Raw genomic sequence first — 57,671 nt, 5'->3', positions numbered from 1 at the left:
GTGGGCACGACCTCCTTGATCGCTCAGGCCATCGGACGCAAGGACAAGGAGCGTGCGGAGCTCGTCTTCAACCAAGCGCTCCTCCTATCGAACATCACGGGACTCGGCTTCGGTGCTTGCTTTTTTGCCTTGCGCGGCGCCTATAGTCGCTGGCTGGCCGCGGACGCCACCACCGCCGCCCTGGGTGCCCAGTATCTGGACTGGTTCATCCCCGCGCTCTTTCTTCAATTCCCCCTCGTGGCCATGGGGGCGGCCCTGCGGGGGCTGGGTGACTTGAAGGTCCCGACGCTCATCCAGGTCGCTACCGTGATCCTCAACATCCTGCTGGCGCCGGTGCTCATTTTCGGCTGGGGCACCGGGCACCCGCTCGGTGTCTCGGGGGCGGCGCTGGCTTCGTTCGCCGCCGTCGCCGTCGGTTGTCTCGCATTCACGGCCTACTTCCAAGGGGGGGCCGCCGACCTGGGCTTCCGACGGGCGGACTGGAGGCCACGCCCAGGGTTGTGGGGCGAGATGCTGCGCGTGGGGCTTCCCGCGGGCGGTGAGTTCGCCCTCATCTCCGTCTACTTGGTCCTCGTCTACGACATCATTCGGCCCTTCGGCGCCGCCGCCCAGGCGGGGTTTGGCATCGGCAGCCGGGTGATGCAGGCCCTTTTCCTGCCGGCGGTGGCGATCGCCTTCGCGGCGGCTCCCGTCGCCGGGCAGAACTACGGCGCCCGCCAGGGAGGACGTGTTCGCCAGACCTTTTATTCCGCCGCGGCCATGAGCGCGGTGATCATGCTGGCCTTGACCGCGCTTTGCCACATCGCGCCCGCCGGCCTGGTCCGCCTCTTCAACCGAGATGCGGCCGTGGTCGCAGTCGGCGCGGACTACTTGCGCATCATCAGCTGGAACTTCCTCGCTTCCGGCGTTGTCTTCGTCAGCTCCAGTGTCTTCCAGGGCATGGGCAACACGTTGCCTGCGCTGGGCAGCTCCTCAATACGCTTGATTCTGTTTGCCCTTCCTGCTTACGCTCTGTCGCAGCAGCCGGGCTTCCAGGTGCGCCAATTGTGGTATCTGTCCGTGGCCTCCGTGACGGCACAGCTCTGCGTGAACCTCTGGCTCCTTCACCGGGAGTTCGCCAGGAAGCTGTCCTTCACGCCCGAGTCTGCACCCTTGCCCGCAGAGCGACGAGAGGCTTAGGGGGCCTAACGGGCCAGACATGGCCCCCGGACGGAGGCTCCTTCGCACCGGGGGTTGAGGGCATGACACCAGGAGGGACCGTACGGGCCGGCTCTCATCTTCGGGGAAGCGACGCGACCGCATTGATGGAGCTGGCGGCGGCGGCGGGCCTGGAGGGTCGTCTCCGCGAGGGCGAGCCGGGCCGGAGAGCTTCTGAGGTCAGCTTCAGTGGCGGGGGCGGCAGGCTAGGCGAAGAGGTGGGCTTCGCCTCCCGGAGGGGTTCCGTTTTTGCCCTCTCTCTCCGCGGGTGCGAGTTGCCGTTCCTACCGGACTCCCTGGCGCAGCTGGGAGGGCTGAAGCAGCTCGATTTGGTGGGCAACCGGCTTTCTGAGCTCCCGGGGTCGATCCGCGCCCTTCTCGATCTTCAGGCTCTCTATCTAGACCGGAATCGTCTGCGTTCGCTCCCCGGGTTCCTTCCGGGTCTGGTTCGCCTCCGGGAGCTGCATTTGGATGACAACCTGCTGCGCGCTCTCCCCTCCGGCCTCGATCGGTTGAAGAGCCTCCGCCGGCTGAGCCTACGCGGTAACCGGCTTGTCTCCATCCCTGAGAGCCTCGGGGGCTTGCGCCGTCTTACGGATCTGAGCCTGGGGAAGAACCGGCTGACGTCCCTGCCCGCGTCGCTCTGGCGCCTCATCGGCCTTGAGGCGCTCAACCTCGCGGAGAATCGCCTGTCGTCCCTTCCCGCCGGGATCCAGAAGCTCACCCGGCTCCGGCTGCTCGATCTCGGTCATAACGAGCTCAGCTCACTGCCCCCGGAGCTCTTTCGCCTGGCGGGTCTCACGGATTACCTCTACCTGCACGACAACCGGCTGACCTCGGTGCCGAAGACGATCGGGAACCTGGCGGCCCTGCGCTACCTGAACATCGGTGGCAACCGCCTGGGGACCCTTCCCGACACGATTGGGAGCCTCAGGAGCCTCCGGGAGCTGAGGCTTTCCGACAACCGGCTCGTCGTCCTTCCTTCCGCTCTCGGCAATCTGTCCGCCCTCTTGGAGCTCCATCTTGGAAACAACGAGCTCGCTTCGATTCCATCGTCGATCGGCAACCTGGTTAGGCTCCGGGAGCTGCGGCTGGCCAACAACCGCCTGACCGGGCTCCCGGAGTCGATCGGTGACTTACGCGGCCTGTCCCGTCTGGACCTGAGGAACAACCGCTTGACCCGTCTTCCCGACTCGCTCCGCAATCTCAAGAACCTAAAGGAGCTGGATCTGCGGGGCAACCGCTTGGTCTTCCTTCCCGCCTCCATCGCGGAGGCGGCGAGCCTCCAGAGGCTGGACTTGCGCTGGAACAAGCTGGCCGCCCTGCCCGCGTGGGTTAAGCGACTCGAGGAGCGGGGATGTGTCGTCTGGCGATGAGGCGAAACCACGGGCCCGGCTGGCCGCAGCCTCCTACGAGCGAGGGGGCGGGCTCGGGGGCGGCGCCTAGCTCCTAGTCGGCGGGGCTCGGGGGAAGCGTGAGGGGAGGGAGCGGCTCGCCCACGGGCTTCCGGCGGTGGCTCACCCAAGCCTGGAGCCGCTCGAACACGAGATAGACGACCGGGGTCGTGAAGAGGGTTAGTAGCTGGCTCACCAGAAGCCCCCCCACGATGCTGATGCCGAGGGGTCGCCGCAGCTCGGAGCCCGTTCCCGTCCCGAGGGCGAGGGGCAGACTGCCAAAGAGCGCGGCCAAGGTGGTCATCATGATGGGCCGGAAGCGGACCCGGCAGGCCTGATAGATCGCCTGCTCGGGCGTCAGTCCCTCGCGGCGCTCCACGTCCAGGGCGAAATCGATCATCATGATCGCGTTCTTCTTGACGATCCCCACGAGAAGGATCACGCCCACGAGGGCGATGATGCTGAAGTCCGTGCCCGTGATCAGAAGGGCGAGCAGCGCCCCCACCCCCGCGGAGGGGAGGGTGGAGAGGATGGTGATGGGATGGATGTAGCTCTCGTAAAGGACGCCGAGGGTCACGTAGACGGTGATGAGCGCAGCCAGGATCAGGAGGGGCTCGTTGGCGAGGGAGTCCCGGAAAGCGGCCGCGGTCCCGGCAAAGTCGGCTCGGATGGTGGGGGGAAGCCCGATCTCGCGCCGGGCCCGGTCGATGGCGGCGGTGGCCGTGCCCAGGGCAATCCCCTGGGGAAGGTTGAAGGAGATGGTGACGGCGGGGAACTGTCCCTGGTGGTTGACGGCCAGGGTGGTGTTCGTGGTCTCGAGACGGGTGAAGGCGCTCAGGGGAACGTCGGGGCCCCCGGTGGAGTGGACGTAGATGTTCTTGAGGGCGTCGGGATCCTGGCGAAACTGGGGCTCCACCTCGAGGACCACGTGGTGCTGGTTCATCTCGAGGTACTGGGTGGCGACCTGCCGCTGGCCGAAGGCGTCGTAGAGGGTGTCGTCGATCACTTGGGGCGAGACCCCCAGACGGGACGCGGTGTCGCGGTCGATGACCACCGTGGTTTGGAGGCCGTGGTTGAGCTGGTCGCTCGAGACGTCGCGGAGCTCGGGGACGGTGCGCAGCTTCCGGAGCAAGCGGGGCGCCCAGCTCGTGAGCTCACCCAGGTCGGAGCTCTGAAGCGAGTACTGGTACTGAGCCCCCGCCAGACGTCCCCCCATGCGGACGTCCTGGACCGCCTGGAGGTACATGGTGGCCCCGGGCACCCGGGCCAGCGGGCCCCGCAGGCGGGCGATCACCCGGTCCGCGCTCGCGTTCCGTTCTGACCGGGGCTTGAGCTGGACGAAGAGCCGCCCCGAGTTGGTGCTGCCCGCGCCGCTCCCCACGAAGGAGGTCACGCTGTCGATGGCGGGATCGGCCATGAGGATGGCGCACAGCTCCTTCTGCTTTTGGGCCATGGCCGCGAAGGAGATGTCCTCCGCGGCCTGGATCTGTCCGGCCAGCCGGCCCGTGTCTTGCTGGGGGAAGAATCCCTTGGGGACGACCGCGTAGAGGTAGATGCTGAGGAAGAGCGTGGCCACGGTGAGGGCGAACACGAAGTGCTGGTGCCGGAGCACCCACTTGAGCCCCCGGTCGTAGGTACCCAGCATCCAATCGAACACGCGCTCGCTCGCGCGATTAAAGCGGCCCCTTCCCTCGTGCTCCTCCGGGCGCAGAAAGCGGGCGCACAGCATGGGCGTGGTGGTGAGGGAAACCACGAGGGACACCCCGATGGCGATGCTGAGGGTGGCCGAGAACTCGCGGAACAGCCGCCCGACGATGCCACCCATGAGCAGGATGGGCAGGAAGACGGCGACCAGGGAGATGGACATGGAGAGGACCGTGAAGCCAACCTCCCGCGCCCCCTTGAGGGCGGCCTCGAACGGTGGTACCCCCGCCTCCTGGTGACGGGCGACGTTCTCGATGACGACGATGGCATCATCGACGACGAAGCCGGTGGCAATGGCGAGGGCCATGAGCGAGAAATTGTCCAAGCTGTAGCCCAGGAGGTACATCACCCCAAAGGTCCCCACCAGTGATAACGGCACCGCGATGCTCGGGATCACCGTAGCCCACAGCCTGCGCAGGAAGAGAAAGATGACGAGGACGACCAAAATGACGGTGAGAATGAGGGTGACCTGGATATCGTGGACGGAGGCCCGGATGGTCTGAGTAGGGTCGGCCGCGATGGCGATCTTGATGGCGGGCGGCACGGAGGCCTGCAGCTCGGCCAGCAGCGACTTGATATTGTCGGAGACCTCGATCACGTTGGCCCCGGGCTGGCGGAAGACGAGAATGATGACCGCCGGGAGGTTGTTGGACAGCCCCGCCGCCTTCACGTCCTCCACGGAATCGAAGACTTGTCCGAGGTCGCTCAGCCGAACGGGGGCCCCGCCGTGGTAGGCGACGATGAGCGGCCGGTAGAGGTCCGCGGGCAGAAGCTGGTCATTGGCCTTGAGGACGAAAGCCGTTCGCTCCCCGGCCAGCTCTCCTTTGGGGGCGTTGGCGCTGGCCGTCCGCAGCGCGGTGCGAACATCTTCCAAGCTCAGGCCCCGGCTAGCCAGCGCCCCCGGGTTGATCTGCACCCGCACCGCGGGGCGGGCCCCCCCCGCCACCACCACCTGCCCCACGCCGTCCACCTGGGCGATCTTCTGGGAAAGGATCGTGTCCGCGGCGTCGTAGATCTGGCTCAAAGGGAGCTCGGTGGAGGTAAGGGCCAGGAGGAGGATGGGAGCATCGGCGGGGTTGCTGCGGCGATAGAAGGGGTTGCTGGGGAGGTTCGTGGGAAGCTGCCCGCGGGCGGCATTGATGGCGGCCTGGACATCGCGCGCCGCGCCGTTGATGTTCCGGCTGAGGTCGAACTGGAGCGTGATGTTGGTGGTACCGAGCTGACTGGTCGAAGTCATCTCGGTGATGCCGGCGATGCGGCCAAACTGGCGCTCCAGGGGCGTGGCCACCGCGGAGGCCATGGTTTCCGGACTCGCTCCGGGTAGCCCGGCGGACACGGAAATGGTGGGGAACTCGACCTGGGGCAGGGCGGCCACGGGAAGGAACTGGTGCCCGAGAGCGCCCGCGAGCAGGACGGTCAGGCTCAGCAGGGAGGTGGCGATGGGGCGGCGGATGAAAGGGGCGGAGATATTCATGCCTTCCCTTCCGTCGCGGGCTCCTCGATCGGATTCCCGATGCCAAAGCGCTGGAGCCGTTTTGCCACCCGATCGAAGGCGAGATAGACCACCGGCGTCGTGTAGAGGGTGAGGAGCTGGCTCACCAGGAGACCGCCCACGATGGTGATGCCGAGGGGACGGCGCAGCTCGCTCCCGGTGCCGGTGCCGAGGGCGAGGGGCAGCCCGGCCAGGAGAGCGGCCATGGTCGTCATCATGATGGGCCGGAAGCGCAGAAGGCAGGCCTGGAAGATCGCTTCCTCGGGGGCTTTCCCGTGGCTTCTCTCGGCCTCGAGGGCGAAGTCGATCATCATGATCGCGTTCTTCTTGACGATCCCGATGAGGAGGATGATGCCGATGAGGGCGATGACGCTGAACTCCGTGCGGCAGACCATGAGGGCCAGGAGCGCGCCCACTCCCGCCGAGGGCAGGGTGGAGAGGATCGTCACGGGATGGATGTAGCTCTCGTAGAGCACGCCCAAGACGATGTAGACGGTCACGAGGGCGGCCAGGATGAGCCAGATCTCGCTCGCGAGGGCCCGCTGGAAGGCCGCCGCCGTGCCCTGGAAGCTGGCCCGAATGCTCGGGGGCAGCCCGATGGCCTGCTCGGCATCCGCGATGGCCCGTGTGGCATGGCCCAGCGACAACCCCGGGGCCAGGTTGAAAGAGAGGGTGACGGCGGGGAACTGGCCCTGGTGGGTCAGGGACAAGGGGGTGGGGCCGGTCTCGAAGTGCGCGAAGGACGCGAGGGGGACCTGCTTGCCATCGCCCGAGCGCACGTAGATGTCCTTGAGGGCCTCCGGGCTCTGCTGGAAATGGGGATCCACCTCCAGAACCACGTGGTACTGGTTGAGCTGGGTGAACATGGTCGAGACCTGTCGCTGGCCGAAGGCGTCGTAGAGGGTGTCGTCCACGGCCTGGGGCTGAATCCCGAGCCGGCTGGCGGTGTCCCGATCGATGACCACGGTGGCCTCCAGCCCGCGGCTCTGCTGGTCGCTGGCCACGTCCCTGAGTTCAGGCAGGGTCTTGAGCTTGTCGACCAGCCGGGGCACGAAAGCGGTGAGCTCGCTCGCGCTCGCGTCCTCCAAGGTGTACTGGAACTGGGTGCGGCTGACCCGGTTTTCCACGGTCAGGTCCTGCACGGGCTGCATGTAGAGGGTGATCCCCTCCACCTGCTCCAGGGCGGGCTGTAAGCGGCGGATGATCTCAGACGCGGTCACCCTCCGCTGATCGCGGGGCTTCAGGGTGATCTGGATCCGGCCGCTGTTGGGCGTGGTGTTGATGCCGTCGACTCCGATGAAGGAGGAGAGCCCCGCCACGTCGGGGTCCTTGAGGATCACCCGCGCCAGGGCCTGCTGGCGATCGCTCATGGCCAGGAAAGACGTGGTCTCCGGAGCCTCGGAGACGCCGAGGATGACGCCCGTGTCCTGGACGGGGAAGAACCCCTTGGGTACGACCACGTACAGGAGAAGCGTCAGGACGAGGGTCGCTACCGTGACCGCCAGGGTGGCCGTCTGGCGGCGGAGGACCCACTGGAGGGTGGTCCCGTACCACCGGATGACGGCCTCGAAGCCCTGCTCGGAGAGGCGATAGAAGCGACCCTGGCGCAGCACTTCCTTGGAGCGCAGGAGCTTCGCGCACATCATGGGCGTGAGGGTCAGGGACACCACCGCGGAGACGAGGATGGTCACGCTGAGGGTGACCGCGAACTCGCGAAAGAGCCGACCCACGATGTCTCCCATGAAGAGGAGGGGGATCAGGACCGCGATCAGGGACACGGTCAAAGAGACGATGGTGAAGCCGATCTGGGCGGAGCCCTTGAGCGCGGCTTCCAGGGGCGAGTCGCCCTCCTCCACATAGCGGTCGATGTTCTCGATCATGACGATGGCGTCGTCCACCACGAAGCCGGTCGAGATGGTGAGGGCCATGAGGGAGAGGTTGTTGAGGCTGTAGCCGAGCAGGTACATGACCCCGAAGGTTCCGACCAGGGAGAGGGGCACGGCCACGCTCGGGATCACGGTGGCGGAGAGGGTGCGGAGGAAAAGGAAGATCACCAGCACGACCAAGACCACGGTGAGCATGAGCTCGAACTGGACGTCGTCCACGGAGGCACGGATGGTCTCCGTACGGTCGGCCAGGACCATGACCTTGACCGAGGAGGGCAGGGCGGCCTGGAGCTGGGGCATGAGGCCCTTGATGCGGTCAACGACGGCGATGATGTTGGCCCCGGGTTGGCGCTGGATGTTCACGATCACGGCCGGGCGATCGTTCATCCACGCCGCCTGCTTCGCGTTCTCCGCTCCGTCGATCACGTTCGCGACGTCGCTCAGGCGCACGGGGGCATCTCCCCGGTAGGCCACGATGATGGGCTTGTAGTCCTGGCTGGAGAGGAGCTGGTCGTTGGCGCCCACCGTGAAGGATTGCCGCTGACCGTCGATGGCCCCTTTGGCCAGGTCAACGTTGGCCAGGGACAGGGCCGAGCGGACGTCTTCCAGGCTCAAATGGTAGGAGGCGAGGGCGGTGGGATTGGCCTGGATGCGGACGGCGGGTTTCTGACCGCCGCCGATTGAGACCATGCCCACCCCCGGGAGCTGAGAGATCTTCTGGGCGAGGGTGGTGTCGGCCAGGTCTTCGACCCTGGACAAGGGCAGCGAGTCCGAGGTGAGGCTCAAGGTGAGGATGGGGGAGTCGGCGGGGTTGACCTTGTTGTAGACGGGGGGATTCGGCAGGTCCCGGGGCAGGTAGGTGGTGGCGGCGTTGATGGCCGCCTGCACCTGCTGCTCCGCAACGTCGATGTTCTGGTCCAGGTTGAACTGGAGGGTGATGATCGAGCTGCCGAAGGAGCTGGTCGAGGTCATCTGGCTCAGGCTCGGCACCTGCCCGAACTGGCGTTCGAGGGGAGCCGTCACCGACGAAGCCATCACGTCCGGGCTCGCCCCGGGGTAGAAGGTGGAGACCTGGATGGTCGGGTAGTCCACCTGGGGGAGGGCAGAGACCGGGAGCTGGGTGTAGGCCACGAGGCCCACCAGGAGCAGGCCGATCATCAGGAGCGACGTGGCGACGGGGCGGAGGATGAAGAGGCGGGAGGGGTTCATGACCCGGCGGCGGGTTTGCCCCCGCCCGCGCGAGGCTCGACCCGGGTCCCCGCCTGCACCTTCTCGTGGCCGTCGGTCACCACTTGGTCGCCGGGAGCGAGACCGTCATCGATGGCGGCGATGCCTCCTTGCGTCAAGCCGACCTTGAGCAGATGCACCTCGATTGTCTTGTCGGGCTTAACGACGTAGGCGAACACACCCTGGGAACCGCGCTGGACGGCGGCGGCAGGCACGACGACCTGGGCTTTCCTGACCTCGAGCAGGAGGCGCACGTTGACGAACTGGTTCGGCCAGAGGGTGCGGTCCCGGTTCTCGAACACCGCCTTGAGGCGACCGGTACCGGTGGAAGAGTCAATCTGGTTGTCGATGGTCAGGAGGTTACCGCTCGCCAGCTTCGTCTGATCGTCCCGGCTGTAGGCGTCGACGGGAAGGGGACCGTCCTTCATGTGCCGGGCGACGGCGGGCAGACTGTCCTCGGGCAGGGTGAAGAGCACGGTTATGGGCTCGAGCTGGGTGATGACCAGGAGACCGTTCGTGTCCGCAGCCCGGACCACGTTGCCCTCGTCCACCAGGCGGAGCCCGACCCGGCCGCCCACAGGAGCGGTGATCCGGCAGTAGATCAGCTGCAGGCGGGCGTTGTCGATCTGGGACTGGTCCACCTGGCCCGACCCTTCCAGCTGTTGAACGAGGGCGCGCTGCGAGTCCATCTGCTGCTGGGGAAGGATCCCCTGGGCAAGAAGATCCCGGTCGCGCTCCAAGTTCAATCGGGCATCCGCAAGCTGCGCCTGGTCGCGGGCGAGGGCGGCCTGGGCCTGGCTCAGTTGGACCTCGAAGGGACGGGGATCAATGACCAACAGGAGGTCACCCTTGTGGACTTCCTGCCCCTCCCGGAAGGCCACCTGTACGATCTGGCCGTCTACCCGGGTCCTGACCGTCACGGTGTTGAAGGCGGTGATGGTGCCGAGCCCGGCGAGATAGACAGGCACGTCGCGCCGCTCCGCAGAGGCAACGATCACGGGGACGGCGGCGGGGCCCGGCCCCTTGGCTCCGCCACCGGCCTTCCCGGGGTCGCCCCCCCGCAGACCCAGCCATAAGAGGCCCAGGAGGAGAGCGCCACCGATGATGGCGAGCCCGATGCGCTTTCTCGGCTTGGCGGCCGCCGAGCCTACCGCTACCGTGTCCCCCGAGGCCGACTCACCCGCATCGTTCATGTCGGTCCTTGCTGTGACAACAATTGGAGAGCAAAGGTACCTGCCCGCGGCCACGCCGTCAACGGGCTTCACAGGGTTTTGCAAACTTTCCCGTTCGTAAGCCCCTCAAGCGGGGCCGTCCCGGCCGTGGGAGGCCAGGAGATAAACAATGAGCAGGAGCATTTCTGGCTCGATGGGGTGGCGGTACCGAGTGAGCACGAAGGTGCCGTAGTAGACGAGGGGGAAGAGCAACAGGAGCGCGGCGAAGAGAAAGCCCTCGCGCTTCCCGGTCCAGAACATGAGACCGAGGCCGGCCAGGCTCAGGAGAAACGACTCCGCGAAAGCGACCGTTCTCAGGAACACGAGGAGCGCGGGGAGGCCGTCGCGCGTCGTCCCAAACCAGAACCAGTAGATCCGGCGGGCGGTGTTGGCCAAGAAGAACCGGGGATGGTCGGTGATGAAGGCGAGGGCCTCGCGGCCGCGGCTGGACACGTAGGCCGCCTCGCCCATCTCCCGATACTGCTCGAGTTCCTGGACGTTATGGGTAGGGTGCAACCACACCATCCAGTCGCCGACGCCCCCCGGGCCGTTGCCGAGACGCAGCTCCTCCCCGAAGTTGCTCCGAATGAAAACTAGCTCTCCGAAGGTGCGATAGTTGCGGACGAGCCAGGGCGCGACGCAGAGAAGGGCCAGTAACCCGGCCCCTAGGAGCCGCGGGAGGCTCAGCCCGCCCTTCCCTCGTTGCTCCCAGCAGACCCAGGCCCAGGAGGGGAGGGCGAAGGAGAGAGCCACGGGGTTGGCGAGGGCGAGGAGCCCCCAGGCGAGGCCGAAGGCGGTCCAGAGCCAGCCCGTGGGGGAGCGTCCGAGCCGCACGGTCAGGAGGAGCACCAGGGCCAGAAGGCAGGCGGTCAAGCTGGTGTCCCAGACCACCCTTGTGGGCCAGTACACCGCGTAGGGAAGGAGGGCCCACGTCCAACCGGCCCACCTCCCCGTGCGCTCCCCAAACAACTCCCGGCCCAAGTGGTACAGGATCACGGCGGTGAAAACCGAGCACGCGCTGTTGAAGGTCAGCGCCATCCAACCCGACAGGCGCGAGTAGGTCCCGAAGGCCCGGAAAATCCCCGCGAGCAGAGCGGGGTAGAGCGGTGCCACCCAGGCGGTGGGGCCCGTGGCCCCCTGGAAGGGGTCGCTAAACCCCCGGCCCGCGGCGAGGGAGCTCGCGATCCTGCCCGCCTCCCAGCCGAAGCCGAAGTAGTCGGGGCGGAACACGTAGGCGCCGGATGCCGTGAGGAAGGCAACCCGCACGGCCATACCCGTGGCAAAGATCCGTCGGGGCGTTCGGTCCGCCCCTGCCGCGGACGCGCCCGCTTCCTCTGTGGCGACCCGCGGCGCCGCCGCGGATGCCCGGGTCCGGCTCCCCTGTGGCCCCCGGAGCAACCAGCTCACCCAGCCGATCGTCTGCGTTCCCATGCCCTCAACCCGCCTGTTTCTCGGAAAGGACCCGCGACCGGCCGACCCCCGCTAGAAGGCGACCCGCGCCTGCAGCTCGATCCTCCGGTTTCCTGCCCCCGCCGAGCCGCCGGTGCCGAACCCGAAGCCCCCCGCGCTGGCCAGCGACTGGCCAAAGAAGGGCGAACCGAGGTTCCCCACGGGGGCGGCGGGGTTGACGTGGTTCAGGAGATTCTGGGCGGAGACCGAGATCGTCAGGCCCTGGCCCCCGCCTCCCTCGCCCATTCCCCCCCGGCCGCCGCCATCCCCCCGCCCGCCGCCGCCGAACGGCCCGCGCAGTCCGGGACCCCGCCCCCCACCCTCGCCCGGCGGCGGTGAGGGGGCCTGGCCGTGCTTGCCGAAGGGGATCGTCTTGCTGATGCGCAGGTTCACCATGACGAACCCGGGGGCGTCGCCGAGATTGCGCGGAATGATCGTCTCGCCGCTGATCGGGTCTGGATCCAGGAGGCCATAGGGTGTCGACACCACGCCTGGCCGGCTCGGGTCGCTCGCGAAGGCGGGGCGGTCCGTGAAGAGGCTGTCCCGGTTCAGGTCGCCGCCAATCGTGATGTTGAAGGGACGGCCGGTGGAGGCGAGGATGAACGGGCTCACGCGGACCCCCCACGGTCCCGAGAAGTTGCCCCCTAGGACGAAGCGGTGGCGCACGTCGATAGCCGCCCTCCCGTACTCTCCGGAAAGGTCGTACTGGTTGGCCGGGAAGGTATCGACCCCGTCCGTGTCGCTTCGGGCCCAGGCCAAGAAGTACCGAATGAAGACCGTGAGGCTGCGGCTCAGGCGGTTGTTGATGCCCAGGATCCATTGATACTGGTTGAGGCGCCCGGTGGATTCGATTTGGTAGACGTTGCCTGCGGCCGACCCTAGAGGGTGTTGGCCGTCGGGCAGGGGAGCGTTGATGTTGCGGGAGCGGAGCAGGCGCCGGCCCTGGGAGGTTATGAACGTGCCCGTGGCCGTGAAGTTGGCCGGGAGCTGTTGCTCGAGGCTAAGGGACGACTGGATGGTGTAGGGAGCCTGCAGGTCGGGGGCGGCCCGCCAGGTCGTCTGGGGAAGAGCGAAGGCGGCGAGGTCCTGCGCCGAGGGCAGGCTCACGACGTTGCCGTTCGCGTCGAAACGGATCCGGTCGAGAACCGCGGGGTCGCTCACCAAGTACTGCTGCTCGAGGATGCCGTTGAAGCGGCGGGCACGCAGCGTCAGGTCCTCCCCGAAGCGGTCGTAGAAGAGCCCGAAGCCGCCGCGGATGACGGTGTGGGGCTGGCTCGAGGTGCCCTTGGTCAAGGGCGACCATGCGAAGCCCATGCGGGGGGCCAGATTGAGCCGGCTGTCGATGTTGTTTTGGGTCTCGTAGCGCAGTCCCACGCTCAGGAGCAGATCCGGGCGCACCCGCCAGTCGTCCTGCACGAAGGGGGCAAGATCCCATTGGCTCACCTGGGCCTGGGGGTCCCCCCCCACGATCTGGAACTGGCTGGCGCCGCCACCGAGAAGACGAATGTCCGCGGGACCGAACCCCAGCCTCTGGAGGACCAGGGTCCGCCGAAAGCGTTCGATGCTGGTGAGCGGCGTCAGGACGGGGAGACCGTCCGCGCCCAGAACGGGTTGGTTGTTGGCGTCCAGTACGGGGCCGAGGCCGGGCGCGAAGAGCACGCTCCCGCCGAAGCCTTGGCGAGCGAGGTCGGTCTCGCTCACCGTCCGGAGGCGGGCGCCCGCGCGCAGCGAGTGCTTCCCCAGAGTCCAAGAGGTCACGTTTTGCAGCTCCCAGCGGTGCTGGTCGTTAAAGGAGGGCCCCACCTGGGCCCCCCCCCCGGTGAAGGCATCTTGCACCTGGAGGGTGGGAACCGAGTCGTCGCCGTTCTTGGTCTGATGTTCGGTCCAATAGCGTAGGCGCGTCTCGCTCACCACCTTTCCGAGCACGGCTGTCTCCGTGAGCTGGAAGGTCTGCTGCTTCTGCGAGCTGCTGTAGGCGCGCGACGCCAACGAGAAGCCGCCGATTCCCGCCTGATCCTGACCGGATGAGGTGTAGGTGTAGCGGGCACTGAGGCTGTGCGCTTGACTCACCTGCCAATCGACACGAGGGCTGAGGGTGGTCCGCTGCTGGGGGGTAACCACCGCCTGGCTCAGGGGAATGATGGTGAGGGCCGGGTCAAGGACGGCAGCGTTGATGATCTGATTGTCGTTTATGTCCCGCCGGTCGAAGTCGAGGAAGAACGAAGCCTTCCCGGCCACCAAGGGCCCGCCCAGATTGCCGCTCCAGTCCCGGCGCTGGTAGGGCGGCTTGTTGGGGGCGAACGGATTCCGCGTGTTCAGCCCATCGTCGTTGAAGCGGAAGGAGGTCTCGGCGCGGAGTTGATCCGTACCGGCCTTGGTGAAGATCTCGATGCGGCCGAAGCCGAGCCGGTCGTATTCGGCGGAGAAGGGGTTGGCATTGATCCGAATCTCACGGATGGAGGCCTTGGGAGGGATCCGGCCGCCCGTGAAGCCGTCCACGAAGACCTGCCCCCCGTTGGGCCCCGCGGCCGGACCAGCGAGAGCCTGGAGGGCCTCGACCATGTCGTCGGGGTCGTCGGGGAGGGCATCGAGATCCTGCCCCTTGATTACGATGGCTCCCGCGTTGTTGTCCGGCTCCAGGCTGAGGGCGGGTGTCGTCTCTTTCACGGTTACGGTCTCGCTGACCGGGGCCACTTCGAGCGGAACCTCGAGGGAAGTCGTGCGCCCGGCGGAGAGCCGAACGGAGCCGTTGGCATAGGGCGCAAAGCCCTCCTTGGTCACGCCGACCGCGTAGCGCCCCGGCACAAGTCCCACCAGGGTGTAAACGCCCGCGGCATCGGTTGTTGCCTCCCTCGGGCCCCTCGGTCCCGTGGCTCGAACGGAGGCCCCCGCGATCACCGCCCCCGTGGCGTCGGTGACGCGGCCGGTGAGGGTCGCCGTTGAGGGGTTGTCCTCCGCCCTCGCCGCCCTCGCCGCGAGAACCAGGGCCAGGGCGGCAATAGTCGCCGTGGTCGCCCTCATGGGAGGCCCATACCCAGGTCCATGAGGTCGGAGGGAAGGCCGATGTCGGCCCCCCTCGGCCGGCCGGGGCGGGCTGGCGGCAGCAGGGCTTCCAGCCCCGCCACCACGGCGATGGCATTCAGTCGCGCCGCATCGCCCCCCTCCGTGCTGGAGACCAGGATCCGGTCTCCTGCCTTGAGATCGGCGAGGGTGGTTGGGGGGAGCCGCTCGAGCAGGTCTTCCGGTCCGGCGCCGGGCTGGCTCCTCGGCCGCCGCGGCTCCCCCTCCCGGGCTCCTTTGGCCGGCTCTTCCCGAGCGCGGACCAAGCGCGCGGCCACCTCGGGGGGAAGACGCCGAACGCGGGCGTCCGGGCCCACCGCGACGGCCAGCTTTTTTCCCGACCCCTCGTCCCGCAGCGTGAGCTCGCTCCGTCCGGCATCGACGGCGACGACCGTTCCGGAGACGGTGCGGAAGGTGCCGAAGACGATCTGCTCCGCCACCAGGCGGGTGCCGTCCGGGCTGCGCTCGCCCAGCGCGCGGAGCTGGTCGTCGACCCGCACCTCGTCGAGAGCGCTCGGTCGGGCGTCGCTGAACTTGACGGAGTCGGGCGCGTACCGCCGAAAAGAGACCTTGCCGCCGCCCGTCTCAATCACCAGGACCGGCGCCGAGGCCGCCCGGCCAACCTGGAGAGTGATCTCGCCCTTCGCGGGGTCAATCGCCTTGACCACGCCCAGCACGCCGCGGCGGCGCCATTGCCCCCGATCCTCCTCCTGTTTGTGGGCGATGTCGTCGCGGGTCATCAAGACCACCTGGCGCGCCACCAGCGACTCTTTGTCCCCGGAGAGGGCGCCCCGCACCATGACCCGGTCTCCTTGGGCGATCTGCTCGAGCCCGAGGGGGGTCGCGTCGGCCAGCGTCGTGGCCCCGGGTTTGGTGCGCAAGATTGCGGCCCCCTCCGGGACCGTCACCAGCACGGAGCCGCCGCTGTCGGACTTGACCGTCAAACGCCGAGCCGCGGAATCGACGGCGGTGGCCTCCCCGACCAGGTAGTCCGGCTTTCTCTCCGTGCCCTGGCCGAGGAGAGGGGAGGCCAGGATGAAGAAAAGACTCCCCCAGGAGGCGATGCGTGTCCGACCGAAGAGTCCCTTTCGGTTCAGCATTCTGGATGGCGAGGCGTGGAACGGAATCGCCAAGCTCAGAGGGGAGAGACCGGCTCCCGGCGTCCAGGGTTTAGGCATGGGGGTCGGACCCGGAGGGCGACGCCCCTTGCTCGGGTCGTCACTCCGCGGCCTCGACATCATAGACTCGCCGGACCGTCACCGGGCCAGAGGATCGTCCTTCGAGCCGGAGAGTCACCACGAGCTGCTTGCGATCCGCGGAGACGCCGAGGGTCTCCGTGACGCTCGGCCCCCGGTCCCGCTTGGTCTCGACGATCAAGTGATCGTTGTCCCACCGCGTCTTGACCTCGCCGCCCGTATCCGTCTTGTACTTCTGTCCGTCCGGGTGGAGCGTGCGCAGGCGACCGTCCTTATCGAGCACCGCGATCTCGGCCTCGGTATGGGTGATGGTCATCTCGGCCGGGGCTTCGAGGAGACTGCTCAGGGTGTCCGGGGAGTCTCCGGGGGGGCGAGCACCGCCACCGCCTCCGCCACCCCTCCCCCCGCCATGGCCGCCCCCGTACCCGCCACCGCCTCGGTGACCACCCCAGGAGCCGCCCCCCCCGGAGCCGGAGCCTCCGGCCTGCCGCCCCGCCATGGCCTCGTTCACCTTCTTTCGGGCGTCCTCGCTCTGCTCCGGGTTGAGGCGCCAGCGCCCGGAAAGGCTCGCATGTTCGGCCGCCCCGGGAGAGGGCGGAGGGCCTTGCGTGGGTCCCGCTGCTGCCGCCGCCAGCGTCACCGTCAGTATGAGTAGCCGGTCCATAGTCTTGCCTCCCCAATGCGTTCCATCGTCCGTCGACGCTCCAGTAGACGCGCGGCGAGGGGCGCCAGTCATTAAGGCACAGCAAAATAGGTGTTAAGTGCGTAAAGTCCTCGAAGCGGTTGAGCGACAAGTCTCGGAGAGAGCTCAGGTTCCCAGGCGAGAGCCCTGGACAGGCTGAATGAGTCTCTTTACCCGCTCTTAACCTATCGGGCGGGGGGCACAGGCATCATATTGCGATGAGAACACGAGTCGGGAAGAGTAACGCTCACCGGTCGCTTCGTCTCTTCGGCGTCGGGCTGGTCGTGCTCACCGGTGCTTGCGGGACCGCGGGCCTACCCACGAGCGCCACGAGCACCCAAACCTTCACGGGAGTCTTGTCCGCCTCCGGCGGCTTCGCCCAGTCCGTGACCGTCGCCGGGAGCGGTGAATTCGATCTCACCCTCACTAGCCTCTCGCCCCAGGCCACGATTACGGTGGGGCTGGGTATCGGACAACCGGCGAATGGAACCTGCGGCCTCCTGACCAGCATCGAGAACGCGAAAGTGGGCTCCCTGGTGTCCCTGAGCGTGGTGGCCGGATCGTACTGCGTAGTGATCTACGACATCGGGAACATACAGGGCTCGGACAACTTCACTCTCACCGTGGTCCACCCTTGAAGGGATTGCCTCGCCGGGCCGACGGGGGAGGTGGGACATCGCCCGGAGTCGGCTCGGAGCAATTGCAAGCGCGAAAACCCTGCTGTTAAGAAAGTAAAAGTCCTCCCCGGAGATGGGCTTCCCCGAGGGGAGTGCTAGACTCGCTACCAGGTCTTGACGCTGCGATCTCTATTGCGCTTGCCCTCCTCCCTGACCCTCGGTGCGGTCGGGCTGGTCGGATTGCTCACTCTCCTCGCGGTTCTCCAGTACCGGTGGGTGGGCGAGCTCAGCGAGGCCGAGCTCGAGCGCCTTCGGGCCAGCGCGCACCGGCGGGCCGTCGCCTTCGCCGAGGAGTTTGACCGCGAGCTGACGCGCGCCTTCCTCTGGTTCACCCTCGCCCCGAGCGATGTCCGTGAAGGCCATTGGCAGGGGCTGGTCCGAGCTTCCGAGCGCTGGCGCTCGAGTGCCCCCCATCCGGGACTGGTGAAGGGGCTCTACGTGGTCAGGGCCCGTAAGGATCTCCCCCCCGATCGGCTTGCCCTGGATCCTGCGGCGGGGCGCGTGGTGACCGCGTCTTGGCCATCCGAGCTGGCCCCCTTGTTGGCGCGGCTGGAGAACGAGCTGGCGGCCTCGCGCGCCGGGCGCGAGAGACCGGCCGGGTCTGGAGATCTAATAGACGAGGAGACTCCCGCCCTCGTGATTACCGCCCTCGATTTGGAGCTGACCCCCGAGGGCCGACTGGTGCGGCGGCGGGGGGGGGCCGCCCTGCTCGGCTTCACAGTGGTCCTCCTCGACCTCTCCTACCTCCACGACGGGTTCCTGCCCGCCCTGGAGCGGCGTTACTTCGATGGAGCCGACGGATTCGACTACTCCCTGCAGGTTTTCACCTCGCGGGGCCCGCAGGCGCCGTTCTACACGTCCCCGGGAGCGGGATCGCATCCCGAGCCCCCGGACGCATCGGCTCGGATCCTTGACCTCCGTTTCGACGCCCGGAATCGAGACCTCCTCGAGGGCGTGGATCCCACCCTGGAGCACTTCTGGAAGCGGCGCTTTGGGATCGAGGGACGCTCGGCCGCGCCCGGGCACCGTCCGCCCTCCCCCGGGCGCCCTCCAGGGGGCTACTCGGGCGAAGGCGAGGGGCGATGGCGCGTCGCCCTCTGGAACCGCGCCGGGGGATTGGCGGAGGTGGTGACGGCCGCCCGCCGACGCAACCTGGGCGTTAGCTTCGGGGTCTTGATCCTCCTGGGGACAAGCGTGATCTTGCTGGTGACGGCGGCCAGCCGCGCGGAGAGGCTGGCCGGCCAGCAGATGGAGTTCGTGGCGGGTGTTACCCATGAATTGCGGACCCCCCTGGCGGTGATTCGCTCGGCGGGCGAGAACCTTGCGGACGGCCTGGTGAAGGACAAGGCCCAGGTCTGCAGTTACGGAGCCCTGGTCCGCGATGAGGGACGCCGGCTCTCGGAGATGGTGGAGCAAGTGCTCGAGCTGGCGGGCGCGGAGTCGGGCCGCCCGCCCGCGCCGCGCCGGCTCCTGCATGTGGGGCGGCTGGTCGACGATGCGCTGGCCAGCTGCGACCCCGCGCTGCGAGCGGCCGGAGTCAGGTTGGAGAGGGAGGTACCCGCGGAGCTCCCCCTGGTATTGGGCGACGAGGCCGCGCTGCGCCGGATGCTGCGCAACCTGTTCGACAATGCCATCAAGTACGGAGGCGACTCGCCATGGCTCGGCATCCGCGCGAGGGCCGTCGACGGCGGGCGGGAGGTCTTGGTAACCGTGGAGGACCACGGGCTGGGAATCGCGCCCGAGGACCTCCCCCGGATCTTCGAGCCCTTCTACCGGGGACGCCACCTCTCCTCCCAACACATCCACGGCAGCGGGCTGGGATTGAGCCTGGTGCGGCGGATCGTGGAGAGCCACGGTGGCCGCGTGGTGGTGGAGAGGGGCGGCGGGGGGGGGAGCGCGTTCACGATCAGACTCCCCGCCCAGAGGGAGGCGGCTCCGGTTCCGAGCGCGGAGGGCGGGCATGAAGAAGCGAATCCTGCTCGTTGAAGACGAACCCGGGCTCCGCTTGACCCTGACCGACCGCCTGTCGAGCGAAGGATACGAGGTGGCCACGGCTGCGGACGGAGATCAGGGTTTCCTGCGGGCCTCCAGCGAGGGCTTCGACCTCGTGATCCTCGACGTCATGCTGCCGGGCCGGAGCGGCTTCGATGTCTGCCGGGAGCTTCGGCAACGAGGGGTGGAGGTTCCGCTCCTCATGCTCACCGCGCGGGGACAGGTGGCGGACCGCGTCGTAGGCTTGAAGCTGGGGGCAGACGACTACCTCACCAAGCCCTTCGAGGTGTCAGAGCTCCTGGCCCGGGTCGAAGCCCGGCTCCGCCGTCGGCCCGGTCCAATCACTCCTCCCGATTCCTATCGTTTCGGCCCTGTCAGCGTGGACTTTCGAAGGACCGAGGTCGAGCGCGACGGCGTCCCCCTGGAGCTTTCCGCCAAGGAGTTCCATCTTCTGGGGTACTTCATCGAGCACCGCGGGTCCACCGTCACCCGCGACGAGCTGCTGGACGCGGTATGGGGGTACGACGCCATACCGTCTACCCGTACCGTGGACGTGCACGTGGCCTGGCTGCGCAAGAAGGTGGAGCCCCAACCTCATCGGCCCCGTTACATCCTGACCGTCCATGGGATCGGCTACAAGTTCGTGGGCTGAATGAGACGCTCGACGTTGACCCGTCTGTCCAACTAGCAGGCAGGGTACTTCCCGGCCGGTTAGAGTCTGGCGAGCCCGGTCCGCGCGCGGGCTATTCCTGCCGCGACGCCCGCTTCACTTTTTGGCAAGCCCGTTGATCGCCGAGACCGCAGGCTTGCTTGAAGAGGGGCAAGGCCCGCTCACGCTCGCGGACAGGGCCGATCTCGTAGGAGACCCCGAGCTCGTAGCAGGCTGGGGCCGCCCCCCCGTCGCAGGCCTTCTTGAACAGCGCGAGCGTCTGGGCGTGGTCGTGGGGACCAACGTCGCTGCGCTGGTAGAGACGGCCCAGGCTGAAGCAGCCCATGGCGTAGCCCCCGTCACAGGCCTGCCGGTACGCGGCCAGAGCCTTTTCCATGTCGCGGCCGACCACGTCCCCGCTCTCGTAGAGGGCGCCGAACCGGGCGCAGCCGACCACGGAGCCGCCGTCGCACGCCTCCTTGAAGAGGCCGGCGGCCCGGACCAGATCCTGGGCCACGCCGCCCCCCCCCGCGAAGAGATCGCCCAGGTCCACGCAGCCGCGCATGTCGGCGTTGGTGCAGGCCTGTCGATAGAGAGAGGCCCCCTCCGCCAGATTGCGGGGGATGCCCCGGCCGCTGACCGTGACCACGGCCAGTTCGTAGCAGCCCCCGCCCGAGCCGCCCTCGCAGGCCTTCTTGAAGAGTGCCACCGCGTGGGCCTGGTCCTTGGCCGCGCCCACCCCATCGCGGTAGAGGAGGCCGAGGCGGTGGCAGCCGCGCGCCTCACCGCCGTCGCAACCTTTGGTGAAAAGGGCCAGGGCTCGGACAGCATCCTTGGCGACGCCCTGGCCGCGCTCGTGAGCGAGACCGAGCTCGTAGCAGCCCGACGCGGCCCCCGCGTCGCAGGCCTGGCCGAAGAGAGCCAGCGCGCGGGAGAGATCCTTGGCCACGCCGACCCCGTCGCGGTAGGCGAGGCCGAGATGACCGCAACTCTCCATCTCCGCGCCGTCGCAGGCCTTCTTGAGGAGCTCGGCCGCATGCGCCGGGTCTTTCGGGACCCGCAACCCCTCCTCGTACATGAAAGCGAGGGTGCCGCAGCTGTGCGCGATCCCTCCCTCGCATGCGCGTTGTAGGAAGCCGGCCGCGCGGCTCAGGTCCTTCGGCACCTCCTTGCCGGAGTGATAGAGGGTCCCGAGCTGGCTGCAACCCTCCGCCTGGCCCCCGTCGCAGGCCCGCTCCAACAACGCGATGGCGCGGGTCAGGTCCTTGGAAACGCCTTCCCCGCTTCGGTGCATGCCGGCGAGACTCAAGCAGCCCTGGGAGTCGTTGTGCTCGCATGCCTTCTTGAAGAACGAAGCCGCCCGGCCGAGGTCGCGGGTCACCCCTTCACCGCGATAGTAAAGCGACCCGAGCTTGAGGCAGTCGGCCCCGTTGCCTTTGTCGCAGCTCTTCTTGGCGAGCGCGACTTCGCTGGACTCGGCCGGAGGCGGGCTCTTTGCCGCCTGGGGGGCCAGGAAGGTCAGGAACAGGACGCCGACCGCCGGCCCCACCACGTTCCACATAGCCACCCCCCCTCCGCTAGAGACGTTACCCGAGGCGGTCGCAGGTCCCTATGAGCCGGATCACGGCCACCGCGCGGCGTCCACCGTATAGAGCGACCAAACCCGCTCGCCTTCAGAGCAGGAATGAGTTACCTTCTGACCAGCGAGGCCATGTCAGATACGCCCCCGAGCATCGGCAGCGCCACCAACGTCCGATGGTTCCTGGAAAGCCTTGTCGACGGCGGGAAACAGCTGCGGCGTCTCCCCATCCATCCCCTTCCCTTTAAGATCGGCCGCCGGCCCGGGCTTGGCCTGGCCCTCCCTTCGGAGTCGGTTTCGAAGGAGCACGCGGAGATCTACCAGCAGGGGGAGGATCTGCGCCTCCGTGACTTGCACAGCACCAACGGCACCTTCGTCAATCGCGACCGCGTCTCCGACGCTCAGATCCGGCAAGGCGACATCATACACTTCGCGGACTTCGAGTTCCGCCTCGGCCAGCAGACGATCGAGGAAGTGGGCATGGGAGAGGAGTCGGGACCGGAACCCTCGACGGTCTCGCTCGGCAATCAACCCTTGCCCCACCTTTTCATGCGCGGCACCCGTGAGCTGGAAGAGCTGCTGCGCGATGGCTCGGTGGTGCCCGTCTTCCAACCCATCGTCCTCCTGCCCGCGGGGGCGGTGGCGGGCTACGAGGTCCTGGGCCGGGGTAAGCACCCGGGTCTGCCCTCCGACCCCATAGAGCTATTCCGAATCGCGGCCAGCATGGGCATGGAGGCTCAGCTCAGCCGGCTCTTCCGCAAGAACGCGGTCGAGACCTTGGGTTCGCGCAGCGGCCTCCCGCCCCTCTTCCTCAACACCCATCCCTCGGAACTGAGCCAGCCCGGTCTCTTAGAGTCGCTGACCGAGCTGCAAAAAGTGGCCCCCAACCTGCGCCTCATCCTCGAGATCCACGAGAGCGCCCTTGCCGATACGGCGGGAATCGCCGACCTCCTCAAGGACCTGACTCGCCTGGGGATCGGACTCGCCTACGACGACTTTGGGGCCGGACAGGCCCGCCTCCTGGAGCTGGCGGAGGTGCCCCCCCACTACCTCAAGTTCGACAAGCGCTTCGTCCATGGCATCGACCAGGCCCCCCCTTCCAAGCGCCGCCTCCTGACCTCGCTCGTGACCCTCTCCCGCGACTTGCTCGTCCAGACGGTGGCGGAAGGGATCGAGACCCCGGAGGAAGCGGAGGTTTGCTCGCGGGTGGGCTTCACGCACGCCCAGGGCTACCACTTCGGCAAGCCGATTGGCCTGGAGCAGATCTAGGTCCTTCCGACCGCGGTTAGGCCCCCTTGTCCCCAACGGCTAGGCCGGCAGCTCCGGCGCCCGCCGAGCCAGCCCTTCCGGCTCCTCGTTTAGTGCCGGCGGGCCATCCTTGAGGTGATTCCCCTTGCCCCGCTGCGGCGAGTGAGCTAGGTTCTCGGCTCGGGGCATGGCACCGCCAGTTGACTTTCTCTCCCTCGAGGGCCGGGTGGCCCTCGTGACCGGAGCCGGGCGTGGCATAGGCGCCGCCACCGCCCGCCTCTTTGCGCGCGCGGGTGCCCACGTGGCGCTCCTCGACCGCGACGGGGCCGGGGTCACGCGCACGGCGGAGGAGATCGGTCTCGCCGGAGGCGAGGCTCTCCCTTTTCCCAATGACATCACCGATGCCTTCCAGATGGAGCGCGTCGTGGACCGGGTGGTCGACGAGTGGGGCCGGCTCGACGTCTTGGTGAACAATGCGGGGATCGTGCGCGACGCCCCGCTCGAGGACGTCACCGACGAGGACTGGGCCGAGACCCTGGATGTGAACCTGCGGGGCGCGATGGTCTGTGCCCGCGCGGCCGTTCCCCACATGCTCGCCCGGCGCTGCGGCCGGATCCTCTCCGCGACCTCCCTCGTGGGCCGCACCGGCAACTACGGCCAGACCGCCTACACCGCGAGCAAAGCGGGCATTATCGGCATGACCCGGGTATGGGCTCGTGAGTTGGGGCCGAAGGGCATCACCGCGAACGCGGTGGCCCCCGGCTTCATCGATACCGAGATGGTGCGCAGCATCCCGGCCAAGGTCGTGACACAGATCCTGGCCCGCACCCCGGCGGGCCGCATGGGCCGCCCGGAGGAGGTCGCGAACGTCTACCTCTTCCTGGCCTCCGATCTAGCGAGCTTCATCAACGGAGCGGTGGTGGGGGTGGACGGGGGCCTCCTGCTCTAGGGGCCCGTTTCGTCAGGGATCGCGGACGCCGGCGAGGAATAGAGCTCGCGCGGGGTCGGCCCGGGGTTTTGGCCGCCGGGGACGTGGCCTCCTGGGGGCGGCGGCGATCAGCCCCGGTGGTCCCTCACCGCCTGACGCGTCTCCCGCTCCAGGTCCCGGCGCTTGATCGTCTCCCGCTTGTCGTGGGCCTTCTTTCCGCGGGCGAGACCGATCTCCACCTTCACCCGCCCCCGCTTCAAGTACGCCCTCAGGGGGACGATGGTCAGGCCCTTCTCCGTGGCCCGGCCCCCGAACTTCTGGACCTCCTTCTTGTGCAGGAGGAGCTTGCGGTCTCGATCCTCGGAGTGATTCTGGAGGTTGCCGTGGCTGTAAGGCCCGATGCGGCAGCCGACCAGGAATAGCTCGCCCCCCCGGAACTCCACGAAGGAGTCCCGGAAGTTCAGGCCGCCCTCGCGAATGGACTTCACTTCGGTGCCCAGCAGGCTGATCCCCGCCTCCACCCGGTCGAGGATCTCATAGTTGAAGAAGGCCTTCCGGTTGGTGGCGATGACCCGCTCGCCGGCATCGGCCTTGGGCATGGGGCTATCCTAGCCGAGGCGGGGGATGGTGACATCGTTTAACGCCTGGTTGCACGGACATGACAACCTTCCTTCAACCGGGGTGGTACATTGGTCGTAATGTCCGACGTGCAGCGCCGGCTCTCTGCCCCCTCCGACCCCCGGGGACGCCTGGTGTCGATCTTCGTGGGGGCGGTGCTCCTGCCCTCGGTGGCGCTGTCCGTGCTCTCCTTCCATGCCGTTCCCAAATACGCCGAGAACTTGAAGATCAGCCTGCTCAAACAGGCCGACAAGGTCCTCTACTATCTGGAGCGCGATCTCGAGAGGGCGGCGCGGACGAAGGCCTTGGAAGCGGCGAGGGCGGTGGGGCCCGAGAGGCTCCTGGAAGGGCGTGCGCGCGTGATCCGGGCCGCGCTCGACGAGGCGGGCATGGGGGAAAAGGTCTTCGATACCTTGCGCTTGGAGGCCTCCTCCCCCGCGACCAAGCTCTCCGCCGCGCTCGGGCGGGGAGCCGATGACATTCTCGTGCTCCGCGAGGCCTTGAAGGCGTTCGATCCGGCCCCCGGCCCGGAGGGGGAGGACTCGGTTCCCCTCACTGCCGCCGACGGAAACATGGCGGGGATCCTGCGCTTCCGCTTCGCCTGCCCCTACGTCCACAACGCCCTGCTCCACGAGTTTTTCGAGACTGACTTCGTAAACCCCGACCAGGCCTGGGTGGTCCGGGTGACCGAGCCCACGGGAGAGGTGCTCTACGAGAACGCCCCCACTCCCGATGACCGGTTCGAGGTGAAGCGGGTGATGACGGCGCCCTCCTTCCACGGGCTCAAGCTCTATCTCCGCTACAAGGACCGATCGATCGAGGAGGAGGTCCACCGCCTGGAGCTGGCCAAGAACACCCTCATCGGCTTCATCGACCTCATGCTCCTGGCCGGTCTCTATCTCGTCTACGTCAACGTACGCCGCGAGGTCCACCTCTCCCGGCTCAAGAGCGACTTCGTGGCCAACGTGAGCCACGAGCTCAAGACCCCCCTGGCCCTGATCCGACTCTTCGCGGAGACCCTGGAGCTAGGGCGCGTCCAAACGGAGGAGAAGGCCCGCCAGTACTACCGGGTCATCAACAAGGAGAGCCAGCGTCTGACCCAGCTCATCAACAACATCCTGGACTTCTCCCGTATCGAGGCCGACCGCAAGGAGTATCGCTTCGCCCCCACCGACGTGGCGCGGATCGTGGAGGAAGTGCTGGAGGCCTACCGCTTCCCGATCGAGCAGCAGAACTTCACCTTGGAGGTGGAGGTGGCGGAGGATCTGCCCGAGGTGGAGGTGGACGCGGAAGCCATCGGCCAGGCCCTCATCAACCTGGTCAACAACGCCATCAAGTACAGCCGGGACGAGAAGTACATTCGTCTGCGCGTCCGCCGCGAGGGTGAGCGCATACTGATCTCGGTCACGGACCGGGGCATTGGCGTGGCCAAGGCGGACCAGAAGAAGATCTTCGAGAAGTTCTACCGGGCGGAGAACAGCCTGCTTCACGAGACCAAGGGGAGCGGCCTCGGTCTGGCCCTCGTGCAGCACATCATGGAGGCCCACGGAGGGACGGTGGAGGTGGAGAGCACGCCTGGCAAGGGCAGCACCTTCACCCTGGTCCTTCCCCTCCGGAAGCGGAGCGCAGGAGCGTGAGCAAGATCCTGATTGTCGAGGACGAACCGGACATGGTCCTGGGGCTCAAGGACAACTTTGAGTTCGAGGGCTATGAAGTCCTCACCGCTGCGGACGGGGAGGGCGGCCTCGAGCGGGCCCGCACCCAAAAGCCCGATCTCATCATCCTGGACATCATGCTCCCCAAGCTGAGCGGCCTCGAGGTCTGCAAGAGTCTGCGGGGCGAGGGCTTTGAGGGGCCGATCATCATGCTCACGGCGCGCGGCCAGGAGATCGACAAGGTGGTGGGCCTCGAGCTGGGGGCGGACGACTACGTGACCAAGCCCTTTTCGATCCGGGAGCTGTTGGCGCGGGTTCGGGCCATCCTCCGCCGCACAGATGGGGCCCGGAAGCGCCTCGCCCGCTACCGCTTCTCGGACGTGGAGCTGGACTTCGAGGCCTACCGAGCCAAGCGGGGTGGGGAGCCCCTCGACCTCTCGCCCCGGGAGTTCGAGCTCCTGCGGTACCTCATAGAGAGGAAGGGGGAGACGGTCTCCCGCGATCGGCTCCTGGAGGACGTCTGGGGCTACGAGAGCTACCCCTCCACGCGCACTGTGGACACCCACATCGCCAAGCTGAGGGCCAAGATCGGCGACAGCGGCTCCGAACCGCGCTGGATCCTTACCATCCACGGCGTGGGCTACAAGTTTGTAGATCCCACATGACCATCCCGCCCTCCCCGACGGGTCAGCATGAACGGGCGGGGGCGGCTGTATCTGAGCCACGGCCGCGCGCCCTAATCGTCGGCGACTCCACGGCCTGGCCGGGCACCAAGGCTCTGGCCGAGACACTGAATCTGAGGTCGGTGAACGCGGAGGAGGCACTCAGCTTGCTCGCCACCGACCCGCCGGACGTCGTTTTCGTGGATGGCTACCTTCCCGCCGCGACCCTGAACCCGATTCTGGAGGCGGCCGGGCAGCCGGGACGCGCGGGCCGCCCGGCGGTGATGGTGATGGCGGACGAGGGGAGGCGGACGAACGTGGAGGACCGCCTCCTCGACCACGCCGACGACTTCGTCAACACTCGGCGGGGGGAGGAAGCGCTCTTCGCGCGGCTCCGGATCGCGCTCCGTGTACGGGGCTGCCTGGTGGAGCTCTCCCGCAAGAACGCAGAGTTGGCGAGCCTTTACGCGCAGCTGGAGACCCTGGCCGGCCGCATGGCGGGGGAGCTTCGCTTGGCTTCCCAGGTTCAGCGCAGCCTGCTCCCCCCTCCCCTCCACCACCCCCGCCTGGACGTGGCGGGGGAGTTCATCCCCATGCGCGAGATCGGGGGCGACTACTACGACCTCGTCCCCCTCGGCCCCGACCGGCTGGCTCTCGCCATCGGAGACGTCATGGGCAAAGGGGTCCCAGCAGCGCTGCTGGCGGCCAATCTCAAGGCCTGCCTGCGCGCTCACCTGCAAGGGGATGGGCACACCCCAGAGGAGCTCATCGGTCGCGTGAACCGGCTCTTCTGGGACGTCACCCCGCGGGGGCTTTTCGCCAGTTTGTTCTTCGCCATCTTCGACTTCCAGAGAGGCGCTCTCGATTACGTGAATGCCGGCCACGACCACCCGTTCGTGGTTCGGCCCGGGGGTGCAGTGGAGGACCTCGGGGTGGGGGGGACCGTGCTCGGGCTGATGGAAGGCTCGCGCTACGACCGAGGGCGGGCGGCAATCTCGGGAGACGACTTGCTGGTTTTCTTCAGCGACGGTGTCACGGACCGGGCCAACCGCCAGGGGGAGATGTACGGCGTGGAACGGCTCAAGGACGCGGCCGTACGGTGCCGGGCAGACGCCGCCCGCATCTCCCTCTATACTCTTCTGGGCGAGGTTCAGGGCTGGTCCTCGGGTATTCCGGCCGAGGACGATATGACGCTGATCGTCGGCAAGCTCCGTCAGGGCGTATAAGTCGTTCAGGTCTTGAACCTTAGGGCCTTCGCTGATAAAGTGATCGCGGCGGGTCCGGGTTCATGGAATATGTCTGCAAGGTCGGCACACCGACAGGCGAAGTGGTGGAGCGGACCTTCGCCGCCCCCGACGAGACGGCTCTCCGGGCCGACCTCGAGCAGCAGGGCTACTACCTTTTCTCGATCCACCGCGGCTTAGGCCTGGGCCGCCTTCGGCTTCGCCGCCCCCGGGTGGCACCCAGCCTGCTCTTGATCTTCGCCCAGGAGCTGGCCGCCCTCCTGAAAGCGGGCCTTCCCCTGTTCCAGTCGTTGGATGTCACGCTGGATCGGCAAAAGGACCCCGTTTTCCGACGCTCCCTCACGACCGTCCGGGAGAAGGTGAAGTCGGGAACCGCCATCTCGGAAGCCTTCCGGGCCGAAGGCGACCTTTATCCCCCGATTTTCGCGGCGAGCCTGGTGGCGGGGGAGCGCAGCGGCAGCCTGGAGTCTGTCCTGCGGCGTTTCTCTCAGCACCTGCGTCTCAACCAGGGGCTCAAGAAGAAGGCCGTCTCCGCCTCCGTCTACCCCATTGTCCTGCTGTCGATGATGCTCTTGCTGGTCGCGGTCCTCGTCGTCTACGTGATCCCCCAGTTCAAGGGGTTCTACGAGGGCCTGGGGGCCGAGCTGCCCATGCCCACACAGATCCTGCTCGGGGTGTCGGATGCAGTGAGCAGCAACCTGCTCTGGATCGGGCTCGTTCTGGCCGGGGGGGGAGTCGCGCTCTGGTCCTGGCTGCAGCGACCCACCTCTGGACTCGTCATCGACAGAGCCCTCCTGCGCTTGCCCTACCTGGGCGGCCTGGTGCGGATGTACGCGACCAGCCAGCTCATGCGGACGCTGTCCACCCTCTTGGCGGGGGGACTTCCGCTCCTGAACGCCCTGGAGGTGGCGGCGGCCTCGATCGGGAACCGGGCCATGGCCGGGGCAGTGGCCGCGGCCACCCCCCGGATACGGGAGGGTGCGAGCCTCACCGCCTCCCTCGAGTCCACGGGCATGCTGGAGACGCTCCCCCTGGAGATGGTCAAGGTGGGGGAGCAGACGGGGGCCCTGGGCGACATGCTGAACGCGGTCGCGGAGTTCTACGACGAGGAGCTGGACACCCGAATCGCGACCGTCCTCACCCTGGTGGAGCCCATCCTCCTCGTCCTCATGGCCGTCATCGTGGCCGGCATGCTGCTGGCTTTTTACTTGCCCATGTTTCAGGCCATATCCGCCGTGCAAAAGACGAGGTAGCCGGTGGCGGAAGAGCGGACAAAGCCCCTGCTCGACGATGCGGTCCTGGCCCCCGTCTCCGAGGAGGAGACCGCGCGGGCGCTCTCCGTTCGCTACCGCCTGGAGTTCGTGGACGTGGCTTCCTTCGCCCCCGATCCCGAGATCCTGAAGTCCGTGCCCGTGGAGCTGATGTTCCGGTACAACTTCCTCCCCTACCGCCGGGAGGGGGAACGACTGGTTCTGGTCATGGCCGACCCCGCCAACATCCCGGTGGTGGACGAGCTCTCCCTGCTCCTGCAGACCCCCATCCAGCCTGCGGTGGGCTCGCCCTCCGCCATCCAGGACGCGCTCAAGCGCGGTCAGGGGACCCAGCGGGTGCTGGAACAGGCCTCGGAATCGTTCAAGATCCAGCTCCTCCGCGACGACGACAACGGTGAGGAAGTTATCTCCATCGACAAGATCCAGGCCGATCAATCGCCCATCATCCGCCTCGTGGATTCCACGGTCTTCGATGCCCTGAACCGTCGGGCCTCCGACATCCACATCGAGACCCGGGACAGCGAGGTGGTGATCAAGTACCGCATCGACGGGGTGCTCCAGCCGGCCATGAAGCCCATCGCGAAGGAGCACCACCAGACCATCATCAGCCGCATCAAGGTCATGGCGGAGCTGGACATCGCGGAGAAGCGCGTCCCCCAGGACGGCCGCTTCCGAGTGAGGGTGGGCGGACGCGCCATTGATTTCCGGGTGTCTATCATGCCCTCCGTGCACGGAGAGGACGCGGTCATCCGCATCCTGGACAAGGAGAGCCTCTCCAAGCAGTTCACCTCTCTTCGCCTGGACGTGCTGGGCTTCGACGAGAAGGAGCTGGCGCGCTTCCGCCGGTTCATACGCGAGCCCTACGGCATGGTGCTGGTGACGGGGCCGACCGGCTCCGGCAAGACCACGACCCTCTACGCCGCCCTCTCCGAGATCAAGACCGAGGAAGACAAGATCATCACCATCGAGGACCCGGTGGAGTATCAGCTGAAAGGCGTGACCCAGATCCCGGTCAACGAGAAGAAAGGGCTGACCTTCGCCCGGGGCCTGCGCTCCATCCTCCGTCACGACCCGGACAAGATCATGGTGGGGGAGATCCGCGATCCCGAGACGGCAGACATCGCCATCCAGTCCGCCCTCACCGGTCACCTCGTCTTCACCACCGTGCACGCCAACAACGTGATCGACGTCCTCGGCCGCTTCCTCAACATGAAGATCGAACCCTACAACTTCGTCTCCGCCCTCAATTGCGTCCAGGCCCAGCGCCTGGTGCGTACCATCTGCTCCCAGTGCACGCGCCGCGTGAAGGCCTCCCGCGAGCTGCTGGTGGAGTCGGGCCTCGACGCCGTGGCTTACGCGGATACGTGGTTCTACGAGGGGGCGGGGTGCCTGGAATGCGGGGGGACGGGCTACAAGGGCCGCACCGCCATCTGCGAGCTCCTGGACGTGTCGGACAGCGTGCGGGAGATGATTCTGGCCCGCCGCTCGAGCGCGGACATCAAGCGGGCGGCCCGGGAGGAGGGGATGGTCTTTCTTCGGGAGTCGGCCGTCAACAAGGCCCTGACGGGCCGGACCACGCTCCAGGAGATCAACAAGGTCACGTTTGTGGAGGTGGTGTGAGGCGGGCGGGGGAGGGTCTACGAAGCGGCCACGCTTGGCTCCGCCGCCGCCTTCTCGAGCCCGACTACCCGCTCATCGCGCTCGAGGTCCGGCCGCGCAGCCTGGGGGTGGTGCGGCTCTTTCGCGAGGGCAGGCGGGTCCTCCTGGGCGCGGCGGCCTCGCTGGACCTGCCCGAGGGCGCGCTGAACCTCTCCATGACCCAGCCCAACATCACGGATGCCGCCGCCTTCGGCAAGGCCCTGGCCACGGTCGTGGAGCGGGCGGGGGCCCTCTCGGGCGGAGAGATTGGCCTCGTCCTCCCTGATCCCGTGGTCCGGCTGGCCCTGCTTCCCGCCCCCGAGGTGACGGGCCGGGGCCGCCGGGAGACCGAGGATCTTATCCGCTTCCGGCTCAAGAAAGCCCTTCCCTTTGAGGCCCGGGAGGCCCGCGTCGCTCATCGAGCGCCGCCCCCCGGATCCGGGGGCCAGGTCCTGGTGGCCGCCGTTTTTCGACCCGTGCTCGAGGGTTACGAGGCTGCGCTTTCGGCCCTCGGCTTCCGCCCCGGCCTGGTGGAAGCGGCCTGCCTCGCCCTGTCGGGAAGAGCGATCGGGGAGGGCTCTACCGGCGACCGGCTCTTCTTGAACTGGGATCACGGCTACGTGTCTCTGGTCCTGAGCCGCGCGGGCTGGCCCATCCTCCTGCGGACCCTGACCGGGGACTTCGCCGCCGCCCCCGATCCCGTTATTCGCGAGGTCGCCAACACCGTGCTCTACTATCGGGAGAGGCTGGCGGGGCCGGGCCTGGAAGCGGCCGTGGTCCGTTCCGCGGCCCTGCCCCCGGAGGAGGCGGTGGCGCTCCTTCACGAGCCCCTGGGGCTCAAGCCCGAGGTCCTCGATCCCTGGGAGCCTTTCGGGGGAAGCGATTCGGGGACGGCGGCCCAGGCCTTGGCGGGGGCGGCCGCGTGCGTGGCGAGGGCAGCGTGAGGGCCCCCCTCAACCTGGCTAGCCGGCCCTTCCGCAACGAACGGCTGCCCGCCCTCGCCTTCGGCCTGGCATCGCTCCTGCTCCTCGCCCTCACCGCCCGCCACGCCCTCGTCCTCCGGCAGGTGTTGCCGGGTCGCACCGCGGCCCTGGAGCAGGAGGTGAAGGCCCTCGACCAGCAGGTCGAGCAGCTCCGGATGGAGGCCGCGTCCTTGCGCGGCCCCCGGCCGGACTCCGCCCTGGTCACCCATTGGGCACTCCTCCGGGCCCTGGTGGACCAGAGGGCGTTTTCCTGGACAGATCTCCTCGGCGTTCTGGAGGAGGTGCTCCCGGCGGGGGTGCGCCTCGTCTCCATCGCTCCCTCCGTCAGGGAAGGGCAGCTGCAACTGGACTTGGGCGCGGTCGCCCGCAAAGCGGAGGACGGGTTCGATTTCATGCGCGCTCTGCAGGAGCGGAAGGAGTTCCAGGACGTGAACCTCCTGGGGGTGGGGGAGGGCACGGAGGGAGCCGACCTGTCGTTCTCGATGCGGTACGTCTCGCCCGCCATCCCGGGGCGGGTGGAGAAGCGGCCGTGACTCCCGCCCCGCCTCTTCCCTTCTGGCGGCGCCGCCTCCTGCCCGTGTTCTGGGCCCTGGTCGGCCTGAACGTGGCCGCCTTCGCGGCCTACACCTTCCCCCGCCAGCTACAACTCCGCAGCGTCACCTCCCGGGTGGCCCTGCTCCGGGCGGAGGTGGAACGCGAGCTAGAGATCACGGCTGGCCTGCGCCGCCGCGCGGACACGATCCGCTCCAACACCGCGGACATGCAGCGCTTCTACCGCGGGGTGGTGGGCCCGCGGGACACCGAGCTGCGGCCCACCCTGCAGGAGGTCGAGAAGATGGCCGCGGAGCCGGGCCTGAAGGCCCGGCGCCGCACGTATCACCCCGAGGACGTCAAGGGAACGCGGCTGACCCGGGTGGCCATCTCGTTCCCGGTGGAAGGGACGTATCATCAACTGGTGGAGTTCCTGGCCCGCGTCGAGCGCTCGCCGCGTTTCCTCACCGTGGACCGGGTGGCCCTCAGGCGCAGCGCGGAACAGAGGGGGGACTTGAGCATCGAGCTCTCCGCCTACTTCCGAGCCGGATCCCCGGAGAGCCATGGACAGTAGCTCCTCCCGAGGCGTGACCTACCTGGAACTGGTGGCCACCGCCGCCATTGTGATGATCCTGGCCTCCGCCATAATGCCCTTGGCCCGGGTGACTTACACCCGGCAAAAGGAGATCGAGCTGAGGCGCACCCTGCGGGAAATAAGGTTCGCCGTCGACCGCTATCACTTGGCGGTGGAGCAAGGCGCCATCGGGGGCACCGACGTCAAGGTGGGGAGCGAGGGCTATCCGCCCGATCTCGAGATCCTGGTCAAGGGGGTCAACCGGGTGGGGGCGATCCAGAAGAAGCTCAAGTTCCTGCGCCGCATACCGGTGGACCCCATGACGGGAACCGCGGAGTGGGGCCAGCGCTGCTATCAGGACGAACCCGATAGCACGTCTTGGTGCGGCCAGAACGTCTGGGACGTGTACTCGAAGAACACGGGGAAGGGATTGGATGGGACGCAGTACAACTCCTGGTGAGGGAGGCTTCACCCTCCTCGAGCTGATCACGGTGGTGGCCCTCATCGCCATCCTGGCCGCGATCGCGCTGCCTGAGTACAAGGTGGCCATCCTCCAATCCCGGGAGGCGGTGCTGAAAGAGGATCTCTTCCGCCTGCGCGAGCTGATCGACCAGTACTACGCGGACAAGGGCCGCTATCCGGCCTCCCTGGATGCCCTCAAGGAGGACGGCTACGTGCGGGCCGTCCCCGTCGACCCCATCACGAGGATGGCGGACTGGGAGGTGGTGAACGCCGAGCCCGATCCCGACCGGCCGACCGAGCCCCCGGGCATCATCGACCTGAAGAGCGCGTCCACCGAGTCCTCGCTCTCGGGCACGCCCTACAACGAGTGGTGACGATGCCCACAGGGAAGGGGAGGAGCTTGGGTTCCCTTGGCCGATTGTTCGCGGTGGCGCTCGCCCTGAGCCTGGCCGGGTGGGGCTGCGCGGCCCGTTCCGCCTACCGCCAGGGACAGAAGGAAGCCAAGAAGGGGAATTGGGACCTGGCCGTGGCCCGCCTGACCGCCGCCCTCCAGAAGGACCCGGAGAACATCGACTACAAGATCGCCCTCGAGAACGCCCGCGTCGAGGCCAGCCGCTTCCACCACGCCGAGGCCCGCAAGCACTTGGCCGCGGACGAGCTGGAGAAGGCGGCGGACGAGCTCGAAATCGCCACCCGGTACGACCCCGGCGACCGCTCGGCGTCGGACGACCTGATTCGGACCCGGGACAAGATCCGCGCCCGCGAGGAGGAGAAGAAGCGGCTGTCCGAGTTCGAGGCCATGAAGAGCCGAGCCCAGGCGGCCCGGGTCCCCGTTCCCGTTCTCTCCCCGCGCAGCCCGGTGCCGGTAGCCATAAAGTTCACGGAGACGAGCCTAGAGAAGATCCTGGACACCCTCGGCAAGCTCTCCGGGGTCAACATCCTCTTCGACGAGGGCTACCGGGACAAGAAGTACACCGTGAACCTCACGGGCGTGACCTTCCAGGAGGCCCTCGACCAGATCACCTTCGTGAACAGGCTCTTCTACAAGGTGCTGGACCAGAACACGATCATCATCGTGCCGGAGTCTCCCCAAAAGCGGAGGACCTACGACGACTTCGTGCTCCGCACCTTCTACCTCCAGAACGCGGACGTCAACGAAACCCTAAACCAGGTGAAGACCCTGGCCGGGATCACCAAGGCCACGGCCAACAAGGACCTTGCGGCCATCACCGTGATCGCCACCCCCGACAAGGTGGCCCTCGCCGAGCGGATCGTGGAGGCCAACGACAAGCCCAAGGGCGAGATCATGGCGGAGATCCAGATCCTGGAGGTCGACCGGACGAAGGTGAAGGACTTCGGGATCCGCCTCTCGAACTACGAGGTCTCCGCCACCTTCAGCCCCACCGGCGCCGCGGGCGAGGTGGACAGCTCGGGCTTCACCCACGTGCGGGCCCAGCTCCTGTCCTCCCTCAACCTCGCCGACTTCGTGGTCAACGTGCCCTCCACCATCTTCGCGAAGTTCCTCCAGACGGACACCAACGCCCGCATCCTCGCCGCCCCCAAGCTGCGGGCGGCGGAGGGCAAGATGACGGCGCTCAAGATCGGGCAGGAGGTGCCGGTCCCGGTGACGACCTTCACCGCCACCGCCACCGGCGGCACGGGCACCTTCGCGCCCGCGACCTCCTTCCAGTACCGAAACGTGGGCGTGACTCTGGAGCTCACTCCCAAGGTCAACGCCAGCGGCGACATCGCCCTCGAGCTCACTGCCGAGTTCAGCATCCTGGGCGCCAACGCCGATCTCGGCGGCCAGACCCTGCCCACCTTCCTGACCCGGAGCGTGAAGGGCATCCTGCGCCTCCGGGACGGTGAGACGAGCCTCATCGGGGGGCTGGTGCAGGGACGGGAGACCACGGCGCTGTCCGGCGTCATCGGCCTCCAGAGCGTCCCCATCCTCAACCGGATCTTCACCTCCACGGTCAAGAACATCGACGACCTGGAGATCATAATCTCGATCACCGCGCACCTAGTCCGCGGACCAAAGCTGTCGGAGGAGGACCTAAGGTCCACGTACGTGGGGACCGAGGAGACGGTCAAGGTGCCGAGCATCCGGCCCCCGCTCTTCGGGGCCCCCGAGCCCGTCCCCCCGCCCGGCCCCGCTCCGCGCGGCGCTCCGCGAGGGGCGCCGGCGGCCCCTCCCGAGGCCCCCCCCGCGCCGGCCCCATCTCCGGGCCCGCCCGGGGCCTCGCCCTCACCCGAGCCCCCGGAGGTGCAGCCCCCGGATGCCCGGCCCACCACCGCCCTCTTCAGCCCACCGGAGGCGAGTGTCAAAGCCGGGCAGACGACGGCGCTTTCCCTGGTGGTGGTGGGGGCCCGCGACCTTCGGGCCGTGGAGGCGGTGTTCGTCTACGATCCCGCCCTCCTGGAGGCGGTCGACATCGCTCCCGGCTCGCTCCTGACCCTGGACGGGGCGAACGTGGCGGTTGAGAAGACGCTCGAGTCCGGTCGGGCCCGCATCCGGTTCACGCGGGCCGTGGCCACGGCGGGCTCGGGAGAGGTGGCGGTGGCCACCTTCCGGGGCCTTCGCCCCGGGGCGTGGCCGGTCGGGGTGGAGTCCCTGATCCTCGCCACCGGGGCCGCCGCCGACCGGCCGGCCGCGCCTTCCCCCGGCCGGCTCGTGGTGATGCCGTGAGAAGGCCTCCGGGAAGGGCCGCGATGGGGTTGGGGGTCCTGCTCCTGGCCCTGGCGGTCCTGACCTGCGCCAAGGCGCTTCTCACTGCCCCTCCCGGATCCAGCCTCACCCTCTTTGCCAACCCCCCCTTCATCTCCGCCAACGGGGGCGTGTCGGTGATCTCCGCTTTCTGCATCGAGCCCGCGGGGATGCCGTGCCCGGACGGCACCGTGATGCAGTGCTTCACCACCCTGGGCCGGGTCGACCCCCAGGCCGAGACCAAGGACGGGGTGGCCCGGTTCAACCTCGTGTCCGACAGCCGGTCGGGGATGGCCACGGTCACGTGCGTTTCGGGAGGCCCCGCCGTCGCTGCCTCCGTCGCTCCCTCCCCGTCGCCCTCCACTTCGCCCTCCGCTTCGCCCGGGCCCGTGACGGGGGGCACGGTCACGAGTGGGAATGGGAGTGCCTCCACCACGGTAGTCATCGGGAGCTCGCTCCCCGTCCAGGTCGTGGTGGTGGCCGATCCCCCGCGGATCGACGGTCCGGGCGGCCAGACCCGGGTGGTGGCCACGGTCTACGACGCGTCCGGCAACCCCGTCGCCAACGTGCCCGTGATCTTCACCGTGGCGGTCAAGTCGGGCGCCTGCGGGATCAAGGAGTTCTTTGACAGCGGGAGCCAGCCCATCTTTACCGACACCAACGGCCAGGCCGCGGACGTGATGCACACGCGGCGGCAGAGTACGGACTCCCAAGTCCTGGTCACCGTGACCGCCACCGTGCCAAACGGCAAGACCGGCGCCACGGATGTGACCATCAATGCCGTCCCCGGCCCCGCCCCCGCATGCTGAGGCTCGGTCGAGGCCCATGGACCCGACTGCCCCTGGCGACCCTGCTCGTCCTCGCGGGAGCGTCCGCACGGGCGGAGATCGCCGTCCTCAGCAACGGCCAGACCCTGAAGATCATCGCCCGGCGCGTGGAGGGGGACACGCTGGTCCTGGGCCTCCGGGGTGGCGGCGAGGTCAGCACGCCCGTCACCCTCGTGCGTGGGTTCGTTCCCGACGAGGTATTGGACGAGGTCGCCGGGGAGGGGGGAGACCTGCGGGCGCTCGCCACTGAGGCCGCCCGACGACACGGCCTGGATCCGGAGCTCGTCTTGGCGGTCGTGTCGGTGGAGTCCAACTTCCGGCCGCAAGCGGTCTCTCCGAAGGGGGCCCAGGGCCTCATGCAGCTCATGCCCGCCACCGCCGCCTCCCTCGGCATCCGCGATCCCTTCGATGCCTCCGCCAATCTGGACGGCGGCGCCCGTCATCTGAGCTCCCTGCTCGCTCTCTACGAGGGCGATGTGAAGAAGGCGCTGGCCGCCTATAACGCGGGGACGGGCGCGGTGGGCCGCCACCAGGGCGTTCCCCCGTACCGCGAGACCCGGGACTACGTGAAGAGGGTCCTAGAGCGCTACGAGAGGGCGAAATGAGGAGGGGGCCGGACCCCGGGCGTGAGGCGGGTTATTCGCTCGTGGCCCTCATCGCCTCCATGACCATCATGCTCGTGCTTATGGGCGCCGCCGCTCCGACCTGGCGCTACATCATGCAGGACGACCGGGAGCAGGAGCTGATCTTTCGGGGGGGCTCCATCGCGGACGCCATCCAGCGATTCCAGAAGAAGAGCGGCAACGCCTTGCCCACGTCGCTCGAGGTTCTCGTGAAGGGCAAGTACCTGCGCAAGGCCTACAAGGACCCCATGACCCGGGACGGCAAGTGGCGCCTCATCCACCAGGGGGAGGCGACGCTCGCCCCGCCGACGCCGGGGGCGAGCCCTCCGCCGGGGGCCAGCCCCCCGCCAAACGCCCCCCCCCCGACCCAGCCGCCTTCTCCGGGGGGCGTCATGGGCGGCTCCATCGGGCCGCTCGTCGGCGTGGCCAGCAGAAGCACGGACAAGAGCCTGCGTCTATTCAATGGCCGGAACCACTACAACGAGTGGATCTTTGCCGTCGGCCAGCCCAGGGTCATTGGCGGCCAACTGAGTCCGGTTCTGCCGGGAAGCACGCCCCCGGGGGGCCTCAGCCCCTTGACCCCTGGGTCACCCCGTCCAAACCCGTCGTCCGCCCCGCGCTGAGCGCAAACCGCTAAGGCGGCGCGGTCGGCTCCGTGGCCGGAGGGGTCCCCGGCGACGGACGGGGGATCGGAATGTTCGACGGAAGCAGCCGTGGCGTGAAGGGGGAGACCGGGTAATCGGGGGGAGGCACCATGTTCGGCATGCCCGGTAGCGTTATCGGCGGCTGGCTGAACGCGGGAGGAACCGGACTCCCGGTCCCGGGGAGAGGCGGGCCCGGTGCAGGCTGCCCTGGGGTGGCCGGGGGCACCGCCTCTTCCTCCGGGGGCTCATCGACCGGGTCCTGCTCCACGGGTTCCGGGGCCCGGAGCCGAGGCAGGGTGGGCGTCGTCGCCCTCAGGGGCAAGGCGGCGCTGGGGACCGACACCGGGGGGGTCCCCGTCATGAGCAGCGTCTCCACGCGCGTGGCCGTCCTGTCCATGACCACCGCGTAGTTCAGGCCCAGGCCCTCGAGGATCCCGAGGAGGGCCTCGACGGGGGTGCGCCTCTCCAAGGTGAGGGTCAAGAGCGGGCGCGGGACGGGGCCGTCGTAGATCACCTTCATGCCGGTCTGGCGCGAGAGATGGTCGAGCACCTCGGGAAGGGGGGCCGTCGTGGCCCGGACATCCACGCGCCCGTCTCCGCCCAATCTCACCGTCACCTCGGCGGGCGCCATCGGGGCGGCGGCCAGGAGGACGACGACCAGGGCCGGGGCGCGCATCGATTCCAGTGTATGCCCGCCGCCGGCCAACGCAAACCCGGCCGGGGCGACCCTTGGGGGGGTTGGGAGCCAGCGCAGGGCCGGGGACAAGAGAGGTCCGCCGAGGGGAGGCGGACGGGCTCGATGTAGGCCTCTCCGGCTCAGGGGTTCGTGGCCGTGAGCGTAGGGCCAGCGCCACTTCCCAGGAGGGCCAGGTGCCGCGCGGAGGTGGCGACGAAGGCCGCCCGCTCCTCGGTGGGGATGGGCTCGGCGGGCGGGGAGACGACCCTGAGTGGGTCCACGAAGGCGCCGTTGCGTGTCATCCGGTAGTCGAGGTGGGGGCCGGTGGCGAGGCCGGTCATGCCCACCGCCCCGATCCGCGTCCCTTGCCCCACCCTCTGCCCCGTGCGCACGTCGATGCGCACCAGGTGCCCGTAGAGAGTCGTGAAGCCGTTGGCGTGACGAAGACGCACCGCCTGCCCGTAGCCGCCGTCCCAGCCCGCCCGGGTCACCACCCCGTCCGCGGTCGCCACCACCGGCGTGCCCGTGGGGGCGGCGTAGTCCACGCCAAGGTGGGGGAGGGTCTCGTGGAGGAGGGGGTGAAAGCGGGCCAAGCTGAAGCGGGACGTTATGCGGGAGAATTTGAGGGGCGAGCGCAGGAAGGCCTTGCGGAGCGATGAGCCGTCGGGGGCGTAGTACCCGACCCCCCGCGCGCCCTCGAACCGCACGGCCCGGAAAACGCGGTTGCCCCGGGTGAGCTCGGCGGCGAAGAGGCGACCGTAGCGGCGGAAGCGGCCTTCCAAGAAGAGCTTCTCCACCGCCACTCGGAAGCCGTCCCCCTTACGGAGGTCGGTGTTGAAGTCAACCTCCCAAGCGAAGATGTCGGCCAGATCGAGGGCGAGTTGATCGTCCTCCCCGGCCGCGTTCACGGCCGCAAAAAGGCTGGAGTCAATAACGCCCGTGACGCTGGCCACCCCCGTCTCGTACTCGTGGCTCACGACCTCGGCCGCGAGCGCCTGGCCGCGGCGACTAACCCTGAGGGTGCGGAGCTCGTCGATGCCATAGGTGAAGGCCCAGATGAGCCCGTCCGGCCCCAGGGCCAGGCCGAAGGGGTGGCCGATGGAGAGGCGGGCGAGGTCATGCACGGGGCGGGCTGTCTCCACCAGGCGCTGGACGCCCGCGCGCGAGAGGGTGCCGTCGAGGAGGGAAGCGAGGGTGGCGCGTCGCCCAACCGTGCCCCGCAGGACCCGGAGCGCACCCGCGGGGATAGGCGCGGCGCCGAGACCATCGATCCACCACGGCAACTGCGTGGGCAGGAGGAGGAGGGCGAGAGCACCCGCGGTGCAGAGTCGCTTCATTCAGCCACGTTCAGTATAAGTTCTGGAAATTAGGGGTCAAGGACTTCCGCGCCTTGCCCGTCCCCTCTTACCGATGCTAGTCTAGCCAGGTCGTTCGACCGACCGGCAGCACTTCTGCCCGCGCTCACCCCATCGGAGGGCCATGGCCACCGCTCTCGTCGAGACCCGCTTCCGCGACACCGCGCTCGAGCCCATCCGGGCGAAGGTGATGGCCGGGCAGCGGCTGGACTTTGCGGACGGGGTCGCCCTTTATCGGACCAACGACCTCCTGGCCCTCGGCCACCTGGCCAACCACGTCCGCGAGCAGCGCCACGGGGATGTCGCCTATTTCGTCTGGAACACCCACCTCAATCACACCAACGTGTGTGCGGCCACCTGCGACTTCTGCGCCTTTGCGGCCAAGAAGGGGGAGGAGCGGGCCTACACCATGGGGTTGGACGAGATCTTCCGTAACGTGGCCGCGCTGCCGGCGCCGGTACGGGAAGTTCACATCGTGGGCGGCTTGCACCCCGACCTGCCCTGGTCGTACTTCCTGGACATGATGCGGGGGATCAAGAGGGTCCGGCCCGACATCCACATCAAGGCGTTCACCGCGGTGGAGGTGTTTTTCTTTCACCGCCTCTACCGCATGAGCGTCGAGCGGGTCCTGGCCGAGCTCCGGGAGGCCGGCCTCGACTCCATGCCCGGGGGAGGGGCGGAGATCTTCGCTCCCCGGACCCGGGACGCGATCATCAAGGGCAAGGCCGACGCCGAGCAATGGCTGGCCGTGATGCGCGAGGCCCACCGGCAGGGCATCCCCACCAACGCGACCATGCTCTATGGCCACATCGAGTCCGTGGAGGACAGGGTCGACCACCTCCTCCGGCTGCGCAGCCTCCAGGACGAAACGGGCGGCTTCGTGACCTATATCCCGCTCGCCTTCCAGCCCTGGGAGGCCCCGGCCATGAAGCTACCCGAGACCACAGGCTTCGAGGACTTGAAGGCGATCGCGGTGGGGCGGCTGATGCTCGACAACTTCCCCCACATCAAGTCCTACTGGATCATGATCGGACCGCGGCTGGCCCAGGTAGGTCTCAGCTTCGGGGCCGATGACATCGACGGGACGGTCACGGAGGAGAAGATTGCCCACGACGCGGGTGCGCCCACCGCGCAGTCCCTGAGCGTCCATGATCTCTGCCGGCTCATCCGGGAGGCCGGGCGCCGGCCCCTCGAGCGCGACACCGTGTTCAACGTGGTGAAGGAGTGGTGAGCGCTTCCGCGCCGGAACCCCTGCGCCTGGGCATCGTGCCCTACCTGAACGTGGCTCCCGTCGTTCACGGTCTCCGGGGCGACCCCCGCTTCCTCCTGGAGCGCGACGTTCCCGCCCAGGTCGCGGAACGGCTCCATCGTGGCGAAATTGACCTGGGCATGATCCCGTCCATCGAGTACGCCTATGGGGACTACGCGATCGTCCCCGGAATCGCCATCGGCAGCCACGGCCCCGTGCGCTCGGTCCGCCTCTTCCACCGGCGACCGCTCCCCGAGATTCGCCGCGTGGCCCTGGACACCTCCAGCCGAACCAGCGTGGCCCTGCTCAAGATCCTGATGCGCGAGCGACTGGGGCGCGACCCGGAGTACGTGCCCATGTCCCCCTCCGTGCCCGAGATGCTGGAGGCGGCCGACGCCGCCCTCGTCATTGGGGATCCCGCTCTCTACTTCGAGGGCGAGGCCGCGTGGCTGGACCTGGGCGAGGAGTGGAGGGCCCGGACCGGGCTGCCCTTTGTCTTCGCCTTCTGGGCGGGCCGACCGGGCGGGGTGACGACGGCCCAAGTGGCGCGACTGCAGGAGTCACTGCGCGCGGGCCTTCAAGCCATCTCCACCATCGCTTCGAGCTACAATGGCTATGGTGCCGGGCACGGGGCGGAGAACGAGTCGTACCTCCGATCGAACATGGTCTACGACCTGGGGGAGGCGGAAGTGGGAGGGCTCCGGGAGTTCTACCGGCGGGCGCACGCCCTGGGCCTTATCCCCAGGATCCCGGAGCTGAGGTTTCATGGCCATCCTTGAGGCGATCGCGGAGAAGGTGCGGGCGGGCGAGCCGCTCGGCCGCGCGGAGGGTGTGGTCCTCCTCCGGGAGGGCGACTTCCTGGAGCTGGGCATGCTCGCGGACAGCGTCCGGCAGCGCCTGCACCCGGAGCCGGTCGTCACCTACATCATCGACCGCAACATCAACTACACCAATGTCTGCACCGCCCAGTGCGCCTTCTGCGCGTTCTACCGGGACCTTCCCTCAAAGGAGGGGTACCTTCTCTCCAAGCGCGAGCTAGCCCAGAAGATCGAGGAGACCCTGGCTTTGGGGGGCAACCAGATCCTGCTCCAGGGGGGACTCCACCCCGACCTCGGCATCGAGTACTACGAGGAGCTGTTCCGCTGGATCAAGGCGAACTACCCCATCTGGATCCACGGGCTCTCCCCGGCGGAGGTGAAGCACATCGAGAGGGTCTCCCGCCTCACCACCGAGGAGGCGCTGCGCCGCCTGATCGCGGCTGGCCTCGACTCCATCCCGGGGGGCGGGGCCGAGATCCTGTCTGACCGTGTGCGCGAGCGCATCGGCATCGCCAAGGGCACGACCGCGGAGTGGCTGGAGGTCATGGAGGTCGCCCACGGGCTGGGCATGAAGACCACGGCCACCATGATGTTCGGGCACGTGGAAACGCTCGAGGAGCGGATCGACCACCTCATCCACCTTCGCGATCTCCAGGCCCGAACCCGGGGCTTCACCGCCTTCATCGCCTGGACCTTTCAGCCCGCCCACACCGCCATCGGGGGAGACGAGCTCACCTCCTTCCAGTACCTCCGCACGCTGGCCGTGGCGCGGGTCATGCTCGACAACTTCCCGAACGTGCAGGCCTCCTGGGTCACCCAGGGGGGCAAGATCGGGCAGGTCTCGCTCCGGTTCGGGGCCAACGACTTTGGGAGCCTCATGATCGAGGAGAATGTGGTCTCCGCGGCGGGAGCCCACTTCCGCCTGACGGAGGCGGAGATCGCGCGCAACATCCAGGACGCGGGATTCGTGCCCAAGCGCCGGACCATGGACTACCGGATCGTGGGCGATCCCTACTGTTGGACGCACCCGACCCCGGCCCTGCCCGGAGAGCCGGCTACCGCCGCCTCCCTGGCCGGCTGAGGCGAAGCCCGCGGCAACAGAAGGGCGTGCCGACATCCCGAGGCGGCGGGCTCTCTCCTGCCGCTCACCTAGAGCCCGTCGCCGAGCCGGGGTTCGCTAGGCCTTCCTAGGGCCTCCGCCGCGCCGCCTTTTTGATCAGCGTAGCCGCCCGCGCCGCGTCCGCTTCGCTCTCGAACCCGAAAACGGCCGAGAACTGGCGGCCTACGGCCTGCGCCACCATGAAGGCGATGTTGATTCCAGCATCGGCGACCGCGCGGGCCATGGCCTCGCACAAGCCGGCCCGGTTGTCTCCGGTGACGAGCAGGGTGGGGATGGTGGAGGGGCCGAGCCCCGCGGCCGCCATGGCCGCCCTGAGCTTCTTGCCCCCCACCGGGAATAGCTCGATGACGGCCTGGGCCTCGCCCGGCTCGCGGTAGCCCATCACGACCCTGAGGTCGGTGCCGGTGGTGGCCGCCGGCGCCAGCACATCGGCGAGCATCCCGGGGCGGTTCTCCACCTTGCCCCGCCAGAGCGTGATCTTCTTGACGGTGACACCCATAGGGCCTCCTTCGGAGGGAGGCTAGTCCCGTCCCGGGGCAGGGTCAATGGCCAGGGCGTCCGCCGCCGGGGAAACCCCGAGGCGGAATTGGGGGACTTCCCCAAACGAGATTCAGGGTCTGCCCGCTAGCCCGGAAGGCATGAGAGGCGCAGCCTTGGCGCGGCACTGGTGACGGCCACGAAGGTGCGTCCTCTGGTTTCGAGGATGGCGGGGGGGCCGCGACCGACTCGGCGCGAGCGGACCGGGTTCCCGCCCCTGACCCAGGCTTTCCGGCCTCCCTAAGGAGCTTTTTCCTGGCCCGGGCAGCCGAGGACGAGCGCTTCTGGCCCATCCGGCCTCGGAGGTCGGCCATGATGGCAAGACACGTCGCGCTACGAACCCTCGCCTCCCTCGCGCTCTTTTTAGTGGGGGCAACCTCGAGCTTGGCCCAGTCGACTTCGGCCCAGATCCACGGAACCATCAAGGATGAGACGGGGCCCCTCCCCGGGGCGAACATCGTGGCCCACGAGACGCAGAGCGGCTTCACGAACGAGACGGTGTCCGGCCCGGACGGGTCGTTCACTTTGGCTGCCCTGCGGCCCGGCAACTACGAGATCACCATCAGCGTGCCTCAGTACAAGCCGGCCGCGCGGGCCGTCCAGGTCCTCGTGGGCCAGGATCTGGAACTGAGCTTCCGCCTCACCGCTGAGCTTGCGTACGTGGAGAACGTCACCGTAGTGGGTGACCTCTTGCTGGACACGCGGACATCCCAGATCGCCACCAACGTCACGCCGGAGCAGGTAGAGGCCCTTCCCCAGAACAACCGCAACTTCTTGAACTTCGCCGCCCTCGCTCCCGGGGTGCGGGTGGAGTCCGAAAACTCCGTCAAGAAGCAGTTCTCGGGAGGTGCCCTCTCCGCCAATCAGACCAACGTCTTCATCGACGGGGTGAGCTACAAGAACGACACCCTGGAGGGCGGGGTCGTGGGGCAGGACTCCAGCCGGGGCAATCCCTTCCCCCAGAACGCGGTTCAGGAGTTCCGCGTCCTCACCCAGAACTTCAAGGCCGAGTACGAGAAGGCGTCCAGCGCCATCATCACCGCGGTCACCAAGAGCGGGGGAAACACATGGTCCGGGGACGCCTTCCTGCTCTACCAGGACAAGCACCTGGTGGCGAATGATTATTTCGCGGAGAAGCGCGGCGACCCCAAACCGACATACGAGCGCTTCCAGAGCGGGGCCAGCCTGGGCGGGCCCATCGTGAAGGACAAGATGCAGTTCTTCGCCTCCTGGGAGTACAACCTCCAAAACCGCGACAACCGCGTCTTCCTGGGCAGCAACCCGGCGCCGGATCGACTGGGGCTGGGCTCGTTTGAAGGGTTCTTCCCGAGCCCCTTCCGTTCCAACCTCGGCTTCGCGAAGGTCTCCTACCAGCCCCGGGCGGGCGACCTCGTGGACCTCACATACAACATCCGTCACGAGACAGACGTCCGGGACTTCGGCAACCAGGACAGCTTCCAGACCGCGAACAACATCCAGAACGACGTGAACTCCCTTCTCCTTCGCTACCAGACGACGCGGTCCGACTGGGCGAACGAGGCGAGCTTCACCTTTCAGCGCTCGAAATGGAACCCCGTGCCCACCAACCCAGACCTCATCGGCCGGGACTACCAGGGCACGCTCAGGGTGGGAGGCCGGGACACGACCCAGGTTTTCCAGCAGGACCGCTGGTCTTTGCGCGATGACTACAGCCGGTTCGCCAAGTGGCAGGGAAACCACAGCGTCAAGGTGGGCACCGTCCTCAGCCGGCTCAACTACGACGTGTCGAAACAGCTGAACGGAAACCCGATCTTCCACTTCCGATCGGACATCAGCTTCGATTTCCCCTTCGAGGCGCAGTACGGCTTGGGTAACCCGAACCTAAACGCCGGGAACTGGGAGCTCGGGTTCTTCGCCCAGGATGACTGGAGCCCGACCGCGAGGCTCACCATCAACGCCGGCCTTCGGTGGGACTACGAGTCGGACATGCTCGACAACAACTACGTGACACCCGCGAACGTGAAGGCGGCGGTCTCGAGCTTCGTGCCGCCCCAGTACTTCACCGACGGCACCCAGCGCCCAGCGTACTACGGCGCGGTCCAGCCCCGAATCGGGTTCTCCTATGACTTGAGCGGCAAGGGACAGACCACCCTCTTTGCGGGCTACGGTCGCTACTTCGACCGCGTCCTCTACAACTACACCCTCGATGAGCGCTACCGACTTCAATACGCGATCCGGACCTTCCGCTTCTCCGCCGATGGCAGCATCCGGGACGGCCAGCCCACCCTGGTCTGGCAGCCCCAGTACCTGAGCAAGGCGGGTCTCGACGGCATCATCGCGACCGGCCAGGCCCCCAACCCCGAGGTCTACCTCATCGACAACAACACCACCCCCCCTGTTTCCGACCAGTTCACGGTCGGCCTGCGCCACACCTTCGGTCCCGTCCTGGCCTCCGCGAGCTACGCGGGCGCACGCAGCACCCACGGTTTCACCTACATCTTCGGCAACCGCCGGCCGGACGGCGAGTGCTGCTTCGCGGTGCCCGGCTTCTCCAACATCCTCCTCTCCAGCGACACCAAGAAGGCCTGGTACGACGCGCTCTTCGTGACCCTGGAGAAGCCGTTCACCTCCGCCTCCAAGTGGGGGATGACCCTCACCTACACCCTGGGCCGGGCGGACGAGATCGGGGGCGACAATTTCAGCCTCGACTACCCCAGCGTCTCGGCCTACCCGCGGCATCCCACCCAGACCGACGAGCGCAACCGCATCGTGGCCACGGGGATCTACCAGCTGCCCCAGGGCTTTCGGGCGAGCGCCTTCATCGTCCTCAGCTCGGGGGTCGGCTTCACCCTCATTGACGACACGCAGGGGTTCGGGATCAACCAGCGGAAGATCCTGCTCTACGCGGGTCGACCGAACGAGACCTTCGCCTTCCAGAGCATCGACCTCAGACTCGACAAGGATTTCAAGATCTCCGGCAAGAGCCACGTCGAGCTCTCGGCCCAGGTCTTCAACCTCTTCAATCACGACAACTTCACCGGCTATGATGGCTTTGAGCCGCCGCTCCCGAACGTGAACGCCAACTTCGGAACGCCGAACACCGAAGACCCGAAGCGGCGCTTCCAGTTCGGGCTGAGTTTCCGCTTCTAGCCTCTTGCTCACCCGGGGGCGGGCGCTCTTGGGGAAGGGCGTCCGCCCACCCCGCGCCGGACGGCAGAGGGCTCCGATGATCCGGCGCTTGTCGATCGCGCTCTTGAGCGGGCCCGCCCTGGGGCTGCTGATCGGGGCGGGTTCCGCGCTGGGCGTCGGGGAGGCCCCCGCCCCCTCCTTTCCTCCCTTCTTCGACGAGCTCGAGGCGAGGACATTCCGATACTTTTGGGACCTCGCGGACCCCGGCAACGGCCTCGTTCCCGACCGCTACCCCTCCCCCTCGCCCTCCAGCATCGCCGCCATGGGCTTCGCCCTCACCGCCTACCCGATTGGCGTCGAGCGCGGGTATGTGAAACGGGGAGAGGCGGCTTCGCGTGTCAAGGCCACGCTCCGGTTCTTGGAGGAAGCGCCGCAAGGTCCCGGCCCCACGGGCCAGACCGGCTACCGCGGGTTCTTCTATCACTTCCTAGAGCAGCAGGCGGGGGAGCGGGCCGGTCCCGGCGTCGAACTGTCGACGATCGACTCCTCACTGCTCCTGGCCGGAATCCTCTTCTGCCAGTCCTATTTCGAGGGAGGGGGAGAGGAGGCAGAGATCCGGGATCTGGCCGAGCGGATCTACACCCGCGTCGACTGGTCCTGGGCAGCCCCGCGCCCGCCCCTTCTCGCGCGGGCCTGGAAGCCGGAGACGGGCTTCTACCCCGACGATTGGCGCGGGTACGACGAATCGATGATCCTCTACCTTTTGGCCCTCGGCTCGCCCACCCATCCCTTGTCGGAAGCCGCCTGGTCGGAGTTCACCCGAACCTACCGCTGGCAGGAGTACTACCGCCGGCCCCACGTCAACTTTGCCCCCCTCTTCGGCCACCAGTACTCGCACGTCTGGGTCGACTTCCGGGGCATCCGCGACGCCTACATGAGCGACCGGGGCATCGACTACTTCGAGAACTCGCGGCGGGCCACCCTGGCCCAGCGTGACTACGCCCTCGAAAACCCGGGGGGATGGCGGGGTTACGGCCCCCACGTCTGGGGTCTCACCGCGTGTGACGGCCCCCAGGCGGAGGCGATGCGGGAGGGACGACCGCGGGCGTTCAAGTCCTATTGGGCCCGGGGGGCGGCCGCGGGCGACGTCCGCGACGACGGCACAATCGCGCCCGCCGCCGCCCTGGGGTCGCTGCCCTTCGCTCCCGAGGCGGTCATCCCGACGATCCTCGAGATACACCAGCTCTACGGGTCAAAGCTGTACGGGACGTACGGCTTCTTCGACGCCTTCAACCCGTCGGTTCCCGACGGCACCGTGGTCAAGCAGGGACGGGTGGTACAAGGGGCGGGGTGGTTCGACACCGACTACGTCGGCATCGACCAGGGGGCGATCCTTTCTATGATAGAAAACGCGCGTAGTGCGCTCGTCTGGCGCGTGATGAAGAAAAATCCCCACCTGCGGCGGGGCCTCATTCGCGCCGGTTTCCGCGGCGGTTGGCTGGGCTGAACCGGCCTCGCCGCCCTGGCCGAGGTTGCTCATGTCAAGAACGACAAGGTCGCTCGTGGCGAGCCTGGCGCTGGCGCTCGTCCTCCTGCCCGGGGCCCGAGTCGGCGGCGGGGAAGGGGGAGGGCCCGATCCCGTGGAGGCCCGCGTCGAGGGCCTCCTCCGCCAGATGACGCTGGAGGAGAAGCTGGGCCAACTCCAGCAACTCGACGGGGCGGGGGACGGCCGCATCAAGCCCGAGCAGCTGGCGCTCGCCGCCAAGGGGCTTCTGGGATCGACCCTGAACGTGCGGGGGGCCGCGAACGTGAACGAGATCCAGCGCGCGGCGGTCGAGCACTCGCGGCTGAAGATCCCGGTCCTGGCCGGTTACGACGTGATCCACGGCTATCGGACCGTCTTTCCCATCCCCCTCGGGGAAGCGGCGAGCTTCGACCCCGCCCTCGCGGAGACGACGGCCCGGATTGCGGCCGCCGAGGCCACCGCGGTCGGCTTGAAATGGACGTTCGCACCCATGGTGGACATCGCGCGGGATCCGCGCTGGGGCCGGATCGCGGAGGGCGCGGGGGAGGACCCCTACCTGGGGAGCGCGTTCGCGCGCGCGCGGGTGCGCGGCTTCCAGGGCGAGGGGGGCGGGGATCCCCAGCGGGTGATCGCGTGCGCTAAGCACTGGGTGGGCTACGGCGCGGCGGAGGCCGGCCGCGAGTACAACACCACCGACCTCTCGGAGCGGGCTCTGCGCGAGGTCTACTTTCCGCCCTTTCGGGCCGCCCTGGAGGCGGGGGTGGGCACCTTCATGAGCGCGTTCAACGACCTCGACGGCCTGCCCGCGACGGCCAATCCCTTCACCCTCACCGGCGTCCTGCGCGGGGAGTGGCACTTCGACGGCTTCGTGGTCAGCGATTACACGGCGGTGCCGGAGTTGATCAAGCACGGGGTGGCGAGGGACGAGGCCGAGGCCGCGCGGAAGGCGCTCACCGCCGGAGTGGACATGGAGATGGTGAGCCGGCTCTACGCCACTCAGCTGCCCGCGCTCGTCCGCGGGGGCGTGGTGCCGATGGCCACCCTCGACGAGGCGGTGCGGCGCATCCTGCGGATCAAGATGCGGGCGGGGCTGTTTGAGCGGCCCTTTGCCGAGGAGGGCCGGGAAGCGGCGGTCCTGTTGAACCCCGCGCACCGGGAGGCCGCGCGCACCGCCGCCGCGCGCTCGATCGTGCTCCTTCGCAACGAAGGGGGTGTCCTTCCCCTTCGGAAGGACCTGCGGTCGATCGCCCTCATCGGCCCCCTGGCCGACGATGGCCGAGAGCCGCTCGGCTCCTGGTCCGGGGACGGGCGCAAAGAGGACACGGTCACGGTACTGGCGGGGGTGAGGGCGAAGCTGGGGCCGGAGGCGCGGGTCGCCTACGCGAAGGGCTGCGATGTCGAGGGCGGGTCCCCGGCCGAGCTGGCGGAGGCCGTGGCCCGGGCGCAGGAGGCGGAGGCGATCGTCCTCGTGGTCGGGGAGGCGGCGGCCATGAGCGGGGAGGCGGGGTCCCGCAGCTCGATCGACCTGCCCGGCCCCCAGCTCCCCCTGGTGCAGGAGGTGCTGAAGGCGGGCAAGCCCACGGTGGTCGTCCTGATGAATGGCCGGCCGCTCACCATTTCTTGGCTCGCGGAGAACGCGGCCGCCATTCTCGAGACCTGGCAGGGCGGAACCGAGGCCGGTGACGCGATCGCGGACGTGCTCTTCGGCGACACAAACCCCGGGGGCAAGCTGCCGGTGACGTTCCCGAGGTCGGTGGGCCAGATCCCCCTCTACTACAACCACAAGAACACGGGCCGACCGGCGGGTCCGCAGAGGTGGTCTTCCAAGTATCTAGACATACCCGTGACCCCCCTCTACCCGTTCGGGTTCGGGCTCAGCTACACGCGCTTCGCCATCCACAACCTGCACCTGAGCGCGGCCTCCATTCCCCCCACGGGAGAGGTGACGGTCAGCGTGGAAGTGGAGAACGTGGGCCCCCGCGCGGGCGACGAAGTGGTCCAGCTCTACGTGGCCCACGAGGCGGCCAGCGTGACGCGGCCGGTGAAGCAGCTCCGCGGCTTTCAGCGCTTGACCCTGGCCCCAGGCGAGACGCGGCCAGTTCGCTTCCGGCTGGGCCCCGCGGATCTCGGGCTGCTGGACGGCCACTTCCGCTTCGTGGTCGAGCCGGGCGAGATCCGGGTGGCGGTGGGGGCGAGCTCGGAGGGGGGTCTGGAGGGCCGGTTCCAGGTGGTCCCGGACCCACCCCGGCCGCGGTGAGAGCAACCGCTCCCTGACGCTTCCCGCGCGCCCCCGCCGCGGCTATAGTTCGTTCCGTGAGGCGAGGGACCCTCGTCGGCGGCCCCGGGCCATGCAGATCCTGACCGCGTCCTGGGTGGCGCCGATGGTGACGCCACCCCTCCGTCAGGGGCGGGTGGCCGTGGAGGCGGGGCGCGTGGCCTGGGTGGGACGCCCAGGCGACCCCGGAGAGCCCGAGGGCCGGCTCCGGGACCTGGGAGCGGGCGTGATCCTGCCCGGACTTGTGAACGCGCACTGCCATCTGGAGCTGTCTCACCTGCGGGGCCAGATCGATGGCTCGGCCGGCTTCGTTCCCTGGGTGAAGGCCCTGGTGGACGCCCGCGCCGCCGAGCGCGAGGAGGTTGTCCTCCTCCGGGCCGCGGAGGCGATCCGCGAACTCTCCCAAACGGGCACGGTGGCGGTGGGCGACATCTCGAACCAGCTCCGCCACCTGGACCTTCTCGCCTCCTCCGGCCTGGCGGCCGTCGTCTTCTACGAGCTTCTGGCCTGGGATCCAGCCCGCGCCGGTTCCACCCTGGAGGGAGCCCGGGCGCGGGTCGCGGGCCTGCGGACGGGGCCCGACGTGCAGGTCCGTCTCGCCGCCCACGCCCCCTACTCGACCTCCGCCCCCCTCCTCGAGGGACTGGCCCGGGGGGGCGGCCCGGCCGCTCTCCACCTGGCGGAGTCCGCGGCGGAGAGCCGCTTTCTTGCCAAGGGGGACGGTCCCTGGCCCGCGTTCCTGTCCGCGCGCGGCCTCGGCCACGTAGCCTTCACGCCGCCCGGACTAAGCCCGGTGCGCTACGTGGACGGCCTGGGCGTCCTGCATCCCGGGCTGGTGGCGGCCCACTGCGTCCATGTGGACGATGGGGACCGGGCCCTCTTGGCGCGCCGGGGGGTGCATGTGGCGATCTGCCCGCGCAGCAACCAGAACCTCGGCGTCGGTTTGGCCCCCGTGCCCGAACTGTGGAAGGCCGGGGTCCGTCTTTGCCTCGGCACGGACAGCTTGGCCAGCGCGCCGAATCTGGACCTCAGGGAGGACATGGCCACACTCCGCCGGCAGTTTCCGGAGCTGCCCGCGGCGGTGATCGTGGGCATGGCCACCCAGGGCGGCGCGGACGCCCTGGGCCTCAAGGACTTGGGGACGATCGCGCCCGGCAAACGTGCGGCCCTCGTCCATGCCCGCGCCGCGTCCGACCCGGAGGATCCCCTCGAGTTCCTGGTTTCGGCCGGAGTGCGGCTGGAGAGGGTGCAGCCCTGATGGACCTCCTCACCCGGGTCAGCTCCTACGGGCGGATGATCCGCTTCTCTCACTCCGTCTTTGCCCTGCCCTTTGCCCTCACCTCCGCCGCTCTGGCCGTGCGTGGGGAACTCCGCACGAGCCAGGTCGTGTGGATCGTGGTGGCCATGGTGGGGGCGCGCAGCGCGGCCATGGGCTTTAACCGACTGGCCGACCACGCCCTCGACGAGCAGAATCCGCGGACGGCCAGTCGCGAGCTGCCCCGGGGCGCCCTCTCCCGGCGGGAGGTCTGGATCTTCGTGGTCCTCTCCGCGGGCGTTCTCGTCCTGGCGGCGGGAATGCTGAACCCCCTCTGCCTGGCGCTCTCGCCCGTCGCCCTCCTCGTCGTTTTCGGCTATTCGTACACCAAGCGGTTCACCGCCCTCTCACACCTGTTCTTGGGTCTGGCTCTCGGGGTGGCCCCGGTGGGGGCCTGGCTGGCCATACGGGGTCGCTTCGAGCCGGTACCCATTCTCCTCGCCCTGGCCGTCGTCGCCTGGGTAGGCGGCTTCGACATCATCTACGCCTGCCTGGACATGGAGTTCGACCGCCGGGCGGGGTTGTACTCGCTTCCCGCTCGCCTGGGCGTACCCGTCGCGCTGGGGCTGGCGCGCGTCCTCCACGTGGTCGCCGTGGTCCTCCTGGCGTGGCTCTACTGGCTGACCCCCCTGCACCCGCTCTATCTGGGGGGGGTGATGGTGGTGGCCGTCCTCCTCGCCTACGAGCACTCCCTGGTGCGCGCGGAGGACCTGAGCCGGGTCATGCAGGCCTTCAACTTGAACGGCTGGGTGAGCCTGGGCTACTTTGCCGCGACCGTAGCCGCACGATGGCTCGCCTGAGGCTATAATCCGCAGGTTCATGCTCGTGTCGCGCCCCCGTGCCCGGCCCAAGCTCCCTTGAGGGAGACAAACGCGGTCTTTCCCGTCGTGGACTCGCCCCCTCCCGCCCCCACCCCGGGCTCGCCGGACAAGGCGGCGGTGCGGTCGATGTTTGACCGCATCGCCCCCCGCTACGACCTCCTGAACCATCTGCTCTCGGCGGGGGTCGACACCCGTTGGCGGAAGCGGGCGGTGGAGCTCCTCGGACTCTCCGGCCCGGCGCGCATCCTGGACCTCTGCACCGGGACCGCGGACCTCCTGATCGAGGCCCTGGGCCGGGATCCCGGGCACTTCGGGGTGGGAGCCGATCTCTCGGGAGAAATGCTGGTCCGAGCGGCGGGCAAGCTCGAGCGCCGGGGGCTGAACTCGCGCTCCGGCCTCGTGGGGGGGGACGGGGAACGGCTCCCCCTCGCGGCCCGCAGTTTCGACGGAGCGCTCGTGTCTTTCGGCATCCGCAACATGGGGGACCCGCCCGCCGCCCTGCGCGAGCTGCGACGGATCCTGCGCCCGGGGGGGCGACTGGTGGTCCTTGAGTTCTCCACTCCGGGGGGCGCCCTGGGCGCACTCTACCGCGTCTACTTCCACTGGATCCTCCCCAGCATCGGCGGCTGGGTGAGCGGTGACCGCAGCGCCTACTCCTACCTTCCCGCCTCCGTCGCCCGGTTTCCGGGCCCGCGGGAGTTCGCGGCACTCCTGGAAGGAACGGGGTTCCGGTCGGTCGTGGTGCGGCCCCTCTCCGGAGGTATCGCCCACCTCTACCGAGGCGAGGTGTGAAGCGCCTGGTGCCGGCCTTGAAGCAAGCGGCCTTGCTGCTGCGGCCGCACCGGGACTCCATCCTGGAAGCATGGATCCTCAGCATCGTGCAGGTTGCCTCCGTGCCGGAGGCGGAGGTCCGCCCCTACTGTACGCGCACCCTCGACGCCCTTCTCCGGCGCCTCCCCGGCGGCGAGCTCGAGGCCCTTCTCGAGGACGAGGCGCAGGCCGCGGCCGAAGGGGCGCGCACGGGATCGAGCTTCCTCCCCCTCGCCCCCTCCGTCCGGCTCCTCACCCGGGGCTGCCTGCCGTTCCTGCTCGCCGCCCTGTCCGAGGGCCCGGACCTGGCCGAAGCCCTCCTCGCCCTGGGGGAACTGGCGAACCTGCGCCTGGAGATCCTCCTCGCCGCTCAGGAGGAGGAGTCTGGCCGGCGGCTGATCGAGGCCCAGGAGCAGGCCGCCCTCGCCGGTCAGACCGCCCGCGAGGTCTCCCGGGCCAACGAAGCCCTTCGGCGGTCGGAGGCTCAGAGCCGCCACCGGGCGGAACAGATTGCCCTTCTCGCTTCCGTGGCCCGCAGGATCGCGCCCGTGCAGGAGCCGGAGCGGCTGATGCAGGAGGCCGCGGAGGCCATCCAGGCCCGCTTGAACCACACTTACGTAGCGGTGGTGGTGCTGGACGAGGAGGGGGTGCTGGTCGGCCGATGGGCGGGGAGGCCGGGGGTGGGGCGGCACCGCGGCGGCCGGGCCCAGGGCCCGCCCGGCGGCGTCATCGGCCGGGCTCTCCGCCTGCGGGCGCCGCAGGTGGTGGCGGATGTGGCGCGCGACCCCGACTACCATGCGGACGTGCCGGGGACGGCCTCCGAGATGGTCATCCCCCTGCTCGACGGGCACGCCGTGGTGGGCGCGATCGATTTTCAGAGCCAGCAGCCGGCGGGGTTCGATCTCGACGACGTGGCGGCGGGGGAGGCCTTGGCCGAATTCCTGGTCGTGGCCATGCGCAACGCGCGCCTGCTCCAAGAAGCGCGACGGCGCCAAGCCCCGGAGTGACTAGCCCGCGATCTCGAGCCCGAAGACCGCGGCGGTATGAGCGGCCAGCCCCTCCATCACCTCCGGGAGGACGACCGGGCCCCGGAGCCGCTCCAGGCTGGTCACGCCCCGGTCGGCGATGCCACAGGGCACGATGAGACGGAAGGGGGAGAGGTCGGGGGCGGCGTTGAAGGCGAAGCCGTGGGAGGTGACCCAGCGCGCGATGCGCACCCCAATGGCGCCGATCTTCTCCTGGCCCACCCAGACCCCGGTGAGTCCGGGCACCCGCCCCGCCTCGACCCCGTGGTCCCGGCACGTCCGGATCAACACCTCCTCCAGGTCGCGGACGTAGCGGTGGACGTCCCGCCGATCGGGCGAGAGGTCCAGGATGGGATAGCCCACGATCTGGCCCGGCCCGTGGTAGGTGACGTCCCCTCCGCGGCCGGCCTCGAAGACCTCGAAGCCCCGCGCCCGGAGGGCTTCCGCGGGCAGGAGCAGGTTCTCCTTTCGGGCGTTGCGCCCCAGCGTAAAGACGGGCTCGTGCTCGAGCAGGAGGAGCGTGTCGGGGACCCGTCCCGCTTGGCGGTCGGCCACGAGTCGGGCCTGCAGGTCGAGGCCTAAGGCGTAGGAGATCCGGCCCAGCCGACGGACAACCAGGGGCGGCATGACTAGTTGCGAACGGCGGCCCCTCCTTGACCGCGGGCCCGGGAGATCAACGGGGCGGCGCCGGGGGGCGGGGCGTCATTGAGCGGTTGAAGGTCGGGATGGGCGTATCGTTGACGCCTCCTCGGCCGTAGACTGCGCCTCGGGGCCGGCCGGGATGCGGGTGGACCAAAAGCCTCTCCCCGGCGTGGCCTGCCCGTCAGACGAGCCCTCCGGGCGCGCCCCTTGGCACTCCGGGGGCCCGGTAGTTGATCGGCTTTTTCGTCGCCGCATCGACCTCCTCCGGCGTCAGGAGAACCGTAGTCTTTAGGTGCACCGCTCCACTGGCGTTTACGGCCAGACTCAGGGCAATCGCGGTCGTCTGATCCGGGATCTCGGCGATCACATAAACGTCGTCCTCGCCCAAGGCGTAGTAGGTGGCATGAAGCTTTCCACCCGCCTGCTCGACCAGCTTCTGCACTACGGCCCGCCTCTTTGTTCCACCATCCCTGAGCAGGCCCTTTGTCCCTTCCGCCGTGTAGCTGCCGCGTAGCAAGTAAAGAGCCATTGACCCTCCTTTGCATCCCTGAATGTAACGCGTCGATCGGGAGGACCGCCAACGAGCGGTCCCTTGCTGGACGAATGACCCACGGACGAGCCCTGTGTCCCCGGGAGCCGGCCCCCGAGATCGGAGCGCGGGAATGCTGAGCTCGCCATCACCGAAAGTGGCAGAGTCCCCCGAGACCGTAGCGGCGAAAGAACTCCGCGGCCTCCGGATCGCGATGGATCGGGCCGACAACGTGCATTCCGGCCACCCCCCCGCCGCACGCGTAGTAGCCGACGGCGCCGCCTCCAATGGCGGCGCCGCCAATGGCCGCCCCCCCGATAGCGGCCAGACCGGCGATGGCCACGCCTCCGATCGCACCCAAGATGCCGACCGACAAGCCACCGAAGCTTACGAAACCCGCAGCCAGGCCCCCGAAGGCGATCACGCCCCGGGCCAGCCCGCCGAAGGCGAGGATGCCGGTGGCGAAATCTCCAATGGCGATGATTCCCTTCGCGTGACCGCGCAGCTCGCCACGCTCGAGATCCGGGCCCACGGCGATGTCGTAGAAGGGAATGTCCCCGATGCCCCAGCCGGCGCGCTTGCGGATGCCGCGCAACCGAACCAGGCCGCGCCCCTTGAGGGTCGAGACCTGCTTCTCGAGCTCAGCCACCCGCTTCTCAAGCTCCTCGCGGCTCTCCACGGCCCCTCCCGGTCTGCGCGTGAGCAAGCCGGCCCCGCGCCGCGCGTGGGTCCGGCCTGCCGATCTGTCGACAGTCTCGATCCGAAAGCCCTCGGGTGCAAGCCATTGTGCGACGGATTGCGGGTCTCAGCCGGGGAGAGGGGCGGGCGGGGCCGCCCGCTTCTGGTCGCGGGCCGGGCATCTGCGCGTCAGAGCGCGCTCTCGTCGAACTCCTGGAGGCCTCTCTTGACATGGGCCATGAAGCGGTCCGCCTCCGCCCCATCCACCAGGCGGTGGTCGAAGCTGAGCGCGAAGTAGGCCATGGTCCGAATGGCGATGGCGTCATCCCGAACCACCGGCCGCTTCTCGATCGTGCCCACGCCTAGGATCGCCACCTGCGGCTGGTTGATGATGGGGGTGCCGAACAAGCTCCCGAAGACGCCGGGGTTGGTTATGGTGAAGGTGCCCCCCTGCACCTCCTCGACCTTGAGCCTCTTGCTGCGGGCCCGCTCCGCGAGGTCGTTCACCGCCCGGGCCAGGCCCAGGATGTTCTTCTCGTCGGCGTTGTGGATGACGGGGACGATCAGGCCCCAGTCGAGAGCGACCGCCACCCCGATGTTGATGTCCTTGCGGTACAGGATGTTGTCGCCATCGATGCTGGCGTTGACGACGGGGAAGGCCTTGAGCGCGTCCACCGTGGCCTTGAGGATGAAGGGCATGTACGTGAGCTTCACACCGCTCCGCTCCTCGTAGCTCTCGCGGTACTTCCGGCGCAGCTGGTCCGCCCGGGTCATGTCGATCTCAAAGACAGTGGTGACATGGGCCGAGGTGCGCTTGGACGCGACCATGTGCTCGGCGGTCTTGCGGCGGATGGGCGACATGGGCACGACCTCGACCCGCGGGCCCGGGGTGGAGGGCGGAGCCGGGGGCCTAACCGGCGGGGCGGGTGCGGGGGGAGGCACGGCGGGCGAGGGGGCGGGGGCCGGCCTGCCCTCGATGTGACCGAGGATGTCCTGCTTGGTCACGCGCCCCGCGATGCCCGTCCCCGGGATCTGGCTGATGTCCACGTGGTGCTCAGCCGCGATCTTGCGCACCACCGGCGACGAGCGGGTCTGCCGCAACTCCTCGACTGTCATCTCGGCTCGCGGCTTCTCTCCCCGGGGGGAGGGCTCGGGAGGGGGAGCCGGTGCAGGGGGAG

The 57,671-nt window shown here is 68.4% G+C and carries 47 protein-coding genes (1 of these 47 running past the window's edge); 31 read left to right on the top strand and 16 right to left on the bottom strand.

Annotated features, from left to right (window positions below; translation table 11 throughout):
• Together VN461_08295 and VN461_08290 are read left to right on the top strand one after the other, a co-directional pair.
• Positions 1-1,179: the 3' portion of an MATE family efflux transporter gene (locus VN461_08295; protein HXB54767.1), read on the top strand. Its footprint begins 201 nt before the window's first position; the window shows 1,179 of its 1,380 coding nt (coding positions 202-1,380); the start codon falls outside the window, past its left edge; the stop codon is at positions 1,177-1,179.
• A gap of 125 nt (positions 1,180-1,304) precedes the next feature.
• Entirely contained in the window at positions 1,305-2,573 is a 1,269-nt protein-coding gene (locus VN461_08290; GenBank protein ID HXB54766.1) for a leucine-rich repeat domain-containing protein, read from the top strand.
• Between the two features lie 73 nt (positions 2,574-2,646).
• Here the strand turns inward: VN461_08290 and VN461_08285 are convergent, their stop codons facing one another.
• The 7 genes from VN461_08285 to VN461_08255 form a co-directional block, all read right to left on the bottom strand.
• On the bottom strand, positions 2,647-5,769 hold the full coding sequence (locus tag VN461_08285) for a multidrug efflux RND transporter permease subunit (GenBank protein ID HXB54765.1): 3,123 nt from the start codon (positions 5,767-5,769) through the stop codon (positions 2,647-2,649).
• Positions 5,766-8,882 carry a multidrug efflux RND transporter permease subunit gene (locus tag VN461_08280; GenBank protein HXB54764.1) on the bottom strand — a complete coding sequence of 1,039 codons (3,117 nt, stop codon included), beginning with the start codon at positions 8,880-8,882 and terminating at the stop codon, positions 5,766-5,768. The genes VN461_08285 and VN461_08280 overlap by 4 nt, the downstream gene beginning before the upstream one ends.
• A complete protein-coding gene (locus VN461_08275; protein HXB54763.1) occupies positions 8,879-10,093 on the bottom strand; it encodes an MdtA/MuxA family multidrug efflux RND transporter periplasmic adaptor subunit in 1,215 nt (404 codons plus the stop codon). Before VN461_08275 ends, VN461_08280 begins: the two co-directional genes overlap by 4 nt.
• A gap of 105 nt (positions 10,094-10,198) precedes the next feature.
• A complete protein-coding gene (locus VN461_08270) occupies positions 10,199-11,542 on the bottom strand; it encodes a glycosyltransferase family 39 protein (protein HXB54762.1) in 1,344 nt (447 codons plus the stop codon).
• A gap of 51 nt (positions 11,543-11,593) precedes the next feature.
• Positions 11,594-14,581 carry a carboxypeptidase regulatory-like domain-containing protein gene (locus tag VN461_08265; GenBank protein HXB54761.1) on the bottom strand — a complete coding sequence of 996 codons (2,988 nt, stop codon included), beginning with the start codon at positions 14,579-14,581 and terminating at the stop codon, positions 11,594-11,596.
• Positions 14,578-15,720, bottom strand: a complete 1,143-nt coding sequence (locus tag VN461_08260; GenBank protein ID HXB54760.1) for a hypothetical protein — start codon at positions 15,718-15,720, stop codon at positions 14,578-14,580. Before VN461_08260 ends, VN461_08265 begins: the two co-directional genes overlap by 4 nt.
• Positions 15,721-15,838: 118 nt before the next feature.
• Entirely contained in the window at positions 15,839-16,132 is a 294-nt protein-coding gene (locus VN461_08255) for a hypothetical protein (protein ID HXB54759.1), read from the bottom strand.
• 584 nt (positions 16,133-16,716) lie between these two features.
• Here VN461_08255 and VN461_08250 point away from each other — a divergent pair.
• The 3 genes from VN461_08250 (at position 16,717) to VN461_08240 (ending at position 19,819) form a co-directional block, all read left to right on the top strand.
• Positions 16,717-17,136: a hypothetical protein gene (locus tag VN461_08250; protein HXB54758.1), complete on the top strand. Its 420-nt coding sequence runs from the start codon at positions 16,717-16,719 to the stop codon at positions 17,134-17,136.
• A gap of 177 nt (positions 17,137-17,313) precedes the next feature.
• Entirely contained in the window at positions 17,314-19,161 is a 1,848-nt protein-coding gene (locus tag VN461_08245; protein ID HXB54757.1) for a HAMP domain-containing sensor histidine kinase, read from the top strand.
• The gene (locus tag VN461_08240) at positions 19,136-19,819 is read left to right on the top strand and encodes a response regulator transcription factor (protein ID HXB54756.1); all 684 of its coding nucleotides are present in this window, start codon (positions 19,136-19,138) and stop codon (positions 19,817-19,819) included. Before VN461_08245 ends, VN461_08240 begins: the two co-directional genes overlap by 26 nt.
• A gap of 91 nt (positions 19,820-19,910) precedes the next feature.
• On the opposite strand, the gene VN461_08235 is transcribed toward VN461_08240, so the two are convergent.
• The gene (locus tag VN461_08235; protein HXB54755.1) at positions 19,911-21,377 is read right to left on the bottom strand and encodes an SEL1-like repeat protein; all 1,467 of its coding nucleotides are present in this window, start codon (positions 21,375-21,377) and stop codon (positions 19,911-19,913) included.
• 123 nt (positions 21,378-21,500) lie between these two features.
• Here VN461_08235 and VN461_08230 point away from each other — a divergent pair, with 123 nt between their 5' ends.
• Positions 21,501-22,664, top strand: a complete 1,164-nt coding sequence (locus VN461_08230) for an EAL domain-containing protein (protein HXB54754.1) — start codon at positions 21,501-21,503, stop codon at positions 22,662-22,664.
• Positions 22,665-22,830: 166 nt separating this feature from the next.
• The gene (locus tag VN461_08225) at positions 22,831-23,592 is read left to right on the top strand and encodes an SDR family NAD(P)-dependent oxidoreductase (GenBank protein ID HXB54753.1); all 762 of its coding nucleotides are present in this window, start codon (positions 22,831-22,833) and stop codon (positions 23,590-23,592) included.
• A gap of 107 nt (positions 23,593-23,699) precedes the next feature.
• On the opposite strand, the gene smpB is transcribed toward VN461_08225, so the two are convergent.
• Positions 23,700-24,170, bottom strand: a complete 471-nt coding sequence (gene smpB / locus VN461_08220; protein ID HXB54752.1) for an SsrA-binding protein SmpB — start codon at positions 24,168-24,170, stop codon at positions 23,700-23,702.
• 99 nt (positions 24,171-24,269) lie between these two features.
• Here smpB and VN461_08215 point away from each other — a divergent pair, with 99 nt between their 5' ends.
• The 14 genes from VN461_08215 (at position 24,270) to VN461_08150 (ending at position 37,989) form a co-directional block, all read left to right on the top strand.
• A complete protein-coding gene (locus VN461_08215) occupies positions 24,270-25,826 on the top strand; it encodes a HAMP domain-containing sensor histidine kinase (GenBank protein ID HXB54751.1) in 1,557 nt (518 codons plus the stop codon).
• On the top strand, positions 25,823-26,509 hold the full coding sequence (locus VN461_08210; GenBank protein HXB54750.1) for a response regulator transcription factor: 687 nt from the start codon (positions 25,823-25,825) through the stop codon (positions 26,507-26,509). The genes VN461_08215 and VN461_08210 overlap by 4 nt, the downstream gene beginning before the upstream one ends.
• Positions 26,506-27,732, top strand: coding sequence for a PP2C family protein-serine/threonine phosphatase (locus tag VN461_08205; protein HXB54749.1), 1,227 nt, complete (start codon positions 26,506-26,508; stop codon positions 27,730-27,732). The genes VN461_08210 and VN461_08205 overlap by 4 nt, the downstream gene beginning before the upstream one ends.
• 62 nt (positions 27,733-27,794) lie before the next feature.
• Positions 27,795-29,003: a type II secretion system F family protein gene (locus tag VN461_08200; protein ID HXB54748.1), complete on the top strand. Its 1,209-nt coding sequence runs from the start codon at positions 27,795-27,797 to the stop codon at positions 29,001-29,003.
• A 3-nt stretch (positions 29,004-29,006) separates the two neighbouring features.
• Positions 29,007-30,641, top strand: coding sequence for a GspE/PulE family protein (locus VN461_08195; GenBank protein HXB54747.1), 1,635 nt, complete (start codon positions 29,007-29,009; stop codon positions 30,639-30,641).
• Positions 30,638-31,603 (top strand): hypothetical protein, encoded by a 966-nt coding sequence (locus VN461_08190; protein ID HXB54746.1) that lies wholly within the window; start codon positions 30,638-30,640, stop codon positions 31,601-31,603. Before VN461_08195 ends, VN461_08190 begins: the two co-directional genes overlap by 4 nt.
• Complete coding sequence (locus VN461_08185) at positions 31,600-32,175, top strand: hypothetical protein (GenBank protein ID HXB54745.1); 576 nt, start codon at positions 31,600-31,602, stop codon at positions 32,173-32,175. Before VN461_08190 ends, VN461_08185 begins: the two co-directional genes overlap by 4 nt.
• Entirely contained in the window at positions 32,172-32,747 is a 576-nt protein-coding gene (gene pilO / locus VN461_08180) for a type 4a pilus biogenesis protein PilO (protein HXB54744.1), read from the top strand. The genes VN461_08185 and pilO overlap by 4 nt, the downstream gene beginning before the upstream one ends.
• Positions 32,737-33,207, top strand: a complete 471-nt coding sequence (locus tag VN461_08175) for a type II secretion system protein (protein ID HXB54743.1) — start codon at positions 32,737-32,739, stop codon at positions 33,205-33,207. The genes pilO and VN461_08175 overlap by 11 nt, the downstream gene beginning before the upstream one ends.
• On the top strand, positions 33,182-33,583 hold the full coding sequence (locus tag VN461_08170; GenBank protein HXB54742.1) for a prepilin-type N-terminal cleavage/methylation domain-containing protein: 402 nt from the start codon (positions 33,182-33,184) through the stop codon (positions 33,581-33,583). The genes VN461_08175 and VN461_08170 overlap by 26 nt, the downstream gene beginning before the upstream one ends.
• A 26-nt stretch (positions 33,584-33,609) precedes the next feature.
• Positions 33,610-35,898 carry a cohesin domain-containing protein gene (locus tag VN461_08165; GenBank protein ID HXB54741.1) on the top strand — a complete coding sequence of 763 codons (2,289 nt, stop codon included), beginning with the start codon at positions 33,610-33,612 and terminating at the stop codon, positions 35,896-35,898.
• 23 nt (positions 35,899-35,921) lie between these two features.
• Positions 35,922-36,725 (top strand): hypothetical protein, encoded by an 804-nt coding sequence (locus VN461_08160; protein ID HXB54740.1) that lies wholly within the window; start codon positions 35,922-35,924, stop codon positions 36,723-36,725.
• Entirely contained in the window at positions 36,719-37,348 is a 630-nt protein-coding gene (locus VN461_08155) for a lytic transglycosylase domain-containing protein (protein ID HXB54739.1), read from the top strand. Before VN461_08160 ends, VN461_08155 begins: the two co-directional genes overlap by 7 nt.
• A complete protein-coding gene (locus tag VN461_08150) occupies positions 37,345-37,989 on the top strand; it encodes a type II secretion system protein (GenBank protein HXB54738.1) in 645 nt (214 codons plus the stop codon). Before VN461_08155 ends, VN461_08150 begins: the two co-directional genes overlap by 4 nt.
• Before the next feature lie 10 nt (positions 37,990-37,999).
• Here VN461_08150 and VN461_08145 read toward each other — a convergent pair whose 3' ends face one another.
• On the bottom strand, positions 38,000-38,686 hold the full coding sequence (locus VN461_08145; GenBank protein HXB54737.1) for a hypothetical protein: 687 nt from the start codon (positions 38,684-38,686) through the stop codon (positions 38,000-38,002).
• 140 nt (positions 38,687-38,826) lie between these two features.
• Positions 38,827-40,023: a peptidoglycan DD-metalloendopeptidase family protein gene (locus VN461_08140; GenBank protein ID HXB54736.1), complete on the bottom strand. Its 1,197-nt coding sequence runs from the start codon at positions 40,021-40,023 to the stop codon at positions 38,827-38,829.
• A 142-nt stretch (positions 40,024-40,165) separates the two neighbouring features.
• Between VN461_08140 and mqnE the strand changes: the two genes are divergently transcribed.
• From mqnE to mqnC, 3 genes are read left to right on the top strand one after another with little or no spacing between them, the layout of a single operon-like run.
• A complete protein-coding gene (gene mqnE / locus VN461_08135; protein HXB54735.1) occupies positions 40,166-41,272 on the top strand; it encodes an aminofutalosine synthase MqnE in 1,107 nt (368 codons plus the stop codon).
• Complete coding sequence (locus VN461_08130; protein HXB54734.1) at positions 41,269-42,069, top strand: menaquinone biosynthesis protein; 801 nt, start codon at positions 41,269-41,271, stop codon at positions 42,067-42,069. Before mqnE ends, VN461_08130 begins: the two co-directional genes overlap by 4 nt.
• Positions 42,056-43,189 carry a cyclic dehypoxanthinyl futalosine synthase gene (mqnC, locus tag VN461_08125; GenBank protein HXB54733.1) on the top strand — a complete coding sequence of 378 codons (1,134 nt, stop codon included), beginning with the start codon at positions 42,056-42,058 and terminating at the stop codon, positions 43,187-43,189. The genes VN461_08130 and mqnC overlap by 14 nt, the downstream gene beginning before the upstream one ends.
• 106 nt (positions 43,190-43,295) lie before the next feature.
• Here mqnC and VN461_08120 read toward each other — a convergent pair whose 3' ends face one another.
• Complete coding sequence (locus VN461_08120) at positions 43,296-43,727, bottom strand: hypothetical protein (GenBank protein HXB54732.1); 432 nt, start codon at positions 43,725-43,727, stop codon at positions 43,296-43,298.
• Between the two features lie 350 nt (positions 43,728-44,077).
• Here VN461_08120 and VN461_08115 point away from each other — a divergent pair, with 350 nt between their 5' ends.
• From VN461_08115 to VN461_08085, 7 genes are all read left to right on the top strand, one after another.
• Complete coding sequence (locus VN461_08115; GenBank protein HXB54731.1) at positions 44,078-46,894, top strand: TonB-dependent receptor; 2,817 nt, start codon at positions 44,078-44,080, stop codon at positions 46,892-46,894.
• A 76-nt stretch (positions 46,895-46,970) separates the two neighbouring features.
• On the top strand, positions 46,971-48,380 hold the full coding sequence (locus VN461_08110; GenBank protein ID HXB54730.1) for a glucoamylase family protein: 1,410 nt from the start codon (positions 46,971-46,973) through the stop codon (positions 48,378-48,380).
• A gap of 55 nt (positions 48,381-48,435) precedes the next feature.
• Complete coding sequence (locus VN461_08105) at positions 48,436-50,655, top strand: glycoside hydrolase family 3 N-terminal domain-containing protein (protein HXB54729.1); 2,220 nt, start codon at positions 48,436-48,438, stop codon at positions 50,653-50,655.
• A gap of 91 nt (positions 50,656-50,746) precedes the next feature.
• A complete protein-coding gene (locus tag VN461_08100) occupies positions 50,747-51,931 on the top strand; it encodes an amidohydrolase family protein (protein HXB54728.1) in 1,185 nt (394 codons plus the stop codon).
• Positions 51,931-52,788: a UbiA-like polyprenyltransferase gene (locus VN461_08095; protein HXB54727.1), complete on the top strand. Its 858-nt coding sequence runs from the start codon at positions 51,931-51,933 to the stop codon at positions 52,786-52,788. The genes VN461_08100 and VN461_08095 overlap by 1 nt, the downstream gene beginning before the upstream one ends.
• A 57-nt stretch (positions 52,789-52,845) precedes the next feature.
• Positions 52,846-53,601 carry a ubiquinone/menaquinone biosynthesis methyltransferase gene (locus VN461_08090; GenBank protein ID HXB54726.1) on the top strand — a complete coding sequence of 252 codons (756 nt, stop codon included), beginning with the start codon at positions 52,846-52,848 and terminating at the stop codon, positions 53,599-53,601.
• Positions 53,598-54,626 carry a GAF domain-containing protein gene (locus VN461_08085; GenBank protein HXB54725.1) on the top strand — a complete coding sequence of 343 codons (1,029 nt, stop codon included), beginning with the start codon at positions 53,598-53,600 and terminating at the stop codon, positions 54,624-54,626. Before VN461_08090 ends, VN461_08085 begins: the two co-directional genes overlap by 4 nt.
• On the opposite strand, the gene lipB is transcribed toward VN461_08085, so the two are convergent.
• From lipB to VN461_08065, 4 genes are all read right to left on the bottom strand, one after another.
• Entirely contained in the window at positions 54,627-55,271 is a 645-nt protein-coding gene (gene lipB, locus VN461_08080; GenBank protein ID HXB54724.1) for a lipoyl(octanoyl) transferase LipB, read from the bottom strand. It abuts the gene before it with no gap.
• Positions 55,272-55,467: 196 nt separating this feature from the next.
• Positions 55,468-55,815, bottom strand: a complete 348-nt coding sequence (locus VN461_08075) for a GYD domain-containing protein (protein HXB54723.1) — start codon at positions 55,813-55,815, stop codon at positions 55,468-55,470.
• 148 nt (positions 55,816-55,963) lie between these two features.
• Positions 55,964-56,494 carry a hypothetical protein gene (locus VN461_08070; protein HXB54722.1) on the bottom strand — a complete coding sequence of 177 codons (531 nt, stop codon included), beginning with the start codon at positions 56,492-56,494 and terminating at the stop codon, positions 55,964-55,966.
• A 188-nt stretch (positions 56,495-56,682) separates the two neighbouring features.
• On the bottom strand, positions 56,683-57,671 hold a 989-nt coding region (locus tag VN461_08065; protein ID HXB54721.1), incomplete at its 5' end, for a dihydrolipoamide acetyltransferase family protein.

The organism is Vicinamibacteria bacterium (assembly GCA_035570235.1).
Taxonomy (GTDB): Bacteria; Acidobacteriota; Vicinamibacteria; order Fen-336; family Fen-336; genus DATMML01.
The sequence above is the reverse complement of the archived record's forward strand: the minus strand, read 5'-3'. Positions and strand labels throughout refer to the sequence as shown.

Excerpts from the sequence above, each read along its gene's own strand:
- VN461_08260 (HXB54760.1), bottom strand. The coding sequence starts at position 15,720 with ATGCTGAACCGAAAGGGACTCTTCGGTCGGACACGCATCGCCTCCTGG.
- lipB (HXB54724.1), bottom strand. The coding sequence starts at position 55,271 with ATGCCGCCCCTGGTTGTCCGTCGGCTGGGCCGGATCTCCTACGCCTTA.
- VN461_08230 (HXB54754.1), top strand. The coding sequence starts at position 21,501 with ATGAGTTACCTTCTGACCAGCGAGGCCATGTCAGATACGCCCCCGAGC.
- VN461_08095 (HXB54727.1), top strand. The coding sequence starts at position 51,931 with ATGGACCTCCTCACCCGGGTCAGCTCCTACGGGCGGATGATCCGCTTC.
- VN461_08170 (HXB54742.1), top strand. The coding sequence starts at position 33,182 with ATGGGACGCAGTACAACTCCTGGTGAGGGAGGCTTCACCCTCCTCGAG.
- VN461_08200 (HXB54748.1), top strand. The coding sequence starts at position 27,795 with ATGGAATATGTCTGCAAGGTCGGCACACCGACAGGCGAAGTGGTGGAG.
- smpB (HXB54752.1), bottom strand. The coding sequence starts at position 24,170 with ATGCCCAAGGCCGATGCCGGCGAGCGGGTCATCGCCACCAACCGGAAG.
- VN461_08275 (HXB54763.1), bottom strand. The coding sequence starts at position 10,093 with ATGAACGATGCGGGTGAGTCGGCCTCGGGGGACACGGTAGCGGTAGGC.
- VN461_08175 (HXB54743.1), top strand. The coding sequence starts at position 32,737 with ATGGACAGTAGCTCCTCCCGAGGCGTGACCTACCTGGAACTGGTGGCC.
- VN461_08155 (HXB54739.1), top strand. The coding sequence starts at position 36,719 with ATGCTGAGGCTCGGTCGAGGCCCATGGACCCGACTGCCCCTGGCGACC.
- VN461_08270 (HXB54762.1), bottom strand. The coding sequence starts at position 11,542 with ATGGGAACGCAGACGATCGGCTGGGTGAGCTGGTTGCTCCGGGGGCCA.
- VN461_08110 (HXB54730.1), top strand. The coding sequence starts at position 46,971 with ATGATCCGGCGCTTGTCGATCGCGCTCTTGAGCGGGCCCGCCCTGGGG.
- mqnC (HXB54733.1), top strand. The coding sequence starts at position 42,056 with ATGGCCATCCTTGAGGCGATCGCGGAGAAGGTGCGGGCGGGCGAGCCG.
- VN461_08285 (HXB54765.1), bottom strand. The coding sequence starts at position 5,769 with ATGAATATCTCCGCCCCTTTCATCCGCCGCCCCATCGCCACCTCCCTG.
- VN461_08240 (HXB54756.1), top strand. The coding sequence starts at position 19,136 with ATGAAGAAGCGAATCCTGCTCGTTGAAGACGAACCCGGGCTCCGCTTG.
- VN461_08280 (HXB54764.1), bottom strand. The coding sequence starts at position 8,882 with ATGAACCCCTCCCGCCTCTTCATCCTCCGCCCCGTCGCCACGTCGCTC.
- VN461_08100 (HXB54728.1), top strand. The coding sequence starts at position 50,747 with ATGCAGATCCTGACCGCGTCCTGGGTGGCGCCGATGGTGACGCCACCC.
- VN461_08235 (HXB54755.1), bottom strand. The coding sequence starts at position 21,377 with ATGTGGAACGTGGTGGGGCCGGCGGTCGGCGTCCTGTTCCTGACCTTC.
- VN461_08215 (HXB54751.1), top strand. The coding sequence starts at position 24,270 with ATGTCCGACGTGCAGCGCCGGCTCTCTGCCCCCTCCGACCCCCGGGGA.
- VN461_08115 (HXB54731.1), top strand. The coding sequence starts at position 44,078 with ATGATGGCAAGACACGTCGCGCTACGAACCCTCGCCTCCCTCGCGCTC.
- VN461_08120 (HXB54732.1), bottom strand. The coding sequence starts at position 43,727 with ATGGGTGTCACCGTCAAGAAGATCACGCTCTGGCGGGGCAAGGTGGAG.
- mqnE (HXB54735.1), top strand. The coding sequence starts at position 40,166 with ATGGCCACCGCTCTCGTCGAGACCCGCTTCCGCGACACCGCGCTCGAG.
- VN461_08160 (HXB54740.1), top strand. The coding sequence starts at position 35,922 with ATGGGGTTGGGGGTCCTGCTCCTGGCCCTGGCGGTCCTGACCTGCGCC.
- VN461_08145 (HXB54737.1), bottom strand. The coding sequence starts at position 38,686 with ATGCGCGCCCCGGCCCTGGTCGTCGTCCTCCTGGCCGCCGCCCCGATG.
- VN461_08250 (HXB54758.1), top strand. The coding sequence starts at position 16,717 with ATGAGAACACGAGTCGGGAAGAGTAACGCTCACCGGTCGCTTCGTCTC.
- VN461_08225 (HXB54753.1), top strand. The coding sequence starts at position 22,831 with ATGGCACCGCCAGTTGACTTTCTCTCCCTCGAGGGCCGGGTGGCCCTC.
- VN461_08265 (HXB54761.1), bottom strand. The coding sequence starts at position 14,581 with ATGAGGGCGACCACGGCGACTATTGCCGCCCTGGCCCTGGTTCTCGCG.
- VN461_08150 (HXB54738.1), top strand. The coding sequence starts at position 37,345 with ATGAGGAGGGGGCCGGACCCCGGGCGTGAGGCGGGTTATTCGCTCGTG.
- VN461_08075 (HXB54723.1), bottom strand. The coding sequence starts at position 55,815 with ATGGCTCTTTACTTGCTACGCGGCAGCTACACGGCGGAAGGGACAAAG.
- VN461_08140 (HXB54736.1), bottom strand. The coding sequence starts at position 40,023 with ATGAAGCGACTCTGCACCGCGGGTGCTCTCGCCCTCCTCCTCCTGCCC.
- VN461_08290 (HXB54766.1), top strand. The coding sequence starts at position 1,305 with ATGGAGCTGGCGGCGGCGGCGGGCCTGGAGGGTCGTCTCCGCGAGGGC.
- VN461_08205 (HXB54749.1), top strand. The coding sequence starts at position 26,506 with ATGACCATCCCGCCCTCCCCGACGGGTCAGCATGAACGGGCGGGGGCG.
- VN461_08255 (HXB54759.1), bottom strand. The coding sequence starts at position 16,132 with ATGACCATCACCCATACCGAGGCCGAGATCGCGGTGCTCGATAAGGAC.